Source organism: Inconstantimicrobium porci (genome assembly GCF_009696465.1).
GTDB classification, from domain to species: Bacteria; Bacillota; Clostridia; order Clostridiales; family Clostridiaceae; genus Inconstantimicrobium; species Inconstantimicrobium porci.
In genome coordinates, this window is sequence record NZ_VULX01000018.1 from 1 (window position 1) to 50301 (window position 50301).

Below are 50301 nucleotides of genomic sequence, written 5' to 3' on the forward strand. Positions count from 1 at the left end.
AACTTATTCCTTTTTCATTTAAACTTAAATCATACATAAACTCAGCTCCATTCATTTAATATCGACAATTAAATTATAATGGATAATTTATGTATTGGGGAGATGTTTTTACATCTCCTTTATTTTTATCAATTTTCCTGCCTACAAAAATTATACTCTAACAATCAATATTGTTTATAAATTACTATCGAAAAAGCAGTGAATAACTAAGAAAAAATAGAACTCCGTAAAGGGAGTTCAAAAAATATACTGTGGACAGGCTGGCTTCTAAACCCAATTCAAATTTTCTATAATTTTCCTCGCCTTGTCTGGGTAATTTGTTATTATAGCATTTACCCCCATCTGTACTGCTAAGCGTATATGCTCATCTTCATTGACAGTCCATACATTGATTTCAAGATTTCTTTTCTTGCATTCCTCTATAAATCCTGGATACTGCAGATTATAAAGCGCTGGATGAAGTGCATCTACGCCATATTTCTCGCCATACTGTGGCATATCTATAGGTCCGTCTGCATATAAAAATCCTGTTTTAGCCTTAGGATTTAACTCCTTGATTTTAAGAATTGTGTAATGATTGAAAGAAGAATAAATAACTCTGTCCTCCATGCCCATGTCTTCAGTAAGCTTAAGAACTTTTTCTATGATACCATCATAAAAGAAAATTCCAGTTTTAAGTTCAACATTAATCATCATATCGCTGTCTTTTAAAAGTTCATAAACCTCTCTCAATGTAGGAATCTGCTCAAAATCATAACCCTTCATATGATTATTGAAGTTAAACTTTCTTATTTCATCAAAAGTATAATCCTTAACATAACCTGTTCTGCTGCTTACTCTGTCAATAGATTCATCATGAGTAACAACAAGTTTACCATCCTTAGTCATCTGAACATCAAGCTCGACTCCATCAGCTCCCATATCCATAGCCATCTTGAAAGCCTTGAGAGTATTTTCAGGTGCATAACCACTTGCTCCTCTATGAGCCCATATTTTTATATTAGACATAATAACACCTCGAATTTATTTATCTTTTAATGTATAATTTATAATGTATATTGTATAATTAAGGATAAAATTAGCTCGCTATGCTGACTAATTTTTAAGTTATGATGGAGAATATCTCCATACCTCTGAAATTACAAATTCTAATATGTTTTCTTATATTTTTTGAACTCCCCTCAAGGGAGTTCTTTCATAAATTATACATTATACATTATTCTTTATACATTATCCATTGTACTACATTAATTTCATCATTTCATTTATAGTTGCTTCAGTGGCTTTCTTTACTGTTCCTTCTTCATATGCTGGTGACATGCCTACTAGCTTTAGTAGTTCTGCATAATTCTTGCTTCCGCCTGCTGCACAAAGTTTTTCATATAAGTCCCAAGCTTTTTCAGGATTTTCTTTTCTTAGCTGTTTCATCTGAAGTGCACACATATCGCATAAAGCATAACTTATAAGATATCTTGGGAACATGTAAACTCCCATATTGCCTAAAAGACCTGCTCCTTGCAATAATAAATCTTCATCTTCTGAACTATCTACAGTTGGTAAATATGCTTTTATACACTTAATATAAGCTTCTGCCCATTCCTCATTTGTTGCATCTTCATGATTATATAGGTAAGTTTCAAATTCATGTGTAGCACAATAGCCTCCTATTTCTATAAGGCATTCCTGCATATGTGCAAATCTGAATTTGTCAGCATCTTTTCCAAAGAACTTTTCTGCATAAGGATATGCAAACTGTTCCATTATCTTTGATGGAACTTCAGCTATATCATTACATCCCCAGCAATATTCTAAAACTGGCTGATTTTCAAAGCTTAAGTAGCCTTGTATAGCATGTCCAACTTCGTGAGTAAGTACAGTTACATCACTACTTGTTCCATTACAATTTCCAAATATAACACAACCTTTTAATTTTCCAAGATCTGTGCAGAAGCCAATTCCTGCAATCTTATTTTTTGAAGCCATGATATCAAGAGTTTCATGATCAAGCATATAATTAAAAATCTCACCTGATTTTGCTGACATATCATTATACATTTCTTTAGCTGCATTTAATAAATATTCCGCATCACCTGCTGGTTCTGGGTTACCATCATTAAACATATAGTTTACATCATATGAACATACATGATCTATACCAATACGTTTAGCTTGTGCTTCATAAATTTTTTCGTAGAATGGCACAAGATCTCTCTTTACCTGTTCACAGAATGATGTAAGCTCTTTTTCACCATATCCGTTTCTTCCTTTTTCGATATTCATGTAATCAACATAACTGTCAAAGCCATTAGCCTCTGCTATCTTATTTCTAAGCTTAACAAGTCTACGAAGTATTTCAAACATCTTATCCTTCTTTTCAAGACGTCCCTGAAGCAATGTTCTTGACGCAGATTTTCTTACGCTTCTATCTTCACTATCGCTATATTTTCTAAGTTCAGCCTCACTTACTTCTTTGCCATCAAAGTTAAACCTAAGTGATGCTTTTATCTGCTGATATTCTCCAATAAGCTGCTGCTCTTCTGCCATAAGTTCTCTACCATTTGAATGTATTTTTATATCAGCTCTAACATTATCAAGATAGTTCTTTCCAAAATCTCTATCAATGTCATCAGCAAATCTAGAGTCTAACAAGGAATGTCCAAACGCAGTCTTATCAAGCATTGCTTCTTCTGCTGAAAGCTCTGGAAGTTCCTTTGAATAAAATTCATTTGTACAGTCACCATAGCATCTTATATATGTTAGTGCTGAAGCATAATTTATTTCACTCATCATAACTGAATATTCATCAATGCATTTTCTTACATCATTATATGATTCTGCGTTTTTAACTCTTAAGCATAAATCATCTATTTTACTTTTAATTTGCTTAAAATCAGGTCTTTTATAAGGAAGATCCTTAACCTTCCAATTTTCTTTCAAATTCATTTCATTTGAGTAATCTTTCATTTTGCATTCCCCCCAAGTACTTTATTGTTTATTAAAACCTACTTTCTTTATATTAGATCATAGATTTTGTCTTTCCATAATTTATCATAAACTACATTTTCCATTGTAGCAATAGATGAAATTCCATGGACAAGTGCCCAGGAAGATATTACTGCATCTTTTTTCTCATAATTGAGCCATCTTCATTAGTAAACTGCTTAACCTTTCCTGGACTAAGTCTGAAATGAATTCTAAGTTTTATGCTATAGATTCTAAGTTTGATGCTATGGATTCTAGATTTACTGAGATTGATTCTAAATTTGATAATCTTTCTTCTGATGTAAAAAAAATAGCTCTAATTATAGAAATCAACTATAACTAAAGCTATTAATTCACATTAACATAAAAGTCAACATAAATTTTAAGACCTATGCAGAGCCGACTTGGAGCGTGAGGACGGAGGAACAAATAGGTCTTAAAATTTCTATTTATTCAATGCTCTTTAATGATTCAATCATATCTATTTTCTTAAGTTTAAAGTACATTACAAAATTAACTATTGCTGAGAAGATATAAGTCAAAATCAAACTGTATACAATACTCATAAATTTTATTTTTCTTCCAAACATAATCATTTCTGTTTCAACTGTTGTAATTATGTATTTATGAAGCAGTATACCAAGGAAGACTCCAAATATACTTCCCATAAGAGTTAATATTATGTTTTCACGGTATACATACTCAGCAACTTCATTATCATAAAATCCTAGAACTTTTATTGTTGCAAGTTCTCTCTGTCTTTCAGTTACATTTATATTGTTAAGGTTATATAAAACTATAAATGCTAATAAACCTGCAGAAACAATAAGTACATAGATTACTATATTCATTCTGCCCATCATTTCATCGAAGTTTTTACTAATTGCATTGTTAAACATTACTGCTCTTACTGCTTTACTTTTAAGTACTTCTTCTGTAAATCTATCTGTTGTCTTCTTAGTATTATCTGTACTTTTTATAAGAATCTGATTATATGATGGAGCTTTAGAAAACTCTTTTTCATAAAGTGAAGGACTCATATAAACATAATGATTTATATAGTTTTCAGTCACTGCTGAAACTTTTACTTTAACTTCTTTATCATCATTCTTGATTGTAATAGTATCTCCTTTTTTCGCACCTACTAGTTTAGCCAGCTTTTCAGTCAATATTACACCATCATCATCAAGTTTGTATATATCCTTTGAAGTTCTGTCATGGAACTTTATAAAGCTATCTAAGTCACTAAGATTCTTCGGCACAAATAAATAGACATCCTTTTTACTGCCTGAAGCAGTTACATCTACTGGTATCATATCTGCATTCAGGTACTTATCAACATCATTGCTGTTATTGATAGTATTATAAAGCTTACTCATTTCTTTATCTGAGCTTTCAGTATTGACAGTTATTGAACCATCATATACATGAATGTCATTATACTGAATATGGACAATGTCTGAAATTGAATCTTTTATACCATAACCAACAAGTAAAAGTGCCATACATCCTGCAATTCCAAATGTAGTCATAAAAAATCTTTTCTTATATCGCATAAGATTTCTAAGTGTAGATTTCTTTGTAAAATTAAGTCTGTTCCATATAAATGGTATTCTTTCAATAAGTATTCTCTTTCCTGCTTTAGGTGCTGCTGGTCTCATAAGATACGAAGGCTGACTCATAAGTTCCTTATAACATGCAATAATAGTTACAACAGTTGTACAAGCAACTGCAAGCAGCGATGCTGTAAAGGCATAATACCAATTAATTGGTGTTTCTATATAAGGAAGAGTTGGATACATCATCTTATATGAAACTATAATTATTCTTGGGAATACCTGTTCACCAATTAAGAAGCCTAATATACTTCCACAAGTACTTGCTATAAATGCATAAAGAACAAACTTTGAGGCAATATCTGCTTTATTATATCCAAGTGCCTTTAAAGTTCCAATCTGCATTCTTCCCTCTTCAACCATTCTTGTCATAGTAGTAAGACTGACAAGCGCAGCTACTAAGAAAAAGATTAGTGGAAATACTCTTCCTATAGCACCAATCTTTTCAGCATTGTCGCCATATTCACTATATGCTATTAGTGTTGATCTATCCTGAACATACCATGTAGGCTTCTTTATATCATTGATTTCTTCCTCTGAATCAGCTATTTTTTCTTCCGCTTCAGCAAACTTCTCATCTGCATTTTTCTTTTCTGCTTCATATTTACTTATGCTATCATTTAAAGTCTTTTCACCATTTGCTATTTTTCTTTTACCAGCAGCAAGTTTTTGCTCTCCCGCAGCTAGCTCAGCTTCTACATTTTTAATCTTTGCTTCTGAAGACTTTATCTCTTCTTCACCTTTAAGAAGCTCATTCATTTTAGATTGAAGCTGTTTTCTAGAAGCATCTAGTACAGCCTTATTCTCCTGTAGCGATGATTGCTGCTTTTTTAATGTTTCAATTTGCTGCTTCTTTAGCCCTTCTGGAATTTCAGCACTTTCGATACTTTTTATACCTAAAGCAACTTGTTCTAATCCTTCATCAACTTTCTTTTCATTTTCTGAAAGACTTATTTCTGCATTCTTTATTTCTATTTTTCCATCAGCAATCTGTTTTTTAGAATCTTCTATCTTTTTCTTATTTGCAGTTAATTCATTTTTTGCCAGTGTAATCTGCAGCTCATTTGCTGCAATTTCATCTTTACCACTATTTATTTTAGCTTGTGCATCAGCAATCTGCTTCTTTGCATCAGCAAATTTGATATATGCTTCAATTTTAGAGTTTGACAATTCTTCTTTTGCATCCTTAATTTTTGCTTCTGCCTCTTCTTTAACTTCACTAAGTCTCTCATTTTCTCTTACTGTTGCAATCTTTTTAATGTCATCAATTGTTTCATTAACATTATCATTATAAGAATCAAAGTAACTTGTTTCATTTAACGCACCATTTGATAAAATATAAGCTTCAGTATATGCCTTTAATGAGAAACACTGTTTGTTAATAAACATGAATCCGTTTATCTTACCAGTACCAATTGTACTTTTGCCTCTCTCTGCAGAAAGGTACATTGAACTGTCTACAAAACCGCTTATTACAAATTCAGAGTTTTTAAGAGTATTACTGATATCAGTATCATTTCCTGACATTAGACTTATCTTATCGCCTATTTTATAATCAAAATGCTTTGCCATAGAATTATCTACAAGACACTCATTATCATTTGAAGGCATCTTGCCTTTTACAAGAGTTACCTTGTTAATATCATTATGTAATGACATTACTTTGATAACTGGCTTTTTATTATCCTTAGTTTCACTCATAAGATCAGCACTATATGAACCTTCTGCTTTATAAACTCCCTTTACCTTTGATAAAGCTTCGATATCCTTATCTGATAGTCCAAGCGTTGACATTACTTTAATATCCATAAGACGACTTTCATCATAATACTTATCTGCAGATATCATCATGTCATTCTTTGCAGACTTTATACCAGAATAAAATGCTACTCCAAGTACAACTATAAAAAATATTGAGAGGAATCTTGGAAGACTATTTTTTATCTCCATTAAAAAATCTTTTCTTAATGCTTTTTTCTTCATCTTTTGCACCTTCCCGCTTACCATTCAATATTCTGAACGTCAATAGGATTTTCATTTACTGTTATGTCCTGAACAGTACCATTTTTAATATGTATAACCTTATCAGCCATTGGAGCTATTGCTGAATTATGTGTTATGACGATTACTGTCATATTATTTTTTCTGCAAGTATCCTGAAGAATCTTTAGAATTGCTTTTCCTGTATTATAGTCAAGAGCTCCTGTAGGTTCATCACACAATAATAACTTTGGATTTTTTGCTAGTGCTCTTGCTATTGCAACTCTCTGCTGCTCTCCACCTGAAAGTTGTGCTGGGAAATTATAAAGTCTGTCTTTAAGCCCAACACTTTCAAGCACTTTTCTGCAGTCAAGTGGATTTTTACATATCTGTGAGGCAAGCTCCACATTTTCTAGTGCTGTAAGATTCTGCACTAAATTGTAAAACTGAAATACAAAACCGATATCATCTCTTCTATATGTAGTAAGCTCCTTAGATGAAAACTTGCTTATATCAGTACCATCTACTACTACACTCCCACTACTTAACTTATCCATGCCACCTAAAATATTCAGCACTGTCGTCTTTCCTGCACCACTAGCTCCAAGTATGACTGCGAATTCACCTTTTTTTATAGTAAAATTCACATTAGATACTGCTGTAATTTTTACCTCGCCCATATCATAAACTTTTTTCACATCCTTTAGTTCAATAAACTCCATTACTTCATCTCCATTCCTTAAATAATATATTCTCACAAAATACTGATTATTATTATCTTATACAACTATTTTCGACAATATGATGCAAGAAATATAGCATATTCTTCAATTTATTTATCAAATTAAACTCCAATATAAAGTATAAACTATTTCTTAATAAATCTTAAGCTTTTACTAAATAGAATATTAAAATCTCTCCTTTACAATGTGCTTATAACATTTAAGGAGAGATTTATTATGAAGAAAAAAATGAAATTTACAATAAAAACAAAAACATAATCAACACAGTCAAGGAACATGGATATATGATGCTTGCTCTTGGCATCGTCTGTCCGATTACTCCATCAGACCTTATAACATCATCAGCAGCTTTCATCAAATTAGAATACAGAAAATTTATGGCAGTTATTGCTGCTTCAGATGCACCAATGATCTTTCTTTATGGATTTCTAGGCACAGGCTTTAGCGACTCTGCTTATCTTAAAGTTTTTTCATTAATATGAATTGTCTTTATTTCATATTATACATTCTTAATCTGGAACAAGATTAACAATAAATATAGAGCCACACTATAAAGATTCATCTGAATTTTAATGGAGGATACCTCCAAACCTCTGTATTACTAATTTAAAGAGGAGTCTGTCCTCTTGTTAAACGAACATGACTAATCTCTGATTTGGTATGTTCGCTTATACATTGGCTTTGGAACTCCCCAAAGGGAGTTCATTCCACAATTATACATTGATAATAATGTTTACTTTATTGAGATAGACAATCCTTCGGAATTACTCTAACTCTTAGTGTAAATCTAACCATTTAGTTACTTTGTCAATGAATAGTATTCCATCAAGATGGTCTATTTCATGGCACAAGCATTTTGCCATATCTCCATCAGCTCTTAATGTAAACTTCTCGCCATCTTCACCTAGTGCTTCGACTGTTACATATTTAGGACGTTCTGTTTCACCAAATCTTCCTGGAAAACTTAAGCATCCCTCAACACATTTCTGAGTATCGCTCTGTTCAACAATCTTTGGATTAACAAGCTTAAATATACCACTTCCCATATCTATTACTACAAGCCTTTTTAATATGCCAACCTGAGGAGCTGCAATAGCCGCACCATTTTCAGTGTTATGTAGCGTATCAAGCATATCGTCAAGTATCATTCTGATATGGTCATTTACTTCATCAACTTCTCTAGCTTTCTTTCTTAAAATAGGATCATCATATATTCTAATTTGTCTTAATGCCATTTATAACACCTCACTAAAAATTTAATTCAATAAAAAACTTCTATATGTATTTTATCACACCAATGTATATATTGCACCAATTGTAAATTAGCTTCCTTTATAACAAGTATAATCATACAGGAAATCATATAATCCGAATTGAACTACAAAAGACTTGCAAGTTTTATATTTTTATACAAACCAGCAAGTCTCTCTAAACTTCATTTCATCAGATGATGCCATAATATAATCAATAAAATTATCTTTATTAATATTAGTGCTATATTCCCAATATTCTTTGGAGTGTTATACTTTTGAAATCATTTACATAAATTCCCGTTTCGCTTAGATACTTTAATGCACCAAGTTCATTTTAATGATGCTATCTACAAAATAAATTCGTTAAATGAATGGGTCAGGATGAAGTTAAAAAAATGGAGGGGCAAGCCCTCCATATCTCCCATTAAATTGCCAACGTAATTTGACCTGGTTTTAATCTACATATTTTTTGTTTTCTTCACTTATCTTCATCATCTTAGTTATACATATTACAATTAATCAATTAAAGAAAATTCTTTATATACCTTCTTAATATTTCATCATTCATTTCTTCGCAATTAATTCCTGTGTCTAAAAGTGCCTGATCAGTGTTCTCCATATGATACTTTGGTGAATTTTCACCGTACCTCTTAACAAATGATTCATTTTCATTTTGTTTTTCCACTTTAAAAAGAGATTCAAGCAGTTTTAATGGATGCTCTGTATTGCTATTAAAGAGATTTTTCTTCCACTCATCAAAAGGAATTTTTATTACACTTATCCCCATACTATTTAATATATCTCCTATCCAATCAAGTGAAACATATTTTTTATTTAAAAGATTATAACTCCTACCATAACTACTTCCTTCACTTGATATAAATACTATGGCCTGAGCTACAAAATCCACCTGAGTCATATGAATTCTCATCGGCAAATCCGGATAAGTACCAGTTACAATCATTGATCTTATGGTCCTGCTTACCGCATCACTAAGTTTCCATGTTCCTATTTCAGTATCACCTGTAATTTCTCCAGGTCTGTAGATAGCTGCCCTAAGTCCTCTTCTTTTTGCTTCTTTAATAATATTTTCACTCACCCATTTACTTTCACTGTAAGATAAGAAGTATCCCCTGCAGTCATCAAGTACATCATCTTCATAAGCATCCTTTTTGAAATGACTTGGATTATCGTAAACACTATATGAAGAAATATAATTATAATACTTAGCCTTGCCACTGCATGCAAATTTAATAGTACGTATAGTTCCTAATACATTAGTCTCTTTTAACCTTGAATATGGATATATGAAATTAAGTAGTGCTCCACAATGATAGACAGTATCTACATGATCACATAAATAATTGTACTCACGCTGATTTATGCCAAGATTATCTTCATCAAGAGAACCAATAACAGGAGTTAAACGCTCATTATATTTGTCATTCCACAAATCATAATACTTCATGTTCTCCTTAATTCTTTCAAAGCCTTCATGCCTAGTTTTTGCCCTGACATGGCAATAGATCTTGCCTTTTGTATTCTTTATAAGATCAGAAATCAAATAAGCTCCTAAAAATCCTGTAGTTCCTGTTAAAAAGATATTTTTCATTTCTGGCTTATCTGTTCTATATTTTGCAGGCTTAATATACTCCTCAAGCTTAACTTCGTCATATAGATAAGCCTTATCTTTTTCAAGCACTGATAGATCTTCGCCTTTTAATGATTTATCAATATACTTAGAAATCTTGTTAATGGAAGGATTCTCAAAAATAAATGATACATTTATTGCTATATTGAATTTGCTTTCAATAAGGGCAGCAAGGCTAACCACTTCCAGTGAATCCATTCCTAAACTTAAAAGATTATCATCTCTGTCTGCTTTATATGAAAACTCATCTTCTATGATTTTTCCTATAGCCTTTTCAGTGGCTCCCTCATATCTAACTACTTTAACATTATTATTACTATTCATTTCGTACTTTTTACATGTTGCAGTTAATGATACTTTGCCATTGTCTGATTTTATAATATATCCTTTGTTTATAAACTGTATATCATAAGGTGAAACATCAAAATATTTAAAGATGCAAAGATTTATCTTATTTCTTATTTCTTTCTCGTTTTCTACTTCTTCTAAACCTTCAACAAGAATAATAAGTCTTTCTTTATTTTCTTTAACTATTGAGAATGGAGCAATAACACAACCATTTATTTCCTGTACATTCTCCTTTAACTTTTCAATAATATCGTTGGGAAGAATATTATTTCCGTTTATTATTATAAGTTCCTTTAATCTGCCAGTAATATATAATTGATTATTTCTGACAATTCCCATGTCCCCAGTTCTCAAAAATCTTCCATGTTCACCTTTAAGCTTTACATTAAAAGTATCCTTAGTCGCCTTTTCATCATTATAATATCCTTTGGCTGCTGATGTGGAGTTAATCCATATCTCTCCAAATTCATTATCTCTACACTTTTTTAATGTATGTGGATTAACAATAACAACTTTAGTACCTCTCATTATAGGTCCACTACTTACAAAGCATATAGAGTTTTTATAGCTCTGATCTACAACACGGAGTCTTCCTTTTTTATATTCACTAAGGTCAACATATAAATTATTATTCTTATCATAACGTCCTGCAGATATACCACATGTAGCCTCGCTAAGTCCATATCCAATATAAAATTTATTTGTACTTATTCCAAATCTCTTATATTCACTTGCAAATTTCCATAATGACAATGGTGAAACCACCTCTGAACCATTTGCCATTACTTTTAAAGAAGTCAAGTCTATATCTGTAAGTTTATCTGCTGGTACAAGTTTAGGATATGCCTCATAAGCAGAATTAGGTGCAAGAGTAACATCTGCCTTAAAATCACTTAATCTTTCAATCCATATAATAGGGTTCTCTAAAAAGTCCTTCGGGCTTATAACTGCTGCAACAACTCTTTTATTAACAATAGAAGCCATCATAAGATATACAAGCCCTAGATTGTGGAAAAATGGCACCCAGCCTACTACACGTCTAAACTTATATACATCACATATAGAGTTTACCGCACTTAGTATATTTCCATATGATACTTCAATACCTTTAGGTGCACTAGTGGAGCCAGAGGTATATTGAATATATACTGTATCATCAAAGCCTATATTCTCACAAATAAAATCTGTATGGCTATTACATTCATCAGCACATATCACATTAACATCATTATCATCTCCAATGATTGAATTTATAATTTTTGTAATTTCATTATAAATAAAACCTGAACATAAAATAAAGCGTGGCTTGCATGATTCATATACAGACTTAAATCTTTCTATTTTCTTTGAATCCACTGGTGGTGGAATTATAGTAAAAATAGTACCAGCAAGTATAGATGCTGCTACTGAAATAACATTATCTTCACTCTGAGTTGACATAATTACTATTCTGTCTCCTTTTGCTGCCCCCCTATTTTTAATTTCAGATGCAACATTCAATGATTTTTCAAGAAGTTCACTCCTTGTTAGTTTTATATCCTTTTCTTTATTTTGCTTACAAAAGGTAAAACATATCTCATCACTATTTTCTACTACGTTCTCCATTAAAATATTATAAAAACTTTCTTGTCCACTTTTTATATAATACTTCATAAAAACATCTCCATATTTATTACTGTACATTTCATAATACAGTTAATTTAAGAATAAGTTGAATATTTAATACAAAAGCCTTATAAACAATAGTCCCCACTCCATCATAGCAAGAAGTTCTTCCTTACTTGTTGGTGCAAGATAAACTATGTTTGGTATATTAGATATAAGTGGTATATCAAAAATTCCAAATTAACTTCTGCATCTTCATAGCCTTTACCCTTAACTGTATGAATATGTACAACTATTGGATGGTCTATATCCTTAACTTTTTCAAATGTATCGATAAGAGCTCTTACATTATTTCCTTCTTCAACATAGCAGTAATCAAGTCCCATTGCTTTAAAGAAGTTATTCTCAGCCTGTCCATTTGTAGCACGTAGCTGAGCAAGATTCTTGTATAAACCACCGTGGTTTTCTGCAATAGACATATCATTATCATTAATTACAATAATTATATTCTTTCCTGACTCAGCAGCATTGTTAAGTCCTTCATAAGCTTCACCACCACTTAAAGAACCATCTCCAATTACAGCTATGATGTTTTCACTGTCTCCTTATCTAATATGTTAAACTTCATTACACTTTCTCCAAAATTAAAAGTCATGATTAAAGTACAACCCTTAAAGTACACTTAAAGTCAACAACTTTTGCAATTCTTATGAAAAATCTGCATTGTACATAATTATCTCCTAGATAAAATGAAATATCAATAGATTAGAGATATGGGAGCAGAGATAAGTGACCTTTTATCTGTAACCTGTGACCTGAACTCTATATACATTGTTAAAAAGATATAATATATTAACCACTTACTTCTTAATCTTAACCTCTTACTTAAGTTTTATTTACATTTATACCAGAAATCATATAATAGAATCATGGAGGTGAAACAATGAAAGTTCGAATAGAGATAGATGAAAACATAGAAGAGGATGAGATTCTTATACGATGCAGATCTGTTAATGATACAATCATGAAAATCCAGTCTGCAGTTTCAGATATCTCCAGTGAATCAAAAGGCCTTATATTTTATAAGAATGATACTGAGTATTATATTTCTCTAAACAAAATCCTGTTTTTTGAGACTGACAATGGCAAAATAAATGGCCACACTAAAGATGATATTTATGAAGTTAAATATAAATTATATGAACTGGAAGAATTGCTTCCAGGCTCATTTACAAGAGTTTCAAAATCTACAATCTTGAATATAAATCATATTTATTCAATACATAAAAATATTACGTCATCAAGCATTGTACAATTTGAAAATACTCATAAAAAGGTTTATGTTTCAAGATCTTATTATAAACCTTTAAAAATGAAATTAGATGAAAGAAGGATTACGAAATGAAAAATAAAAACATTTTTTGGGGACTAGCTTTTATTATACTTGCAGTTGCCATCGGACTTGATGCTTTCGGGTACTTTGGTAACATAGGCATCTTTAAAATTATAAGTGCAGTTCTCTTAGCTATAATTATAATTCAATCTGTTTTTCACGTTCACTTTTGGGGAATTTTCATTCCACTAGCTTTTATAGGAATACTATTTAAAACTGAACTTGGGATAGCAAACCTTACCCCATGGCCTATACTTGGAATTGCAATCCTGTTTAGCATAGGATTTTCACTTATTTTTAAAAAGTCACACTTTAACTGTTGTATTAGCCATAATCACCATTATACTGACAGAATTATAAATGATGACCCATCATGCGACTGCTCTGTAAGTTTTAGTTCAATTGTTAAATATATAAATTCTGATAACTTTGAATGCAGTAAAATTGATTGTTCGTTTGGTTCAGCTTCAATTTATTTTGATAAAGCACATATTCAAGGCGATTCAGCTCAAATAATTGTAGATGTAAGCTTTGGTTCAGTAGAACTTTTTGTTCCAAAGAACTGGAATATAATCAAATCAGCAGATTCTTCTTTCGGAGGAATCGAAGAAAAAAATAATAACGCCGTAAAAGATGGTCCTACAGTATATCTTGAAGGAGACATATCATTCTCAGGTGTCACAATCTACTACATCTAACTTAAAAGCAGACTTGTACTTTTGCAATGATAAATTAAAAACTGCAGAGGGTTGTCCCTTACTGCAGTTTTATTTTTTATATGACAAACAACGTAAATTAATATCCCCTATTTTAAGCCTTTAAGCCTAAACTCCACTAAATCATTAAAATCATCCATAGTAAGTTCTCTAAGTATAAGTCTCTCAGTTTCTAACTGCATGTCCATCAACTCCGTATTATTTTTTTATGCAATAATTATATTGTAATCATTATCACGAAACCTTTCAACCATAATATAGTTAAGAATTAACAACCGAAGTGAGGTTAATTCTGTCCTTTTCTGTGACCTAATCTATAAATTCTCATTTGTGGAGATGCTTATATTAATCTTTAAAGTATTAACTTAACTTTATATGTTTTATGCACCTAATAAGCTTCCTACTATAACACCCATGTACGTTCCTATTACGTAGCCTAAAGTTCCTATAAGCATTATTGGTCCAACAAGTTTTGTCCAGCCTTTTGATATTGCCATGGCTGCTGCTGTTGTTGGTCCGCCTATATTAGCATTTGATGCTAAAACTATATCTTCAAGATCAAACTTTAGTAGTTTTCCTCCTACAAGGCAGAAAATCATGTTTACAAGCACAATAGTAAGTGTAAATACAAATAGTAATGGTGCATTTGTTAAAATCATCTTTATAGATGCCGGAACACCAATAGCAAAGAAGAATAAATAAATCAGATAAGTACCAAGTTCTGTATAACCTGATAATTCTTCGATCTTCTTTTCAAAAACTGCTGAAATTACTATTGAAAGTGTAGTAATCCATATATACTGGCTTCCTAAGAATGTGTTCAGCATATTAAGAATCATATTTCCTTTAGGTATTGCTCCTGTAAAGAAATCTGCAGTCACTTTAGAAATAGTCACAACTATAGCTGCATATGCGAAATCAATTGCAATATCTTTAAGTGAAATTTCTTTCTTTGCCCAGTAAGCAGCTGCTGCATTCTTCTTATCGCCATGATTAGCTATATTTTCAACTTCATCAACATGTGGATGAGAAAAATGCTTTCTGAAAAATCCTATTGATGGAATTGTTATAAGCGCAAACATTGATGTTGCTGTTACAAGGTTATCAGCCACAGTTGTTGCAGAAATCATTGAACCTGAGACCTTAAATGCATCTGCAAGTGCTGTAAAGTTTAATCCCCCGCCTATATAAGATCCTGTCATCATGGCCGCAATACCATTAAGTTCCTTTATCTCACCTCTTAACATAAAGTACGCTAATACAGCGCCAATGCATGATCCTACAGATCCGATCAGAAATATTATCAACATTCTTCCTGTTTCATGCCATATTTTCTTTATATTGCACTGTAGAAGTAAAAGTGGAATTGCAAGTGGTACTGCAAATCCCCACACAACATTATCATATAATGGAGAACTTGCTGGTATGATATTTAAATTTGTAAATAAAAGTGCAAAGATTAAGGCAATCATTGCTCCTGATATTTTAGATGCCCATTCATATTTCTGTTCAAGGTATATTGACACAGCTACAGAAATACACATAATAGAAAGCAATGCCCATGTATTGTCAGCACTAATAAGCGTATTGTTCATATTTTTTCACTCCTTAATTTATTTAAATATAGAAAACTACGTGTTAATATATTGTATTTTTCAATATTTTTGTTTCCTTATGTATTAATTTATACCTAAATACTAAATTAATTAAGTGCCACTATAGAAGCATTTTTCAATGGACGTGGTACCGAATAAATATGTTGTTCTTAATCAATCTTCTACATATTCAAAGATATCTCCAGGCTGGTACTTTAACACTGAACAGATAGAGTTCATTGTTTCAAACCTAATTCCCTTCATTTTGCCATTTTTAAGATTCGAAAGATTGACATTGGACATCTCTACTTTTTCAGCAAGTTCATTTAATGACATCTTTCTATCTGCCATTATGCAATCTAATCTTACTATAATTGCCATATAAAATCCTCCTTATACAATATAGTCCATCTCTTCTTCAAGATCACAACCATAACGGAATATCTCTGAAATAATTCCAATTACTGCACCAATCATAAGAACTGCACCATCCTTTATAAAATCAATAGTAACAACTGATGTACCAGAATATAAGATTCCTTCAGCTACTGCAGCTGTTTTCGGAAGTAAGGCCACTAGCATGATTAGTATAGAAATAGTGCGCAGACAGTTTACAGTTTTCTTGGTAAATGGTTTTCCATGCTTAAGTACTGCTCTTAAAATAATATCCATAAATAGAAATATTAAAAATATAACAATAACTCTTATAGAATCTTCAATCATGTGATGCTGATAAATCTCTACTAGATTACCCTTAATAAATGCTATGATACATTCAATTTTTACAATAAATATTTAAAGCATTAGTTTAAATATTTAAACAAGCAACTTAAACAGCACATTAACGCAAAATATGAAATAACTAAAAATAAAGGATTTTTTATTTGTATAAACCGTCAAAATTCAGCATTATTTTACTATTACATAAAGCTCTATGTATTAAACCAATGTCGAAATAATTCCCAATATAATATTTTTTTAATATTTTTAAAAAATTCTTAAGGTTTTCGTAGTAATTATCCGAAATAAAAAATACAGTAATTACTTTCAGGGAGAATATATAAATATATCAAAGATTGAATTACAAAATACTTATACTGCTGATATTGAAACTCAATTCGGCAGTCTATTAATAAATTTTAGCTAGACATGAGCATAATTGATCTTTAAAAATTTAATATTGATATAGAGAAACATTTTTCATTATTAAACTTTGTATTTGCTTTTATTGGCGTAGAATCAACAGATAAAACTTCACCAGTTATAACGTCCATGCCAATGAGCTTTTGTACCTGGTTTTTCATAAGATTTTTTAAAATATTATTGTCGAAATCTTTGATAAATCTTTCAAAGACACTGTATGATGGCAGTTGAGTCATAATGTCAAAACCGCATAACTGGGCAATTTTCAAATTGGAATGTAGAAAATCAACTAATGATGTTATTTCTCTATAATGTTCACATTGCATAACTATGAATGCTCTTATAAGAGCATGGCGGGAATATCCTTTAGGACCTAATTTAGATTGTATGAATTCAGGAATATCTGATAAATCAATATTATCAAATAGATTTTCATAAAAATTAATTATTGGTTGTGCAGTGAATAAATCAATTATGTTTAATAATTCTTGTCTTATCATTTGTAAACCTCCGTTTAGTAAAACTAATTAGTATATCCATTAATATTAGTATTATCCAAACGGACATAGATAATTCAGGAAAATTTGAGTGATAAAGAAATCTTGGCTCTGTAGAGCCTTGATATATAAGGGCTAAGAATTATGCTTAACCCTAAATTTTAGCTTTAAAAGAGGTGATAGTAAATGGATGTTAATAATTTAAATAATATATTAATTGCTTTTAAAAATGTACTACCTCAGTTTGGACTTCAGAATGTACAAAAAGGCTCTTTAAGCCTTAAAGGACGTTTCATCGACAGCCCTGGTGTTGTAGTTATTATAGGACTTATGGGAGATATTAAAGGTAACATCATCTATGGAATGACTGATGAATCAGCAAAAATAATTGCTTCAAAAATGATGATGGGAATGCCTATAGAAAACCTTGATGAATTAGCACAAAGCGCGTTATCTGAACTTGTTAACATGCTTACTGCAAACGCAGCAACAAACTTTGCTAATAACGGTATAACAGTAGACATATCAACTCCTACACTAATTTACGGAGAATTCACAGCTAACGCAAGCTCAGATAAAGTAATCTGTGTTGAAATGAAAGCTGATGATGCTCATATAGACGTAAATATAGCTCTTGAAAAAGATCTAAAATAAAATACATATATCTTAAATAATATCTATAACAAATCGGAAGCCAGCTTTTTTATTCGGAGAATACAAGTCTACACTAAGAACAACTAATATTCTCTTTATAAAGTCGCAGTCTTCCGATTTGAAATATAAATTTTATTATTCATCTTAGTAACAAAACTAATGTATCTTATGGAACAAATTATTTTAAATCTTTAACAAGAAACTTAAATTGAAATCATAGATTTAAGATAATCTTTTTCTTCAATATACATGCTTAATTCAGGTCACAGGTATAAGGTCACAAGTCACAGATAAGGTAGAATTAACCTCGCTTTGCTTGTTAATTCTTAGCTATAATGGATGTTTCACCTCCAAACCTCTTGTATAATTTGCTTCTTAAAAGTACCAAAAACAGTTTGTCCAATTTTTCAGAAACTGCCGTCAGGAAGTTTCCTCCATACCTGTGACCTCTGACTTGTGACCTATAAAGTTGTGACCTGTTATCTACACTGATCTATGGCCTGCACTTTGTGTCCTATAATTTTGTTGTATAAAAAATCCTTATCTATAAAAAATAAAAAAGAAATCTACTTAAAAGGAGCGATATATTATGAGTATTTTATGGCTTGTCCTATCACTGGTTTTTATTATGTTCCTTGCATATAAAGGCTATTCAACAATAATAACCGCACCGATTATTGCACTGATAACAATTGTGCTTACAACTGGCGTTAGTGGTCATCTTATGGCTAATTACACAGAAGTGTACATGGCTGGTTTTGCAGGATTTATTAAGAACTACTTTCCTCTTTTTATGACTGGTGCACTATTTGCAAAACTTATGGAAGAACTAAAATATGCTGAATCTATCTCAAATTTCATAACAAGAAAACTTGGCGAAAACAATGCAGTGCTGGCTGTTGTTTTATCAGGTGCACTGCTTACTTATGGCGGTGTTTCACTTTTTGTTGTTGCCTTTATTCTATATCCAATAGCATCAATGCTTTTTAAAGAAGCTGATATTCCTAAAAGGCTTATTCCTGGCACAATTGCTCTTGGTGCCTTTACTTTCACCATGACTGCACTACCGGGTTCACCAGAAATACAAAATGTGATCCCCATGAAGTATTATGGCACTGACACCTTCGCTGCTCCTTTAATTGGACTATGTGCTGCTGCTATCATCCTTGTTTTAGGAATGAGCTGGCTGAAGTACCGAGTAAAATCTGCTGCCAAAATGAAAGAAGGTTATGGAAATCATCATGATAATTTTACAAAAAACCATACAAAAGAACTGCCAGGAATAATCAGATCAATTATCCCTGTACTGATTATTTTTGCAACAAACTTTTTCTTTTCAAAAGTTTATTATAAATATGTAGACGGTAGTTACTTAAAAGCGTATAACACAACTCTTAGCAGTGTTTCTGGTACATGGAGTGTAATAATTGCCATCGTTACTGCAGATTTATTCATGATAATTACCAACTTCAAAAAGCTTAACAACATCAAAGCAGTTCTTGATAAAGGTGTTACTAATTCATTTAGGCCGCTGATTAATTCAAGTGCAATCATCGGTTACGGAAGTATTATTAAATCTCTGCCTGCCTTTGCTTCAATACAATCTTTCATATTTAATATTTCATCAAACCCCATAATTTCTGAAGCACTTTCAGTAAACCTAATCTGCGGTCTTACTGCTTCAGCTTCTGGTGGTCTTGAAATATCACTAAATGCACTGGCAGCAACTTATCTAAAGATGAGCCAGAGCTTAAATATTTCACCTGAAGTAATGCACAGAATCGCTTCACTATCATCAGGCGGACTTGACACTCTGCCACACAATGGTGCTGTAATTACTACACTTGCAATCTGTGGGCTGACTCATAAAGAATCATACAAGGATATCTTTGTTACATCAGTAGTGATACCTATCTTTACTACTGCAGTTATCGTTGCAGCAGTAGCACTGATTTAAATATGTATATTATGTATTAAATAGTTTTACTATTATATATGATTTATAAAAATTTCTGCGATGTTCGGGTCAAACTGTGTACCTGAGCATCTTTTTATTTCTTCTATAGCTTCTTCCTTGCTTATTGGTTCTTTGTAGACTCTCGCATGTGTCATTACATCATAAGAATCTGCAATGTTTATAATCCTTGCGATAATTGGGATTGCTTCTCCTTTAAACCCAAGCGGATAACCTTTTCCATCATATCTTTCATGATGCATTAAAACGCATTTTGCCACATTTTCTAAGTTTCCTGTTGCATGTACTATTCTATATCCCTTTTCTGTATGAGACTTCATTATTTCAAATTCCTCATCAGTAAGCCTACCCTTCTTTAGCATTGAACTCTTAAGACTTTTTTTCTGCAGCAGTTTTTTTCTATATACTTTCTCCTCAACCTTTTTAATAGAGTCATAAATATCTTCATTAGTATTGTCTTTAACTTCAGCAGCTAGTGCTATGCTAAGCTGGAAGTAATCATATTTACGCTCATTGTATTCCTTGTTGATCTTTGCAATGACACTTTTATAATCATCTTCATCGCAGTTAGGAAGAAGTATGACAAATTCATCTCCGCCCCATCTAAAAGCATAAGCCCTGTCATTTGTAACATCTCTTAAAACTTCAGCAATGCTTATAATAAGCTTATCACCTTCTATATGTCCAATGTAATCTTTTTATCAAACTCGACAAACTCTCTTGCAGTCTTTTTGTCACTATACAATTCCATATCGCTTTTTCCAAACGCTTCTTCATTTGTTTTTCCCTTAACTTCTGAAAATTTCACATTAAACGTTTTTTCATACTGCTGATTAAGATAAACTATTCTAAAACTTGTGTCCTCAATCCAAACTGAAAACGGAATATCATCAAGAAACCTTTTAATTATTTTATACAGATAATTATTATTCATCGTCCAAATCTCCTTGCTAATCTGCCACCATAGTTATGTCTCTAAAAAATAAAGGTGTCTTAGAGAAACTTTTATTATCTAAAACACCTTTTAACCATATATTCGAATTATATACCAAAAATACCATATTATTAACATTATTTGTATTTATGTGTCAAAAAAGCCCATAAGAATAATTTTAATTCTTATAGGCTTACTAGATCTTTCTGCTATTTATATTTATCTATATGCTTGTCCTGCTTCATCGCAATCTAAAACTGCCTGTACAAATTTCTCTTCAGTAACTTCATATGGCGCACAGCTCCATTCTGTTATGCCATTTGCTCTTGCTGCTATTTTAGGTACGTCTTCTTTTTTAATATCAAGATCATCAAGACATACTGGAAGATTTACACTTTTATTAAATTCAAATAACTTCTTTCTCTTTTCAAACTGTTTATCATAAGTAAGAAGACATAAAACTCCAAATGATACTATTTCACCATGTAAATGAGCTTCTGCTTCCTGAACTACTGTTGATCCATTATAAAAAGCATGTGCTAAACTACTGTTATAATAATACATACCTGGCTTAGAACTTAAATTAGATACAAGACCTGTACTCATTACAATATCTAAAGCAACCTGTTCTAATTCATATGATGTTTCATTCATTTTACAATCCTCTAATGCTTTTTTTCCAAATTCTAATAGAGGTTCATCACAAGCATAGCTAAGCTGTCTTCCAATAAGAGGTGTATGTGATAATTTTTTTCCGCTTGATGCTAATAAAACTTCTGTTTGTTTTGATAAAGCATCACCAATTCCTGCCCATAAATAAGTTTCAGGTGCTTCTGCAACAACTTTTGTGTTAATAAAAGTATGGACTGCTGGAGCTTTTATATAATAATATTCCTTAAAAGTACCGTCTTGATTATACATTACTGCAATTGCACTGCATGCTGCACAGTTTGATGCAATTGTTGGGAAAGTAAAGAATGGCTTATCAAGCTTATCTGCAACAACTTTGCATGTGTCAACTGCTCTTCCTCCACCAACTGCAAATATCATATCTGCTTCTTTTACTTTTTCATTCTTCATAACCATTTCTGCATTTTCGTATGTTGAATTGCCTCCATACCATACGAAATCAAGAATTTCTACATTTGAGCCTTTAACCCCATCTAAAAGGCTTTCTTTTGCTTTCTCCATGGCAGTTTTTCCCCCAACGACTACTGCCTTTCTTCCAAACCGCCTTGTTACTTCTGGTATTTCATTGTAACAATCTTGTCCTACGCTATAACTTGGTAAAAATACACTATAATGACTCATTACTAATCCCCCTTTTAATTTTAATATTGCTTATTGCTTTTAATTTTAAAAAAACGCCCCGACTTATTCATCAGGACGTAATATTACGCGATACCACCTAATTTCAGAATATAATATTCTGCTCTCAGTACAGATCTTTTTATCAATCTGTTTTCTTTAACGCAGAAAATACGTTGTTTCTTACTTATACAGATTCTTATAATTTACCCCAAAATAGAATCCATATCGTTCAGTAACACTGCTCAAGAGTGATTTTCTATTATATAATAACAACAACTTTCCACCAAACAGCCGCTCTCTTTAATTATTAATATAATATACTTTTCTCTATCATAGCTTTAATTTATTAATAAATATAGCATTTTAGGTTAATTATGTCAAGTATCTAGTGAAAATTCTATTGAATTTAAAAATTCCTTATTCGTATCTGAATTCTTTAACTATAACTGCAGCTCTATTTCTATTCTTTTCATCCCTTAGTCCATCAAAATATACTGCATAACCATCACCACACAGAACTCATCTTTATATTTATCTATTTCACCAAGGTGACTTTCAATATCTGAAGTATCTTTATAATTATTTATAGAAAAAATCAGCTGCTTCTCTAAAGGCAGATAGCACATATCTCCTGTGCTCAACCTATAATCTGCATCTAAATATATCCCCTTAAACCCAGCAGACTCAAAATTAGTAATATCAAAAATGCTGTTATCTTCAATTAAATTTTCCATTCCCTATCACCTATCCTCCAAAGTTGTTGTTAAGTTTCTTCTCCAGATCCGCCAAATCAGGGAATTCCTTTTTTAGACGTTTCATATTACGATATAATACAACACCAAAACTTACATTGTTTTCAGCAACATAATCTGTCAGCTTGTTTAAATATTCTAATATATTTGATCTGTTTTCCTTTGTTTGTGATAAGAGAGCAATACAATATGAATATCCAATAATATCAAATCTACTTAGAAGATCATTTGTTTTATCAGGAAATAAATTAATGCTTTTTTAAGTCCTCTTCTGTAATTTTAGTCTGGCCTATAGTTGTATCCTGAAACTCACCATGACAGTCAGAACCTGTTGTAACAAAAAGCCCATTATCTTTGCAAATATCAAGACATGCTTTAGTTATCTCTTCTGAATGAGCTGGATAATAACACTCAATGCCATCTATACCAAAAGGAACAATTCCTTTAACTTCTTCTATAAATTCCTCAATAGTATCTTTATAAATCACCTTGCCTGGGTGAGCAAGTACTGCCTTCCCCCTTGCTTTATGAATCTGTGCACATACTTCCTCAATTGTAGGAAAATCAGCGCAGCTATTATAAACTCCGTACTTATTATAAATACCGAACCCTTCCCACACATTCTTAGTTAATCCCTTATGTACAAGATAGTGAAGTGCTTTCCAGCCTCCTTTATTTCTCTCATAACTATATTTGTTGTAATCTTCTAGTGATACATCATCACAGTCACTTTCCATCTTTTCAATAAGCTTAGTATTCACTTCATCAAGCAGTGCTCTGTCTTTCTTTACAAACTTCTGAAATTCTTCATTCTCCAAATCAACACCATAACCTAAGATGTGAAAATTAAGATTATGATAAAGCGCATCAAGCTCTACGCCAGGAATACACTTAACACCACTATCCTTGCAAATGTTCATCAGCTCTCTTGAACCTTCAAGCACATCGTGATCTGTTATGGCCATTACACCAACATTATTTTTCTTTGCCATATCTAAAATCTCTGCTGTAGACATGGTTCCATCAGAATAATATGAATGAATGTGTAAATCTACATATTTTGCTTCCATTAATCTTCCTCCAATACTGCTTTATAAAAGTAATATAATTATATAATATAACTTTTACAAATCCATACTCATCAATATTTCATCTTCGTCTTCTTCTGTTTTAGTGAACCCAAGCTCAAGATACATTTTCTCAGCTGTAGTATTACCATCTATATAACAAAGAATTACCTTCTTGTATTTGCCATCAGCTTTCATTCTATCAAATATTAACTTACATGCTTGTTTGCCGTATCCTTTTCCCTGATATCTTTCATCAATAAACAACTCGCAAAAATCATATGCTTTATATGGTTCATAATCATAATATAAAGCAGCTCCTACTGCGGTATCATTATAATAAATCATCAGAGCATGACTCCTGAAACTTCTAAAAGCATATGCCCTTGCCTCTATACCCTTCAAGTCTGAAACATACTCCTTCTGCTCATCTTTAACATGCAGATTTTCTCGCCAGTTATCACTATCAATTTCTTTTAGTTCAATATTACTTTTCATTATTACTCTCCCATCAAATCTAGAACGTAAAGCCTATACAATTTATAAATATAAGCATACTTAACATGACAATCTCATAATTAATTATAGCATATAGTGTAAATATATTTCTTAACTTTATATAATTTCAAAATTATTAGGAGCTTTGATATAATATTTATATTAGCTATAGATATTGAAAAGAGGTAATTACAATGGAATTAACAGTCTTAGTTGATAACAACACTTATATAGACCAGTATTACTTAGGAGAACCGCTGTTTCATATTATATTGAAGATGAAGATACTAAAATATTGTTTGACACAGGCTATTCAGATATATTTATAAAGAATGCAGAAAAACTCGGCATAGACTTAAATAAATTAGACAAGCTAGCTTTTTCACATGGTCATAATGACCATACACTTGGACTAAAATACTTTTTTCAACAATTTTATAACAATAATATTTCAATAGTCGCTCATCCTGATACTTTTAAGGAAAAAGTTATGAATAATGAAGAAATAGGTTCACCAATCTTAGAAGATGAACTATGCAGGAAATGTAACCTTATACTTTCAGAAAATCCTGTAAAGATTAGTGAAAACATAACATTTTTAGGTGCTATTCCAAAGCTTAATACTTTCGAGAAAAGAATCTGCTTTGGCAAACATCTTATTGATGATAAATTCGTAGACGACTATGTCTTAGAAGATACTGCCCTAGTTTATCAGAAATCTGAGGGATTATATATAATTACTGGTTGCTCACACAGCGGAATCTGCAACATTATTGATTATGCTAAAAAAGTCTTCAATGAACAGAAAATCCTAGGAGTTATTGGTGGTTTTCATCTATTTGATGTTAATGAGCAGGTTCAAAAGACTATCGATTATCTTAAAGCTAATACCATTCCAGAATTATATCCCTGCCACTGCACATCATTAAAAGTTAAAGCTGAAATGATAAACAGAGGACTGGCTGTAAAAGAAGTGGGCGTTGGTCTTAAAATCAAATGGTGATAAAAAATGAATAATGCTTATTTTATGCTATATCAATTTCAAAAGTTTCAGAGTCTAAGGATAAATCAATTTCTTCGCCGTATTCTAAATAATCCTCACAGTTTAAAATAAGCTTATCTTCTTTCCATCCCCTGAAACGGATGCAGCTTATAGCACCTGATATATTAATGTAATAAGGCTTCTTAGCTGACTCTCTTATAACTGCTATTTCATAATCACTAGCAACGATATATTCCTGCTGTGGAGATAATGTAATCTGAACGTACTCTGGGTCCTCTACAATTTCCACAACTTTATTTGTACTTCTGTCTAATAAAAACAGGCAGTCTTTAGTCAGCACTAAGACAGAGTTAAATCTTTCTGATATCTCGATGCCAATAACTTCACCTCTAAATTCTCCTACCCATTCACTGTAATCATCATCTGTAAACTTAATCCATCCCCAATAGGCTGATTTCCACTCAGAAGAAAAATCATATACAACTTCTTCATATTCTCCTGATAATGGCTGGCTGATAACTTCTGCACTAATAATCACGCAATGCTCCCCCTATAATTGTCCTTGTTGTTTTTATATAGACTTCTAAATTCTAAGCTTATCGAAATTTTCTTATACAAAAAATAACTCGATATAGTAAATATACTTTCATTTGTATAAAGAAAAAGAGTAGTCTGCGCCAACAAACTACTCCGACACTTTATAAAGTATATTATAATCTAATGATCAAATAATAACACTTGATCCTATCCCTTACCTATATAATATCATAAATTGAAAATTATATACAAATTTATTTATATTTCATAGCATTCTTAAAGAATATTGTATCTTTAAGCTCCATATCTTTATCAGGTGTATATCCATAGTCAGCCATGATCTTTTCAACCATTCTGCCAATGCATTGCTTTATTTCGTCTTTATTAAAGTCAAATTTCTGATTGTTCTTAATATTATACACTTTTTTAACTCTTAATTACTCATTGTCTATCTTTATTCTTAATCTTTTTGTTTTAACCTTAACAGCATATTTTAGTTCGTACACTGAGACTCCTTTATTCATAGCTTCTGCAATTTCGTTCATTTCCTTCTTTGCTGACTCTTCATCTTTATACCAACCAAGGATGATTGAATTTTCACCCCAGAATGCTCCACTGTTTACACCATTCAGGCAGTACTTTGGCTCATCTTCTTTTGCTTTGAACATTACGTGTGATGCTGAAACCTTATAGCAGTTGAAAATTGATTTGCCATCTGCTGATTTGATTGTTATCTTGCCATTTGGTACAACTATATTGTTAGTTACTTCATTATTTATTTCATTAGTTGATGATTCACCTAACATTAAATAATCTAAAGAAACATTTAGCTTTCTAGATAGTACAAGCAGTTTCTCCATTTCTGGATAGCCACTTCCCTGTTCCCATTTTGAAACAGCCTGCCTGCTTACTCCCATTATTTCTGCTAAATCTTCCTGTGAAATATTTCTTTCCTTCCTTATTGCTTTTAAATTTTCTGAAAAACTCATAACTAAAACTCCTTTTCTTAAATCTTTTGTTTAAATTATAAAAAGTTTTCTCTATACTTAACACCAACCACTGTTTGCATTTGCGCAACTTCAGTTTGCATTGTCGAAAAATCCTTATATTATGCCATTTAAGCTAGTCCAAATTCTTTTATTAATTTCTCAAGTCTTACTCTTTCACTTTCTTTAACTTCCACTAGCGGATTATAAAAATAGTGCTGCATAACGTCTGCATCCTTTAACACTTCAGCAAATGATGAGTCTATTATTCCTTTGTCGCTATGACTATAAATTGCTGTGCAGATTTTTTTAATTTCATCATCATTGAACTGACCAGAAGCCACAAGAATATCGATTGCCATTGTAACACCTTTGTGTGCATGATCTTTTGAATCCATTGCTGAATATGAATAAATATCATGCAGCATTCCTGCTGCCATTGACAGTTCCACATCTTCTCCTCTTTTTATTGCTATCATTGCACAACATTGTGAAACTCCATAAAGATGCACATAAGCACTTCGTCTTTCCTCATTATCAGTCATCTTTAAGAGTACGTTGTCCACATATTTTCTTAAAACCTCAATCCTATTCATCAAGTAACCTCCTTACTACAAATGCTGCAAGTCCTTTCTACTTATAATTGTAAATTATAACATAATTCTCTACGTACATGATACTATTAATTCCTAATCCAGATTTCGCTTTTGAAAATTGCACCAATAATCATCATAAACATAAAGAAAGCCAGGAATTATATTCCCAGCTTCTAAGAAAATTTATTAAATTAAAATCATATTGATATCAGTTATATTATATCTTCCTTATGATTACTCACGTATATATTAAGTTTAAATTTCACAGATCCAAAAACCTTTCACTAAATGTAAGTGTTATATTTTTAATTTTCCCTTTATACTAGATGTATAAGTTAAGAATAATATCAAATGAAATTCCGGAGTTTTATTTGTAGAAGAGTTGAAAGACATATTGCGAAGCCTCCGTCGCTTCGTTCCAAGTCGTTTCTCCATATCTCTTTCAACCCTTAAATTACTAAAGGAAGAAATTGCATTCTGTGCTAAAGAAGTTACTTGTTCTAAACAAATTAAAATTAATACAAATGATTCTGTCAGAATGTAATTTCCTACAAATAATAAAAATGTGAAAGGTGATAAAAATGAGTGAAAGAATATTAGAAGTTAAAAACTTAAAGAAATATTATGGAAAAAAAGAATATACAACTAAGGCTCTTGACGGAATCAGCTTTGGAGTTATTGACGGAGAATTTATTGGTATCATGGGCAGCAGCGGATCTGGTAAAACTACTCTTTTAAACTGCATTGCCACAACTACAAGTCCTACTGATGGCAACATCTTATTAAATGGCGAAAATATTGAAAAGTTTAAAGGTGATAAACTTGCAGATTACAGAGGTAATAAAATCGGCTACCTGTTTCAGAACTTTGAGCTTTTAGAAAACCTGACAGCAAAAGAGAATATTCTGCTTCCTCTTGCTATCCATAATAAACTGCAGAATGATAATAATTCATATCTTGATAAGCTGGCTAAATGAATCAAGAGAAGATTTCTACGAAAGAATCCTGCTTGTAATGGCGCAACTGGGAGGAGGCAGTGCAAATGTTTTATAGTTTAGTTAAAAGGAACAGCAAACGTAACCGTAAAGAAAATGGTTTGTTTTTTGTTTCATTAATAATCTCAATCGTTGCTTTTTATATCATCCTTTCGCTAAAGGAACAGGATGTAATCATATTTTTAAAGACTATGGAAAGTGATGCACTGCACAAACTGTTCATGCTTATCCCTGCTTTATATATAATGTCATTATTTATCCTCTTCTTCCTTGTGTACTTTGCTGGCAAGTATCAGCTGGACAGACGAAGCAGAGAACTTGGCATGTATATGATGCTTGGCATGAAGCGTTCAAAACTACTGCTAATGCTTTTTGCAGAAGAATTATACAACAGTGTGTTGTCACTGGTTATTGGTATGCCAGTTGCAGTTTTTATATCTGAAATTATCAGCCTCGTAACTGCTAAAGTTGTAGGTCTTGGCATAATCAGACATCATTTTTCATTATCAGTTTCAGCAGTTATATGGACTATTATTGGCTATTTTCTTATAAGATTTGCAGCACTGATCATTCTTTGCGTTCAATTTACAAGCAAAGAAGTTACTGAACTGCTTAATGAATCTCAGACTGAGAAAAAGCGTGAAAGTAATAAAACAATAACTATAATTGAATTAATATTAGGAATCACATTAATAGTAACTGCTTTTTACCTGGCTATAAGCGGTAAATCATGGGTACGTTTAGCATCTATGTCTTTATCTCTTTTAATCGGTATTGCAGGATTATTCTTATTCTTCCACGGAATAAGTATCTTATTTGAAATGTTTATAAAGCGTAAAAATAATATTAATGGCTTAAGTATGTTTACTTTCAGACAGCTTCAGGAATCTGTATTTTTAAAACCAAACATCTTAGCAGTTTCATCAATGTTATTACTATTTGCAGTAAGCTGCTTTGCTTATGGAATTCCAGTTGGTTATATTAATAACAGCAAGGAAACTCATATTATAGATTACACTTTTGATGCTGACAAAGCAGAAGTTGAATCTACAATATCTAAATTAGGGCTAGATAAATATATGTACAATCCATTTGAAATGAAAACAGAAAACTACCTAAGCAAATTAGAAAAATGCTCAATGGATAAAATTAAAAGTGCTGTAGCAAAACAGCCACAGAGCGAAATAAGAGATAACTTCTTAAACAATATTGATCACTATGACCATCCTAATCTTATTGCTTTATCTTCATACAATAATATCTTGCAGGCTCAAGGTAAAAAGCCTCTTGAATTAAATGATAACGAAGCTGCCATATATAGCGATCCTGAATTTACAGATGAAGCTAGTACAAAAATGCTGGAAGATGCCTTAAAGGAAAATGTATCAATAACTATGAATGATAAAGAAATAAAAATTGTAAATAAAACTTACAGCGACAGCATTATAACAGACAGGATGCTGACTCTAAGCTTTGCTTTTATAGTGCCAGACGAACTATTTAATAAATATACCGATCAAGAGAAGCCCCACTATTTTGTGAATGCTATACTAAAAAAAGATTATGTTAATGAAAAAGGGCTGATGAATGCCATAGGTGAAGTTAATAAAAAACTTAACACTAGTAATTTAAGATATGAAAGCTATCTTCAGAATATGGGAAGAGAGTTGTTCTATACTATATCAGCAAGCTATACAACTATATATCTAGCTGTTATTCTGCTGATAATTGCTAACACTGTAATGGGCGTTCAGTTCTTAATTCATCAGCAGAAAACTAAGAAGCGTTATCAGACTTTATCATACATTGGCTGCACATACGAAATGATGTGTAAGTCTGCTAGAAGACAGATTACATGGTACTTTATGCTGCCACTTTCTGCCTCTGCAATATGCAGTATATTTGCAGTAAGATCATTATATACAGGTGCTTTGACAACAACAATGCATCAGCAGACTAATAAGCTTATGATGCTTTCTATTCCTGTAATTGTCTTTATATGTGTGGTAGAATTACTCTATATGCATTTTGTAAAGAAAAGCAGTGACAGGAATATAGCTGGAATTATGACTATAAAAAGAGAAGATAATTAGAGGTGATAATGGTGAAGAAGATTGTAATAGTTGAAGATGAAATTTTCATGAGAGAAGAACTGCAGTATATTTTAGAAAAAGCAGGTTATGATGTACTCTGCGTAAATGAGTTTAGTAATGCTGCGGATGAAATTATCGCTTCTTCACCTGACCTTCTTTTACTTGATTTAAATCTGCCTAACATATCAGGCTTTGAGATATGCAAACAAATCAGAGGCAAAAGTAATATTCCTATACTTGTACTTACTGGACGTGATGCTATGAAAGATGAGCTTCACGCTCTTGACATTGGTGCAGATGAATACTTAAATAAACCCTGCCGTAGTGAGAGGCTGCTTGCAAGAATAAACAATCTGCTGCGCCGCTTAGAAGACAGGAAAAACTATCTTGAGATAAAAGGAATCTCTTTAGATTTACAGACTTACACTATTAACGTTAAAGGCAAAGCTGCAGTCTTACCTGAAAATCAGGGAAAAATCATGGAGCTGCTGCTTGAAAACTGTGGCAGACTTGTCACTAAAGACATGCTCTTTAAAAAACTCTGGGGTACTACTGAATATGTTGATGAAAATGCCCTTCACGTAAACATGACAAGACTAAAAAAGTCACTTAACAACCTGGATACAGATTATAAAATAAATACAGTCAGGGGGAAGGGCTACTGCTTAGAGCCTGTAAGAAAAAATGAAGATAATTAAAAGATTAATCGATGTACTTGATGAAAACAGACTCTGGTTTATAGTTGTGCTTGCACTTAACATCCTCTTTGGAACTTTGTTATGGATTATTGACTCAAGCTCATTTTCATACATATTCCCAGTGATGCTTATTGGTTCTTTGATTGTCTACTGCTCCACTATCTTTATCTGCTATATTAATGATAATAAAAGAGCAAAAGCATTTAATGATTTTCTTGCCGATCCTTCAAAAACTAATGAAGATAAAATAATGAATTTATTTCATGGCAGTCAAAAGAATTCAGTTATTGAAGCTGGTGAACTGCTTCGCAGCAATCTATCTGATCTTAAAATAAAGTCTGCTGAAATGAACGAATACGAAGAATATATAGAAGCCTGGGCTCATGAGATAAAGACTCCCCTGGGACTCATGACCTTTGTGCTTGATAACAGAAAAGAGGAATTGTCGCCATCAGTTTATGCAAAGCTTGAGTACTCGCGCACAAAGATTCAGGAAAACATCGAGCGTATGCTCTATTATGCAAGACTTAAAGCCACATCTAATGACTTTATTTTCAAAGAGTTATCCCTGACAGAAGTCTGCGAAGATGTTCTTGATGAATACTCTCCAATTCTTAAGGAACAGAACATCAGCATAACACTAAACATTGACAATCTCCATGTTGTATCTGACAAAAAATCCATTGAGTTTATCATCAGACAGATAATCAGCAATTCAATAAAATATAAAAACACTGATGCTTCTAATCCTTATATAAGTTTATCAGCAGAAGAAACTGATAAAGCTATAATTCTTACAATAAGAGATAACGGCATCGGAGTTAAACCATATGACCTGCCCTTCGTCTTTGAGAAAGGATTCACTGGTGAAATTGGTGAAATACGCAAAAATTCAACAGGTATGGGATTATACCTTTCAAAACAAGTAGCTAAAAGCTTAAAAATAAACATAGAAGCATCTGAAAGCTACACAGATGGACTTGAAATACGTTTATCATTCCCAAAGGTTGAAAATTAATTTAAAATTTAAAGTTTAAAATTTAGAATTGAGTTGGAAATTTATTCGCTGTGCTCACAAATTTCTCAAAATTATGAAAGCTGAAAGCAGAATGATGAATGAAGGAAAGAAATTGCTCTCGCTTTGCTTGAGCATTTCTTAAAATTAATGGAGGTTTCACCTCCAAACCTCTTAAGTTATTACTGAATGTGATTTTATTTTTATAGCTTATAGTATTTTATTGTTATGAGATTGATATATGAAATGGATAGAAAGATTAAATAATGCTGTCACTTATATTGAGGACAATATCAAAGGAGACATCGACATAGATGAAGCGTCAAAGATTGCCTGCTGCTCAACTTATCATTTTCAGCGAATGTTTGCCTACATTGCAGATGTACCTCTTTCTGAATATGTAAGGCGCAGAAGAATGTCTCTTGCAGCTGTTGATCTGCAGAATGGTGATGAGAAAGTTATCGATGTTGCTTTAAAATATGGTTATGATTCACCAACAGCATTCACAAGAGCTTTTAAAAATGTGCATGGAATATCTCCATCACAAGCAAAAAATGAAGGCAGTGTCTTGAAAGCATTTCCACCTATCAGCTTCAAAATAACAATAAAAGGAGCTAGTGAAATGAATTATAGAATTGAAAAAAAAGCAAAAGGGCTGTAGCATAATGCCGCAGCCTATTAAATTCAAAAACTATCCTCTATTTTGTTGTTGTCTTCTTTCTTTTCTTGCTTTTCTACAAGCAGGGCATCTCTTAGGTTCGTTTTCGAATCCTTTTTCTTTGTAGAATTCCTGTTCTCCTACTGTAAATACAAATTCTTTTCCGCAGTCTACGCAGACTAATATTTTATCTTCCATTTCTATTCCTCCTAAATTAAAGATTTTAATTGATACTATAATCTCTAATAAAGAGAAACTACATATCCATATGAAACCTTCTAATTTACAATTTTTAACTGCACCTTTATATTACCACAGATGCGAATTATTTGCAAGTATCATTTACATTATTGCCTATTTTATTTTGTTATATCGTCAATTATATCAAAATAATTCTCAAATGTTTTTGCGCAGCATTTATAATTTTTGATTACTATTCCACCTGTACGCAATCCAATCAAAGTAAAAGCCATAGCCATTCTATGATCATTATATGTTTCAACTTCATTTTTGATAATGTTTCCTGGCTGTATTATGATACCTTTATATTTTTCAGCTTCCATACACTTAATGCCAAGTCTAGTAAGTTCATTAACAATTGCTTGTATTCTATTAGTTTCCTGGAAACGGATATGTGAAATATTTTTTATTATTGTCTCTGAAGATGCAAATGGTGCAATAGCTGCTAGTGTCATTGTCTGATCTGAAAAATCATTCATGTCCACAATTATCCCAGGATATTTTCTATCCTTTTTTCCAGTAACACATACTCCACTTTCAGTATCCTTAACAATGCATCCAAGTTCTTTTAGTACATCTAAAAACTTAATATCTCCCTGCAATGAATCAATATGTACATCCTTAACTCTTACTGTTGTTCCAAGCAAAGCGGCCATAGCATAGAAATAGCATGCTCCCGAAACGTCTGGTTCAATCTGATATACCTCTTTTTCATATGATAAATTATAAGGAACAAAACATTCATCGCCTTGACGTACCACATCAATACCAAACTGTTTTAGCATTGCAAGAGTCATTTTGATATATGCGCCATTAGTCCTGCTGCCAGTCATTTTTATCTTAAGCCCATCTTTAACCATAACTCCAGTCATTAATAAAGCACTTACAAACTGACTGCTTACTGTAGTGTCCATTTCTATTTCATTTTTATTTATGCCCTTTGAATGTATCTCAAATGGGAAATGGTCTTCTTTTTCAAGACATTTAACAGTTACGCCAAGACTTCTAAGAAGCTCTATTAATGGTTTCATAGGTCTTTTCTTCATCTGACCAGAAGAATCTAAAACATAGTCTCCCCCAGCAAAAGCAAGCATAGCTGTTAAAAAACGTGCTGCCGTTCCAGCACTTCTTACATTTATCTTTGCATTTCTATTAGGTATCTGCCCACTAAGACCATGAATAGTTACTTCTTTTATTTCTTCATTAATAGTAACTTCGAATCCCAGCTCAGTAAGACAGCTTAAAAAAGCCCTTGAATCATCACTAAAAAGTACACCTTTTAATTTGCAGACACCAGCAGAAAGCGCTGCAATCATAAGTGCACGATTAGTTATACTCTTTGAACCAGGCACATTAACTTCAATTCTTCCGCTGTTTTTATATTGTTTAACAAGATAATTATTAATAGTTCTCACCCTTTGCTACATCATATTTAAATTCATTATACACTTTTTCAAATATTTTCATAGTCTTTCTTTTTTCAATTCTAAATCAAAATAGCCAGTAAAGTATAACTTACTCTACTGACTACAATACTTTAATAAGTCCTAAATTTCATTTTTCTTAGTTTCTTTATAAAGCTTTTTTGATTTAACACTAAAATAAAAATAGATCATCATTCCAATAGGAAATGCAAGCCAAATAAAACCTCTTCCTATTGCAAAAGGAGTTTCAAATAAAAAAGCCCTCACGAAAGATAATCCTGTCATTTCCCATAATCCAGGTGTAAAATATAATTCCTTAGGATTAAATAACGCATTAATATTTACAACACCATTTATTGAAAAACAAACTAATAATGCAAGATAACAGCAAGCCAATGAACCCCAGACTTCAGATGCTCTTTTATACCTAGCAGCTCTTGACATATTATCAGAAAAAATATCATCATCACCATCATCTGATATTTTCTTAAAGTACTGCTTCCCACTAGATTTTGTTCCTGAAATATGCTTCCAGCCACAATCTTCAAACATAGTGCAGTAATCTAGAAAATCATTTTTGCTTTTAAATGTCCTAAAATCTATCTTATATACTGCATCTTCTGGTGTTATATTCTTAAATTTATAACCACAACCAGTGCTCACAACTTCATATCCCTCATTTGCCATTTCATTAAGCCATTTTTCCTCTTTTGCATAATCAGTAAATATTTTATAAATACGCATGTATCAAACCTCCAATTTAATTTAAAGCTTCTTCTGTAATTCTAGCCATATATTTTATTCTTTCTAAATCAAGCTTCAGTATTTCGCGTCCCTTATCTGTAATTAAATAAACTTTTCTTCTCTTGTCTTCACTAGGCACTGGCATTATAAACTTAAGCTTTAACAAATTATCTATAGCTCCATACAATGTGCCTGCTGCTAATCTGACGTTTCCCTCGCTAAGTTCCTCTACCTTCTGCATGATGATGTATCCATGTGCAGGCTTAAGCAATGCAAGAAGAATATAATATGTGGTTTCTGTCAGTGGTAAATTCTTATCTCTTTTCATAAATGCCTCCGTATATAAAGTTCAAATATATAGTTTGACTTTATACAGTTGAACTGTATAGTTAGATTATATATCGACCAACTGTATAATGCAAGTGTAATTTCAAATAAAACCCAAAATATCCATCCCCCCTAAATGCAAAAACAGCTCTAACCATCTTATATAAAATGGTTAGAGCTTAGTGTAAAATTTAAACTTACCCCTCTGAAAAATCGCTTGTCCATAAAATATATACTGGCTTTTGGATTCTGTTTGAAAAACTTGACTTTATTTGATGATGTGTTTGTTGAAAAATAGAAATAGAGAATGCCTTCTGACAAGTGATATTTAAATTCTTGTGGACTTTGAAATTGATATTTAGAAAATTGCTCATTTATAAAAGGTAAAGTAATACACATGGTATAGGCTACCCCTAGTAAATTGATTTGGAATAAGCTTTATTAAAATGTTGATAGTTGCTATCGCTAACTCGGTTATATTAAAATTCTTTTCTGATAAGAAATAGTAAAATCTATTTAAGCAGACATTCCAATACTTTCTTATAAATTTATCATAAAGTAATTTTATAGACTTAACTTCTTGCATATATAGAATTGAGATTACTATTATTTGAAAGTTATCAAAGCTTCGTTTATAAAAAATACTTTTATATGCAGTTAATATTTTTTTAATGTATTAATTAGTGAATTATTACCAATACTATTCATAGAACCAAACACCGTCCTTACAAAAGAGTTTGTTTGTTATGATTAGTTTGTACAGGAAACGGTTTTTGGTTCGTTGTATTTTATGGTAATTTAATTACTTGTAAAGTGGTGTATTGAATATACTTTTTGCCCTTATAATAAAATGCATCCTTTGGACAATTACTCATACACCTCTGGCACATTAAGCACTTGCTTCATTATATTTCATAATTTCTTAAAAAATTTTTCTTTCGTGCAAAAATTAAAATAGCCTTAGTAAATCTATATTATTTACTAAGGCCAAAAAGTTAATTATTTTTTAGCCACATAATAGCTGAATATGTATGCATAGCTGCACCTGTGACTAATATATCTTCATTAAATACTACTTTTGGATTATGCATTGCTTCACCATATAAAGAATTTTCTTGCTTAGTACCAGCACCTAACATAAGATAGACACTTGGTACTTCATATGAATAAGAAGCAAAATCTTCTGAACCCATTCCGCCTCCTTCAAATAATACTACTGACTTTTCACCTAATAAGTCCTTTAAATAAGAGGTAATTTCCTTAGCTAAATCAGTATCATTAGTTAATGGTGGTACTGATGATAATTCTATTAGTTCAGCTTCTCCTCTAAACATCTTAGCAGTAGATACTACTATATCATTCATTCTCTTAAATATAAATTCTCCAGCTTCTTTATCTAAACTTCTAATAGTACCCTCCATTATAACTTCTTCTGGTATTATATTAGCTGCTTCTCCTCCAGAAAACTTACCTATTGTTACAACAGCAGGTTTAGTGGCTGATACTTCTCTAGTAGTTACTTCTTGTAAAGCTAGGTATATGTGTGCTGCTATATTTATTGGGTCCACTCCTAACTCAGGCATAGCTCCATGACATCCAGTTCCCTTTACAACTATTCTAAATCTGTTACATCCAGCTATACTTGTTCCTAAACCACATAATACAACGTTTGAAGGTGTTCCAGAATGAACATGCATTGCCATAGCTGCATCTACATCAGGATTTTTAAGCACTCCAGCTTTTAGCATATTTTTAGCACCTTTAAACCCTTCTTCATTTGGTTGAAATACTAGTTTTACTGTTCCCTTTATTTGATCTTGATTTTGCTTTAAAAGCTTAGCTGCTCCTAAAAGCATAGCTGTATGCATATCATGACCACATGCATGCATACAACCATTATTTGATTTAAAGTCACATTCAGTTGCTTCTTTCACTGGTAGTGCATCCATATCAGCTCTTAATAAAAATGTTTTTCCTGGCTCATTTCCTTCAATTGTTGCAACTATACCACTTTCACATATTTCCTTTGGATCATATCCAAATTCTTTTAACTTTTCTATTACATAAGATTTTGTTTTTGGTAATGCATCACCTACTTCTGGATTACTGTGAATAGTTCTTCTAAAATTTATTAAGTCTTCTTTTATTGATTTAGCTTGATTCATTATTTCATTCATAAAAAAACCTCACTTATATTTAAATTTTAATAAAGCATATAAGATAATATATACTATCTTATATACTTTCCCAAAAATTAATAAATAAATTCAACAAACTTTATTCAAGATTCTTCATTTATTTTTAATATTATACCAATTTTTCATATAAATCAACATACCTACTCTAGTATTTTTATTTGTATTTTCAACATTTTTTTAATTAATATTAAACATTGAATAGAGAATAATTTATTATTTATCAAGCACTCTATCTTTTTACAAGAGGAAATGCAATAACATCCCTTATTGATTCTGATTCTGTAAGGACGAAATTGCATTCTACCATTCTTTTACACAAACGTGTAAACCCTTTATTATCAAAACTTTATGTTATTAAAAATTGCAGTTTTTGAATACAATTTCCTATACAATAAAAAAACTTTCACCCCCAAGACTTATATAATCTTGAGGACGAAAGTAATATGTTCGTGGTACCACCTCAGTTTATGTATATATCACTATATACACCTCTTCAAGTACGTCAAAATTTGAGATACTCTATATCTATAACGGGATATCCCGTCACATCCTACTCCTGCAAGTAACAGGCTCAGTGTGCAGCTCCGAGTTCTTTTTCAATAAATATTCATTGCTTTATCTCACCATACAAAGCTCTCTTTAATATACTCTTTTTCTATATTAATTTTTAATGCGTCAAACATATCTACATATTTTGCTTTAGTATTTCTAACTATATCTATAGCAATATCTTTATTATATGAATGAGCTACATTATTTCTTGATACTAAAGCATCAAGCCAGACTTTATCATTATTGATTAATCCAACAGAATATGCCAGTTTAATAATACTTCTAGGAGAACCTGTTTCTGCCCCTGCAACTCCATCATATGCCAAAACTTCTTTCATTGCCTTCCATGACTGTTCAAAACATATGCTGTATAACGCTACTAAACCTGTTAATGTAACATTATCGTATGGCTCATTATATTTATATATATCTTTTAAATTGTCCAAAGAATTACAAAAGTTTTCAAATTTTTTCATATAGCACAACTCCATCTCTATTAATTGATTCCAGCAGTTCACTCTGAACAGCTCGTCCTAAATCAACAATATCATACATAAGCAGAGTGGTAGTTTCTTCATCCACTGCTAAAGTAAATTCAGGCACATCACCACCTATAACTGCTAAATCTATATCACTTCTTTTTTTATAATCTCCTCTAGCACGAGAGCCAAATAAAATCACTTTTTTTATGTTATATTTTAGTGCTAGTTCTTCGATCTGTGTTAAAACTACTTCACTTATCTCAGTCATTTTTGATAACTTCTTCTTATCCAAGACTATGCTTCCTCCTATCATAGAATACTCAATCTATAATATTAACTCTAATAATTATATCATAGCCATATATCGACTTCTATAAACATGCATTCTTTAATATATTTATATTTCATCTCCCCAGTCAGCTTTTCTAGCCTTCTTGTATAAATCCTTGTCTCTTTTAAAAACATCCATTTTTTCTATGCCGTCTCTGCTGCATACATCAAGAGTTATTCTTCCCTTGGCAGTGATTGGATGTCTTAATATTCTAAGGTCTGCTTTATTGTATTCTTCTTTTGAAAGTGCAAGATAAGCAAACTTTTCATCTTCATAAGGAACATCTGCATTTTTAAGCTGTCTGTGAAGTCTGCTTCTTGGTATTCTGCATGAGAAATGACACCAGTCATCCCCTTTAAGCGCGCATTTTTCTTCATGTGGACATGGAGCAACAACATGAGCACCTTTAGCTAAAAGATGTTCTCTTATTCTTTTTAAGTTGTTATAGCCAACAGGAGTTCCAGGCTCAACAAATAACGCTATCTTATCTGCAGCATTCCATATCTTTTCAGCAGCCTTGATTCTTTCTTCCTCGCTTAATTCATTAAGCACATAAGATACTGTCACAAGATCTGCTCTTTCAGTAATATCTCCTTTTATAAGGTCAAATTCTTTCCAAACTGCATTTTTTAAGACTTCTGAACCTTCGCTCATTATAGCTTTTCCAATGTTACGCATAGCACTTTCTCTTTCAAGACACGTTACACTTTCAAGGTCAATAAGAGTATCACAAGCCCATGTTGCAGCGCCAGTTCCAGCTCCAATATCAAGAAGCGAATTAATCTTGCAGCCTTCCACATTATCAAGAGTATAATTAAGCGCAGTAAAAACCGCACCATATGTAGCCGGCATTCTTACAACAGAATAAGCAGCAGCTTCATCATCCTCAGTTAAAAGACGCTTACCCTCTCCACTCTCATTTCTATATCTATTGCTGATATTTTCAGCATTCTTCATCAGGTCACCTTTTTTTAGACCATTAATCACATTTTCAACAGCTGTTTTTAATTCTATAGGTAATTCCATTAATTCTTCCTCACTCGTGTTAATTTATTAGTATATTTTCAAAAATCCTACTGCTATTGTATCAGAACTTGCGAAAAAAAACTAACAAATTCATTTTTAAATCTAACTTCTATTCTATCCAGCTGTTTATCTGCTTTACGTACCTCCACTTTGAGAACAGATAAAATACAGCCTGCAGTGCTATATAAATTGCTTCAATAAACATAAAATATTTCATATGCAGCATTCCCACTGCTTTTACTGCAAAGATAGCATGAAGTGTTGCAATGGCTACTGGCAGGAAGAACATGATAAAACTCTGAAAACTGATAGTCTTGTTAAGTTCCTGTTTAGTTACACCTATCTTCTTAAGTCCCATGAAATCATATTTATCCTTCTGGATTTCATTAAACATCTTAAAGTATAATATGCTGCCTGTTGCAATATTGTATTGTTTGAATAATGCACCTTTTTATTAGGATTTTTCTTGACGTCGCAGTTTTCAGCTTTAAGCAGATTAATTTTTTCCCTGTTTATAACTTCAAGCTTATTCCTGCTTAAGATTTCATCGATTTTTCCTTCAGCTATTACGTTGTGAGAATTAACTCCCTGCTCCATAACAGCTATATCATTGGGCTCGTTATTCCTTATTCCATCTAGTGTGACCTGCTGAAGAGAATATACGCTTGCAGCTGTTGCCAAAGTAACACCGCTTAAGATGGAGGTTATAAACATAACTTTTGCATTATACTTAAGCTTGTAGATAATCTGAGACAGTGTAATCATGTTTATACCTTTATAAAAGACATGTCTGCTGTTTTTAAGCTTATCAGTAAAATAGACACTAAACTGCGTAAATAACAATCTTGTACCAACTACCACTACGATAAAAATAGGAATCATCGTAAAAACAATGTACGCTTTTGACATAACTGCAGCTACATATGAACCTGCGATCAAAAGTATTGACAAAACTGCCTTAAACTTTGAAAACTTTGGATTCTTTTTAGGAACCCTTGAGCCTTTTAAAAGCTCTGCGATATTGCTGTTCTTAATTTTGAAACTCATCATTAAACTTATGATATTTAGCACTAGCAAAAAGCTGATTGTAGTTACAATAAGTGCTTTTGGTGAAATGACAAAGCTTACCTGTCCGCCTAAATCTATAATTGCTTCTACTGCCATGTAAAACAGTTTTGAAAAAAGCATGCCAAAGAAAAGACATGTGACAACTGAAGCTACAGATATTATCATGTTTTCTGTAATTACATATCTTCTTATCTGGCTCTTTGTAAGACCAAACATAGCTAAAAGTCCGAATTCCTTTTCCCTGCCTGCTATAGATGTATATTTCACAGCATTGATTACAAGCTGGCTTATAACAAAGTATATCCACTTTTTATCAGTCTGCACAAGAGTGCTCTCCCCTATAATTTCAGGAAAAATCCTCTTCCTTATTAATATCTTTTTGTTATCATTAATAACTTTTCTTAAAATGCTCATATGTCATAAATATCATGTAAAATACAACAGCAATTCCATAGACATAAATTATGTTTCCAGCTGGAATGGTCACTTTGCTGATCTTTATAGTAAGGCACATTACTATAAACGCAAGTGATATTCCTCCAAAATATATAATTGTATAAAACAGCCTGTGTTTTAAAAAATCTCTAAACTTCATTTTCTTCACTTCTCTTTACTTAGTCCAGTTATCAGTAAGGATATACACCTGCCCGCGTTTTGTTGTTATGGCATCATTGATATTTTTATCACTATACAGTACTAAATCACCTAATCGCACATAATCATTATCACCAGATGCAACTTTAGAGGATGTTCTCACAATTGCTGCTCCACTAACACTAACTCTTGAAACTTTAGCTCTATGCAGTAATTATCAGCTATGGGTTGTTGCAGAAAACGGTACTACTTTACAGGCTCCTTATCAGTTAGAGGAAGGTGCTGTACTAGATGCAGGCACTTATACACTACAGCTTCGTAAACTTGTAAATGGTGCATACACTGCAGTATTTGATATTCCTTGTAATTTTATAGGAGTTTTCTCAATGTTATTCAGTGTATCAGGATGTAATGGCGGCGGAAATACACCTGCATGCGCAGCAAATCCTATAGATAATGGAGATTTTGAGCTTCTGCCTCATGAGACTAACAACGTAGTTTCATTATGGGATGTAGCTCATAGTGGAACAGGTTATGCGAAAACAACTGCAAAAGCAGTATTAACTAACAATGATCCATTACGTGGTTTTACAAGGACTTACAATCCAATAAGTGGAGATTATTTTGCACTACTAAAGACTGGATCTTCAAAAGCTGCACCTACTTCTCTTTCTCAGACTTTTACTGCCTGCGCTGGAGATACTATTCAAGGTTCTGCCTTTTTCTTTACAGGAGAAACAGCTAGGATATGTGTAAATCATGATTCTGCTTCTGTTGACATTTACAACGAAAATGGCAATAGAGTAACAAACCTATTCAATGCTGCTGGAAATTATAATCAGCCTCAGTTTGGAACTACAGACTGGATGGACTGGTCTTACACTTTCACTAAAGATGGGACTTATAGGCTGGTAGGTCGTGTTACAAGCGCTGACAACAACTATGAGGATTCTTATTTTTGAGAATATACCATATGGCAAATACAACCTTACACTTTCTCTGCCATATGGTATGAAAGTTTCTGAGCAGCTTGTAAAATACTATTATGGCTCAAAAATAAATCCTAAAAATAATTCAGTTATAGTCGTTGTATCTGGCAAGGATATTATCGATACTTTTATCGGCCTATATTTTATATAATGCAGAACTCAGCTTTAAAAGTTTATTCTTAACAGGACTGTTAAACGGTTTATACAAGCCTATACTACAGTCCTTATTTAAGAATCCTTTCTACTACCTTCCCACATCTCTCTTGTAATAATGTAATCATAGGAATCAAATGTTGTATTAAGCGTTCTTGAAACATATTTATCATTACATTCAAACTTAAAACCGCACTTTTCTATCACGCGTTTTGAGCCTGTATTGTTTGTAAAGCAGCAGGCATAAACGTTATCCACTACGTTTCCTTTAAACAGGTACTCTAAAACTGCCTGTACAACTTCTGTCATAATGCCTTTTCCCCAGTAATCCTTATTAAGAACATAGCCAAGTTCCTTAGTGTCTGCTCTTCCTTCTTCAGAATCCTTATGTATTCCTATATGTCCAATAACCTTGTTATTTTCCTTATAGACAATCGCATACTGCTCTATTGATTTCATAAACATCTTAAGTATGCTTTTAGATTCAAATATGCTTTCATGATGCTTCCAGCCAGCCTTTTCCCCAACGCCTTCCTGACTGCAGTATTCATTGAGGTCTTTTATATCCTCTTCTTTAAATCTTCTTAGTATTACTCTTTCTGTTTCAATCATAGAAATGTCATCCCCCTGTTATGTATGTATTTAGTTATTGTATCACAGCGCCTCATAATTTACCATATTTATTTTATTATGGATTAATATGTATTTATCATTCTGTTAAAAATATATATGCACAAGTGTCATTTTTGTTCATTTGTCATTTAACAGCAATCTAAATTATAATATTATCAATATAAATTTTGTGTATAGGATAATATTTTTTATCAAAAGATCATATTTTAATAGAATATAACAAATAATGATATTGTTGCTTAATATAAATAATGTTAAAATAGGAAAACGAACTTATGGTAAATAAAAGTACATATACACACTGTACTTTTTTATATAAATCAAAAGATAAACTTACTAAAGAGGTATGTTATGGAATCAAAATCAAAAACCTTATTAATGGATACTATATATGATATTATCGGAAGTATATTTTTAGGCATGGGGATTTACTCATTTGCAAAAAATGCAAACTTTGCTCCAGGAGGACTTTCTGGTATAAGTTTAATACTAAATTACATATTTAATCTTCCTATAGGAACTCTTACTATGACACTAAATATACCACTGATAATTATTTCATGCAAAGTTCTCGGAAAAAATTTCCTACTTAAATCAATGAAAACAATATTTATTAATACTATTATTTTAGATTACATATTTCCACATCTTCCTATGTATAAAGGACTTCCAATTACAGCAAGTATATTTACTGGTATATTCACTGGCCTTGGATGTGCGCTTATATACATGCGTGGTTCATCAACTGGCGGAATTGACTTTATTGTTATGAGCATAAAGCAGAAAAAGCCACACTTAAGTGTCGGTCAGATTGTCCTTGTGATTAATACAGCTATAGTCTTAGTTGGTGGAGCTGTATATAAAAATGTGGATGCTATTTTATATGGTGTGGTTGCAAATATAATTACAACAATCGTTATGGATAAAGTTATGATTGGTGTAACTGATGGAAAGCTGCTGCTTATCATCATTGATAAACAATATGGCAAACCTCTAGCTAACGATATATTTGAACTTATTCACCGTGGTGCTACACTAATGGACGGAAAAGGAAGCTACAGTGGAACTTCTAAGGAAATTGTTCTTTGTGCATGTTCTAATGTACAGATTTCAGCAATTAAATCTATTGCTTATAAATATGATCCTAAAGCAATCGTCATGATTACAAATACAAATGAAGTAATTGGAGAAGGCTTTGTCCTTCCTGAAATGACAGCTCAATAATGTATGATTTATAATGTATAATTAAAGTAGCCATTCCACGAAGCTAAAGCTCGTGGAATGGCTTATTTTATAGGATGAAACTTTCCTAACGGACAGTTTCTAAGAATTAACAACCACAGTAAAAAAATTAATTATCCGCCATTAATGTATACGATTCAGAAACACTTGACTTTGTATTGCATACATACTATGATTATATTATTACAGCATTTTACAAAAGGAGGGCTATTCTTTATGTTATATAAAAGTACTAGGGGAAGTACTGAAGTTGTAAATTCAAACGAAGCAATACTGAAAGGTTTATGTGATGACGGCGGGCTTTTTGTTCCTGTGAAATTTCCAGAGGTACAGCTTCCTCTTTCAAAAATGATTAATTTTTCTTATAAAGAAACTGCATCTTATATATTTCAGATATTTTTTGATGAATTTTCAGTTGAAGAAATAAATAAAATAGTAGATGACAGCTATGATAATAAGTTTTCAGTTAATGATATGGTTAACTTAACAAAAGCTGATGATGCATTTTTCATTGAGTTATATCACGGTCCAACAAGTGCATTTAAAGACATGGCTTTATCAGCACTGCCTCATTTGATGACAGAAAGCGGCAAAAAGATTTCTCTTGATAAAGAACTCGTCATTTTAACAGCAACTTCTGGTGATACTGGAAAAGCAGCACTTGAAGGATTTTCAGATGTTGAAGGCACAAAAATAGTTGTCTTTTATCCTGAAAAAGGTGTATCCAATATGCAGAAACTTCAAATGACAACTCAAGAAGGCAAAAATGTTAAAGTATTTGGCATAAAAGGAAACTTTGACGATGCACAAAGAGCCGTCAAAACTATTTTTACAGACTCAGCATTAAGAAAAGAAATGAATGAAAAAGGCAGAATTTTTTCTTCTGCTAATTCTATAAATATAGGAAGGCTGATCCCACAGGTTGTGTATTACGTATACAGTTATCTGCAGCTTGTAAAAAAACATGAGATAAATTTAAACGATAAAATCAATATTGTTGTTCCATGTGGCAACTTTGGCAATATCCTAGCTTCTTATTACAGCATGAAACTGGGTATACCTGTAAACAAATTTATATGTGCATCAAACAAGAATAATGTACTTACTGACTTTTTTAAGACAGGCTTTTATGATGCCAAAAGAGAAATGTACACTACTGTTTCACCTTCAATGGACATCCTTGTTTCTTCTAATCTTGAACGATATATTTACGAAATCAGTGGTGAAAATGAAACTTTTGTTAAAGACTCCATGGACTCACTTCAGAAATACGGACACTTCGAAATAACAGATAAATTCAAAAAATCACTAGACAAATTTTATGCAGGCTTCTGCAGTGACTCAGATACCCTGAAAGCAATAAATGAAATGTATGAAAGTCACAATTACCTGATAGATACTCATACAGCTGTTGCTTACAAGGTTTATAAAGATTATGTAGCTGAGACTTCTGATAATACTAAAACACTCATTGCATCAACTGCAAGTCCATATAAGTTTTCTGAATCAGTACTCAAAGCGCTAAGCCTAAATGAAGAAGATCTTACTCCATTTGAAATGATGGACAAACTCTATAAAAATACTAATGTTAAAATACCAAAAAATCTTAGCAATCTAAAGAACAAAAAAGTAATCCATGATGAAGTCATTGACAAGTCTACTATAATTACAAATCTTAAGAAATATTTAGAGAGTGGTGAGCAGGATGATTAAGATAAAAGTACCTGCTACAAGTGCAAACCTAGGTCCTGGTTTCGACTGTCTTGGATTAGCTCTAAATTTATATAATACATTTTATGTTGATGAAATCGATCATGGATTAGTGATAGAAGGCTGCGATAAAGAATATGCTAATGAGAAAAACTTATTTTATGTAAGTTTTAAAACTGCTCTATCTGCCCTTCATCAAACTGTCAGCGGAGTAAAGATAATATTTGATTCAAATATTCCTCTAAAAGGAGGTCTTGGAAGCTCTGCAACATGTGTAATCGGCGGTGTACTTGCTGCCTTTGCCATTAGGCATATTAAAATAGACAATAATGACGTACTAAAGATTGCAAAAACTATCGAAACACATCCTGACAACATTGTGCCTGCTCTTCTTGGAAGCGTAACTGCTTCAGTCATCGAAAACGATGATATTTTTTATGAAAATTTCTCAGTTCCAGACATTTATGAATTCATTGCTCTCAGCCCTGATATGGAACTTTCAACTGAAATAGCACGTAGTGTGCTGCCAGAAGAAATAAGCTTAAGTGATGGCGTATTTAATACCAGCAGAGCTGTGCTTTTAGCACTTTCTTTGTCAAAAGGCAGCATTAATAATATTAAAATTGCATGCAAAGACAGATTCCATCAGAATTATCGTGGAAAACTTATTCCTGGTTTTTTTGATATTCTAGATTTTGCTGATAAAAATGGAGATATTGCTTCATTTTTAAGTGGTGCTGGTCCTACAATAATGATTTTAAATAAGAAAACTAATACAAGTCTTAAGGATAAACTGCAATGTTACTTAAATGACAGTAAAATGAAATGGAAAATAAGAACGCTTAATATTGATACTAAGGGTGCAACAATTACAGTAATTTAAAGGTGGGTTATTTATGGAAAAACTTAAAATAGCACTTCTAGGGCTTGGTAACGTAGGTTCTGGAGTATACAAAATTCTAACTACTAATAAAAAAATAATTGAGAAACGTAGCGGATATGAAATTGAAGTTGCAAAAATACTTGTACGTAATAAAAATAAAAAAAGAAATGTAGATGTGGATAGCAGTCTTATTACTACTAACTTTGAAGATATTCTTAATGATGATGAAATTTCCATTGTAGTTGAACTTATAGGTGGAGAAAATCCAGCAAAAGATTATATTCTTAAGTCACTTGAGAAGAAAAAGCATATCGTTACTGCCAATAAACTGCTTATGGCAAAATGCGGCACAGAAATCTTCAAGAAAGCACAGGAAATCGGCTGTGTTCATGTTTGCTATGAAGCATCAGTTGCAGGCGGTATTCCTATAATACAGGGAATTAATGAAGCACTTACAGGCAACAAAATTCAGCAGGTAATCGGAATTTTAAATGGTACTACTAATTACATCTTAAGTGAAATGGATACTAAAGGCATGTCCTTTGAAGCTGCTCTTAAGGATGCGAAAGCAAAAGGATACGCTGAAGCTGACCCTACTTCTGATATAGAAGGATTTGATGCTGTGTACAAGCTTGATATACTGACAGCTTTATGCTTTAACAAGAAAGTCGCTGACGATAAAATCTTCAGAGAAGGTATTACTAAGATATCAAAATGTGATATTGAACTTGCTAAAGAATTTGGCTATAAAATAAAGCTGCTTGCTATAGGAAAAATTAATGATGGCAAGCTTGAAATCAGTGTCCACCCTGCCATGATTCCAACAGACCACCCTCTAGCTAATGTTAATGGTTCTTACAACGCTATTATGATTAAAGGCGATGCAGTTGGTGATTTAATGTTCTACGGAAAAGGTGCTGGCGACCTTCCAACTGGTTCAGCTGTAGTTGGAGATATAATCTCAGTTGCTAAAAACTTAAACAATAAGCCAAACTGTCTTGACCTGTTTGATGAGAATGATGATGAAATTTTGAAAGATTTTGGTGATTCTGTTGCAGAATACTATCTAAGAATGAATGTACTTGATACTCCAGGTACTCTTGCTGAAATTACAAGTCTTTTTGCTCTTAATAAAATTTCTATTCTGTCTCTTATCCAGAGAGGCAATAGAACTGATGGTAAAACAGATATTATCTTTATGACTCATAAAACAAAGGAAAAATCAATAAGAAGCTTTGTTAAGGCTTTTGAAAATTTAACTGATAAATTCAAAGTGGAAAACATTATTAGAATTGAAAATCTTGACTAAATTCACTTCTTGTTAAATTGTTGATTATAACTTATAATTAAAGTTAATAATAAAAATAAGATATACTTTAATTATCTAAAGTATAAAATATTAAGTGGGGTGATTTTATGAATAATGAAATGACTTATGCTAAAAGTCAGGCAAGTTTTATTAGCAAAACTTTCTTATACATGGCATTAGGACTTTTCGTAACATTTGGGATTGGTTACTTCGTATCTAATAGCGATTTTGTTTTTGACATGATCTACAACAATCCAGCAATAATGGTTGTAGCTTGTGGAGTTGAATTAGTTCTTGTATGGATTTTAGGAAGAAATATAAATAAAATGTCTGTACAAACTGCTTTAACTATGTTTATTGTATATGCATTAGTTAATGGAATTACATTTGGTTCAATTTTCTTAGTTTATGACCTAACATCAGTAGTTACTGTATTCTTTGTATCAGCAGTAACATTTTTAGCTTGTGGATTTGTAGGCGTTACAATACAAAGAGATTTATCAACTTTTGCAAGATTCGCAATGATGGCTCTTATTGGCGTTATTGTAACTTCAATAGCAAACATGTTCTTAGGTCTTGAAGGACTTGAAATGCTTATAACATATGTTGGCTTGTTTATTTTCTGTGGACTTACAGCATATGATATGCAGACACTTAAGAGAATCCATTATGAAAGCTATTCTATGGACAGCCAGACTGTTGGTAAATACGCTGTAATCGCAGCTCTTAACTTATATCTAGATTTTATCAACATATTTATATATCTATTAAGACTTCTTGCAAGAAGAGACTAGTAAAAAAAAGCGGCTAATAAAGCCGTTTTTTTTAAATAAAATAAGTCACAATGTATTTCTATTCCTCATAATGGTACTATGTCAAGAAAAAGTACAAATTAAATTTGGATAAATAATTTTTGTGATTAACATGCATTTTTTATATTTTCTGAATAGTACCTATTTTCATATTCACTTGGAGATAAATATTCACAATGACTATGTATTCTTACTGTATTGTAAAATGTTTCGATATATTCAAAAACAAGTTTATATGCATGTTTATAATCTAAAATTTTATAACGATTTAACCACTCTCTTTTAATAAG

50 protein-coding genes, 7 pseudogenes and 1 other annotated feature are annotated in these 50301 nt (G+C 32.0%); of the genes and pseudogenes, 19 read left to right on the forward strand and 38 right to left on the reverse strand.

Going from position 1 to position 50301, the window contains the following annotated elements:
• Positions 1-267: 267 nt before the first annotated feature.
• Together FYJ33_RS11100 and FYJ33_RS11105 are read right to left on the reverse strand one after the other, a co-directional pair.
• Positions 268-1008 carry a glycerophosphodiester phosphodiesterase gene (locus FYJ33_RS11100; RefSeq protein WP_154531807.1) on the reverse strand — a complete coding sequence of 247 codons (741 nt, stop codon included), beginning with the start codon at positions 1006-1008 and terminating at the stop codon, positions 268-270.
• Positions 1009-1242: 234 nt separating this feature from the next.
• Positions 1243-2964, reverse strand: coding sequence for a M3 family oligoendopeptidase (locus FYJ33_RS11105; RefSeq protein ID WP_154531808.1), 1722 nt, complete (start codon positions 2962-2964; stop codon positions 1243-1245).
• Positions 2965-3187: 223 nt separating this feature from the next.
• Between FYJ33_RS11105 and FYJ33_RS11110 the strand changes: the two genes are divergently transcribed.
• Positions 3188-3325, forward strand: a complete 138-nt coding sequence (locus tag FYJ33_RS11110; RefSeq protein ID WP_154531809.1) for a hypothetical protein — start codon at positions 3188-3190, stop codon at positions 3323-3325.
• A gap of 106 nt (positions 3326-3431) precedes the next feature.
• Here FYJ33_RS11110 and FYJ33_RS11115 read toward each other — a convergent pair whose 3' ends face one another.
• Positions 3432-6581, reverse strand: a complete 3150-nt coding sequence (locus FYJ33_RS11115; protein WP_206046678.1) for an ABC transporter permease — start codon at positions 6579-6581, stop codon at positions 3432-3434.
• A 17-nt stretch (positions 6582-6598) separates the two neighbouring features.
• Complete coding sequence (locus FYJ33_RS11120; RefSeq protein WP_154531811.1) at positions 6599-7300, reverse strand: ABC transporter ATP-binding protein; 702 nt, start codon at positions 7298-7300, stop codon at positions 6599-6601.
• A gap of 254 nt (positions 7301-7554) precedes the next feature.
• Here FYJ33_RS11120 and FYJ33_RS11125 point away from each other — a divergent pair, with 254 nt between their 5' ends.
• Complete coding sequence (locus FYJ33_RS11125) at positions 7555-7803, forward strand: VTT domain-containing protein (protein WP_328598691.1); 249 nt, start codon at positions 7555-7557, stop codon at positions 7801-7803.
• Positions 7804-8097: 294 nt separating this feature from the next.
• Here the strand turns inward: FYJ33_RS11125 and def are convergent, their stop codons facing one another.
• The 3 genes and pseudogenes from def to FYJ33_RS11140 all read right to left on the reverse strand — a co-directional run.
• On the reverse strand, positions 8098-8556 hold the full coding sequence (gene def, locus FYJ33_RS11130; protein ID WP_154531813.1) for a peptide deformylase: 459 nt from the start codon (positions 8554-8556) through the stop codon (positions 8098-8100).
• A gap of 541 nt (positions 8557-9097) precedes the next feature.
• Positions 9098-12226 (reverse strand): thioester reductase domain-containing protein, encoded by a 3129-nt coding sequence (locus FYJ33_RS11135; protein WP_154531814.1) that lies wholly within the window; start codon positions 12224-12226, stop codon positions 9098-9100.
• 185 nt (positions 12227-12411) lie between these two features.
• Positions 12412-12780 (reverse strand): annotated as a pseudogene (locus FYJ33_RS11140) (1-deoxy-D-xylulose-5-phosphate synthase N-terminal domain-containing protein); the annotation flags it as partial.
• A gap of 341 nt (positions 12781-13121) precedes the next feature.
• On the opposite strand from FYJ33_RS11140, the gene FYJ33_RS11145 reads away from it, so the two are divergent.
• Together FYJ33_RS11145 and FYJ33_RS11150 are read left to right on the forward strand one after the other, a co-directional pair.
• Positions 13122-13583, forward strand: a complete 462-nt coding sequence (locus FYJ33_RS11145; RefSeq protein ID WP_154531815.1) for a LytTR family DNA-binding domain-containing protein — start codon at positions 13122-13124, stop codon at positions 13581-13583.
• Complete coding sequence (locus FYJ33_RS11150; RefSeq protein WP_154531816.1) at positions 13580-14269, forward strand: LiaF transmembrane domain-containing protein; 690 nt, start codon at positions 13580-13582, stop codon at positions 14267-14269. Before FYJ33_RS11145 ends, FYJ33_RS11150 begins: the two co-directional genes overlap by 4 nt.
• A 398-nt stretch (positions 14270-14667) precedes the next feature.
• Here the strand turns inward: FYJ33_RS11150 and FYJ33_RS11155 are convergent, their stop codons facing one another.
• The 4 genes from FYJ33_RS11155 to FYJ33_RS11170 form a co-directional block, all read right to left on the reverse strand.
• The gene (locus tag FYJ33_RS11155) at positions 14668-15882 is read right to left on the reverse strand and encodes a DUF819 family protein (protein WP_154531817.1); all 1215 of its coding nucleotides are present in this window, start codon (positions 15880-15882) and stop codon (positions 14668-14670) included.
• Between the two features lie 174 nt (positions 15883-16056).
• The gene (locus FYJ33_RS11160; RefSeq protein WP_154531818.1) at positions 16057-16263 is read right to left on the reverse strand and encodes a helix-turn-helix domain-containing protein; all 207 of its coding nucleotides are present in this window, start codon (positions 16261-16263) and stop codon (positions 16057-16059) included.
• Positions 16264-16275: 12 nt separating this feature from the next.
• The gene (locus FYJ33_RS11165; protein WP_154531819.1) at positions 16276-16605 is read right to left on the reverse strand and encodes a DUF2975 domain-containing protein; all 330 of its coding nucleotides are present in this window, start codon (positions 16603-16605) and stop codon (positions 16276-16278) included.
• 443 nt (positions 16606-17048) lie between these two features.
• Positions 17049-17525 (reverse strand): transposase, encoded by a 477-nt coding sequence (locus FYJ33_RS11170; RefSeq protein WP_154531820.1) that lies wholly within the window; start codon positions 17523-17525, stop codon positions 17049-17051.
• A gap of 183 nt (positions 17526-17708) precedes the next feature.
• Between FYJ33_RS11170 and FYJ33_RS11175 the strand changes: the two genes are divergently transcribed.
• Both FYJ33_RS11175 and FYJ33_RS11180 read left to right on the forward strand, forming a co-directional pair.
• Positions 17709-18176: a chemotaxis protein CheX gene (locus tag FYJ33_RS11175; protein ID WP_154531821.1), complete on the forward strand. Its 468-nt coding sequence runs from the start codon at positions 17709-17711 to the stop codon at positions 18174-18176.
• Between the two features lie 586 nt (positions 18177-18762).
• On the forward strand, positions 18763-20133 hold the full coding sequence (locus FYJ33_RS11180) for a GntP family permease (protein ID WP_328598692.1): 1371 nt from the start codon (positions 18763-18765) through the stop codon (positions 20131-20133).
• A gap of 32 nt (positions 20134-20165) precedes the next feature.
• Here the strand turns inward: FYJ33_RS11180 and FYJ33_RS16405 are convergent, their stop codons facing one another.
• From FYJ33_RS16405 to FYJ33_RS11205, 7 genes and pseudogenes are all read right to left on the reverse strand, one after another.
• A complete protein-coding gene (locus tag FYJ33_RS16405; protein WP_235900834.1) occupies positions 20166-20513 on the reverse strand; it encodes an HD-GYP domain-containing protein in 348 nt (115 codons plus the stop codon).
• A gap of 72 nt (positions 20514-20585) precedes the next feature.
• Positions 20586-20840 (reverse strand): annotated as a pseudogene (locus FYJ33_RS16410) (GGDEF domain-containing protein); the annotation flags it as partial.
• Positions 20828-21085, reverse strand: a complete 258-nt coding sequence (locus FYJ33_RS16415) for a PAS domain-containing protein (protein WP_235900835.1) — start codon at positions 21083-21085, stop codon at positions 20828-20830. The pseudogene FYJ33_RS16410 and the gene FYJ33_RS16415, both read right to left, overlap by 13 nt.
• Before the next feature lie 219 nt (positions 21086-21304).
• The gene (locus FYJ33_RS11190) at positions 21305-22396 is read right to left on the reverse strand and encodes an iron-containing alcohol dehydrogenase family protein (protein WP_154531823.1); all 1092 of its coding nucleotides are present in this window, start codon (positions 22394-22396) and stop codon (positions 21305-21307) included.
• A gap of 68 nt (positions 22397-22464) precedes the next feature.
• Positions 22465-22739: a binding site (T-box leader), on the reverse strand.
• A 133-nt stretch (positions 22740-22872) separates the two neighbouring features.
• Entirely contained in the window at positions 22873-23130 is a 258-nt protein-coding gene (locus FYJ33_RS11195) for a hypothetical protein (RefSeq protein ID WP_154531824.1), read from the reverse strand.
• A gap of 266 nt (positions 23131-23396) precedes the next feature.
• A complete protein-coding gene (locus tag FYJ33_RS11200) occupies positions 23397-24218 on the reverse strand; it encodes a PHP domain-containing protein (RefSeq protein WP_154531825.1) in 822 nt (273 codons plus the stop codon).
• A gap of 54 nt (positions 24219-24272) precedes the next feature.
• A complete protein-coding gene (locus tag FYJ33_RS11205) occupies positions 24273-24713 on the reverse strand; it encodes a GNAT family N-acetyltransferase (protein ID WP_154531826.1) in 441 nt (146 codons plus the stop codon).
• A 194-nt stretch (positions 24714-24907) separates the two neighbouring features.
• Here FYJ33_RS11205 and FYJ33_RS11210 point away from each other — a divergent pair.
• Positions 24908-25716, forward strand: a pseudogene (locus tag FYJ33_RS11210) (MBL fold metallo-hydrolase).
• A gap of 22 nt (positions 25717-25738) precedes the next feature.
• Here the strand turns inward: FYJ33_RS11210 and FYJ33_RS11215 are convergent.
• The 4 genes from FYJ33_RS11215 to FYJ33_RS11230 all read right to left on the reverse strand — a co-directional run bounded on the left by FYJ33_RS11215 (position 25739) and on the right by FYJ33_RS11230 (position 27835).
• On the reverse strand, positions 25739-26254 hold the full coding sequence (locus FYJ33_RS11215; protein ID WP_154531827.1) for a hypothetical protein: 516 nt from the start codon (positions 26252-26254) through the stop codon (positions 25739-25741).
• Positions 26255-26507: 253 nt separating this feature from the next.
• Entirely contained in the window at positions 26508-26675 is a 168-nt protein-coding gene (locus tag FYJ33_RS11220; RefSeq protein ID WP_154531828.1) for a hypothetical protein, read from the reverse strand.
• Between the two features lie 15 nt (positions 26676-26690).
• Positions 26691-27242, reverse strand: a complete 552-nt coding sequence (locus FYJ33_RS11225; RefSeq protein WP_154531829.1) for a helix-turn-helix domain-containing protein — start codon at positions 27240-27242, stop codon at positions 26691-26693.
• 128 nt (positions 27243-27370) lie between these two features.
• Positions 27371-27835, reverse strand: coding sequence for an HD domain-containing protein (locus tag FYJ33_RS11230; protein ID WP_154531830.1), 465 nt, complete (start codon positions 27833-27835; stop codon positions 27371-27373).
• Positions 27836-28416: 581 nt separating this feature from the next.
• Between FYJ33_RS11230 and FYJ33_RS11235 the strand changes: the two are divergent.
• The 5 genes and pseudogenes from FYJ33_RS11235 to FYJ33_RS11255 all read left to right on the forward strand — a co-directional run.
• A pseudogene (locus tag FYJ33_RS11235) lies at positions 28417-28806 on the forward strand (ATP-binding cassette domain-containing protein); the annotation flags it as partial.
• Between the two features lie 71 nt (positions 28807-28877).
• Positions 28878-30923, forward strand: a complete 2046-nt coding sequence (locus tag FYJ33_RS11240) for an FtsX-like permease family protein (protein WP_154531831.1) — start codon at positions 28878-28880, stop codon at positions 30921-30923.
• A gap of 8 nt (positions 30924-30931) precedes the next feature.
• The gene (locus FYJ33_RS11245; RefSeq protein WP_154531832.1) at positions 30932-31621 is read left to right on the forward strand and encodes a response regulator transcription factor; all 690 of its coding nucleotides are present in this window, start codon (positions 30932-30934) and stop codon (positions 31619-31621) included.
• Complete coding sequence (locus FYJ33_RS11250; protein WP_154531833.1) at positions 31608-32639, forward strand: sensor histidine kinase; 1032 nt, start codon at positions 31608-31610, stop codon at positions 32637-32639. Before FYJ33_RS11245 ends, FYJ33_RS11250 begins: the two co-directional genes overlap by 14 nt.
• A 238-nt stretch (positions 32640-32877) precedes the next feature.
• A pseudogene (locus FYJ33_RS11255) lies at positions 32878-33282 on the forward strand (helix-turn-helix transcriptional regulator); the annotation flags it as partial.
• Positions 33283-33327: 45 nt separating this feature from the next.
• Here the strand turns inward: FYJ33_RS11255 and FYJ33_RS11260 are convergent.
• From FYJ33_RS11260 to FYJ33_RS11320, 14 genes and pseudogenes are all read right to left on the reverse strand, one after another.
• Entirely contained in the window at positions 33328-33492 is a 165-nt protein-coding gene (locus FYJ33_RS11260) for a zinc-ribbon domain-containing protein (RefSeq protein ID WP_154531834.1), read from the reverse strand.
• A 161-nt stretch (positions 33493-33653) separates the two neighbouring features.
• Positions 33654-34949, reverse strand: coding sequence for a 3-phosphoshikimate 1-carboxyvinyltransferase (gene aroA / locus FYJ33_RS11265; protein ID WP_321107126.1), 1296 nt, complete (start codon positions 34947-34949; stop codon positions 33654-33656).
• A gap of 132 nt (positions 34950-35081) precedes the next feature.
• Positions 35082-35702, reverse strand: coding sequence for a DUF2812 domain-containing protein (locus FYJ33_RS11270; protein ID WP_154531835.1), 621 nt, complete (start codon positions 35700-35702; stop codon positions 35082-35084).
• Between the two features lie 16 nt (positions 35703-35718).
• Positions 35719-36030, reverse strand: coding sequence for a PadR family transcriptional regulator (locus FYJ33_RS11275; RefSeq protein WP_154531836.1), 312 nt, complete (start codon positions 36028-36030; stop codon positions 35719-35721).
• 191 nt (positions 36031-36221) lie between these two features.
• Positions 36222-36344: pseudogene (locus FYJ33_RS17140) on the reverse strand (pyridoxamine 5'-phosphate oxidase family protein); the annotation flags it as partial.
• 473 nt (positions 36345-36817) lie between these two features.
• Positions 36818-36931 (reverse strand): annotated as a pseudogene (locus tag FYJ33_RS17010) (4Fe-4S binding protein); the annotation flags it as partial.
• A 93-nt stretch (positions 36932-37024) separates the two neighbouring features.
• A complete protein-coding gene (locus tag FYJ33_RS11285) occupies positions 37025-38206 on the reverse strand; it encodes a M20 metallopeptidase family protein (RefSeq protein ID WP_154531838.1) in 1182 nt (393 codons plus the stop codon).
• A 641-nt stretch (positions 38207-38847) separates the two neighbouring features.
• The gene (locus FYJ33_RS11290; protein WP_456237450.1) at positions 38848-39255 is read right to left on the reverse strand and encodes an HI0074 family nucleotidyltransferase substrate-binding subunit; all 408 of its coding nucleotides are present in this window, start codon (positions 39253-39255) and stop codon (positions 38848-38850) included.
• A complete protein-coding gene (locus FYJ33_RS11295; RefSeq protein ID WP_338157066.1) occupies positions 39242-39553 on the reverse strand; it encodes a nucleotidyltransferase family protein in 312 nt (103 codons plus the stop codon). The genes FYJ33_RS11290 and FYJ33_RS11295 overlap by 14 nt, the downstream gene beginning before the upstream one ends.
• 105 nt (positions 39554-39658) lie before the next feature.
• Positions 39659-40618: a small ribosomal subunit Rsm22 family protein gene (locus tag FYJ33_RS11300; protein ID WP_154531840.1), complete on the reverse strand. Its 960-nt coding sequence runs from the start codon at positions 40616-40618 to the stop codon at positions 39659-39661.
• 109 nt (positions 40619-40727) lie between these two features.
• Entirely contained in the window at positions 40728-41012 is a 285-nt protein-coding gene (locus tag FYJ33_RS16425; protein WP_154531841.1) for a hypothetical protein, read from the reverse strand.
• Positions 40958-42010 (reverse strand): FtsX-like permease family protein, encoded by a 1053-nt coding sequence (locus tag FYJ33_RS11310; RefSeq protein ID WP_328598690.1) that lies wholly within the window; start codon positions 42008-42010, stop codon positions 40958-40960. Before FYJ33_RS11310 ends, FYJ33_RS16425 begins: the two co-directional genes overlap by 55 nt.
• 64 nt (positions 42011-42074) lie before the next feature.
• Positions 42075-42281, reverse strand: coding sequence for a hypothetical protein (locus FYJ33_RS11315; protein WP_154531843.1), 207 nt, complete (start codon positions 42279-42281; stop codon positions 42075-42077).
• A gap of 15 nt (positions 42282-42296) precedes the next feature.
• Positions 42297-42443 carry a hypothetical protein gene (locus FYJ33_RS11320; protein WP_154531844.1) on the reverse strand — a complete coding sequence of 49 codons (147 nt, stop codon included), beginning with the start codon at positions 42441-42443 and terminating at the stop codon, positions 42297-42299.
• Between the two features lie 223 nt (positions 42444-42666).
• On the opposite strand from FYJ33_RS11320, the gene FYJ33_RS11325 reads away from it, so the two are divergent.
• Positions 42667-43242 carry a hypothetical protein gene (locus FYJ33_RS11325; protein WP_154531845.1) on the forward strand — a complete coding sequence of 192 codons (576 nt, stop codon included), beginning with the start codon at positions 42667-42669 and terminating at the stop codon, positions 43240-43242.
• The gene (locus tag FYJ33_RS11330) at positions 43223-43420 is read left to right on the forward strand and encodes a hypothetical protein (protein WP_154531846.1); all 198 of its coding nucleotides are present in this window, start codon (positions 43223-43225) and stop codon (positions 43418-43420) included. Before FYJ33_RS11325 ends, FYJ33_RS11330 begins: the two co-directional genes overlap by 20 nt.
• 77 nt (positions 43421-43497) lie before the next feature.
• Here the strand turns inward: FYJ33_RS11330 and FYJ33_RS11335 are convergent, their stop codons facing one another.
• Entirely contained in the window at positions 43498-44034 is a 537-nt protein-coding gene (locus FYJ33_RS11335) for a GNAT family N-acetyltransferase (RefSeq protein WP_154531847.1), read from the reverse strand.
• A 372-nt stretch (positions 44035-44406) separates the two neighbouring features.
• Between FYJ33_RS11335 and FYJ33_RS11340 the strand changes: the two genes are divergently transcribed.
• The 5 genes from FYJ33_RS11340 to FYJ33_RS11360 all read left to right on the forward strand — a co-directional run bounded on the left by FYJ33_RS11340 (position 44407) and on the right by FYJ33_RS11360 (position 49993).
• Positions 44407-45279 carry a YitT family protein gene (locus tag FYJ33_RS11340; protein WP_154531848.1) on the forward strand — a complete coding sequence of 291 codons (873 nt, stop codon included), beginning with the start codon at positions 44407-44409 and terminating at the stop codon, positions 45277-45279.
• 234 nt (positions 45280-45513) lie between these two features.
• Positions 45514-47010 carry a threonine synthase gene (gene thrC, locus FYJ33_RS11345; RefSeq protein WP_154531849.1) on the forward strand — a complete coding sequence of 499 codons (1497 nt, stop codon included), beginning with the start codon at positions 45514-45516 and terminating at the stop codon, positions 47008-47010.
• Positions 47003-47890, forward strand: coding sequence for a homoserine kinase (thrB, locus tag FYJ33_RS11350; RefSeq protein WP_154531850.1), 888 nt, complete (start codon positions 47003-47005; stop codon positions 47888-47890). The genes thrC and thrB overlap by 8 nt, the downstream gene beginning before the upstream one ends.
• A gap of 13 nt (positions 47891-47903) precedes the next feature.
• On the forward strand, positions 47904-49199 hold the full coding sequence (locus tag FYJ33_RS11355) for a homoserine dehydrogenase (protein ID WP_154531851.1): 1296 nt from the start codon (positions 47904-47906) through the stop codon (positions 49197-49199).
• A 107-nt stretch (positions 49200-49306) separates the two neighbouring features.
• Positions 49307-49993, forward strand: a complete 687-nt coding sequence (locus FYJ33_RS11360; RefSeq protein ID WP_154531852.1) for a Bax inhibitor-1/YccA family protein — start codon at positions 49307-49309, stop codon at positions 49991-49993.
• A gap of 125 nt (positions 49994-50118) precedes the next feature.
• Here FYJ33_RS11360 and FYJ33_RS11365 read toward each other — a convergent pair.
• Positions 50119-50301 (reverse strand): IS3 family transposase (locus FYJ33_RS11365; protein ID WP_154531853.1); only part of this gene is annotated, 183 nt, incomplete at its 5' end.

Coding starts and splice junctions, on each gene's coding strand:
- FYJ33_RS11155 (WP_154531817.1), bottom strand. CDS start 15,882: ATGAACAATACGCTTATTAGTGCTGACAATACATGGGCATTGCTTTCT.
- FYJ33_RS11315 (WP_154531843.1), bottom strand. CDS start 42,281: ATGAAGTTTAGAGATTTTTTAAAACACAGGCTGTTTTATACAATTATA.
- thrB (WP_154531850.1), top strand. CDS start 47,003: ATGATTAAGATAAAAGTACCTGCTACAAGTGCAAACCTAGGTCCTGGT.
- FYJ33_RS11170 (WP_154531820.1), bottom strand. CDS start 17,525: ATGATAAGACAAGAATTATTAAACATAATTGATTTATTCACTGCACAA.
- FYJ33_RS11205 (WP_154531826.1), bottom strand. CDS start 24,713: ATGAAAAGTAATATTGAACTAAAAGAAATTGATAGTGATAACTGGCGA.
- FYJ33_RS11275 (WP_154531836.1), bottom strand. CDS start 36,030: ATGAAAAGAGATAAGAATTTACCACTGACAGAAACCACATATTATATT.
- thrC (WP_154531849.1), top strand. CDS start 45,514: ATGTTATATAAAAGTACTAGGGGAAGTACTGAAGTTGTAAATTCAAAC.
- FYJ33_RS16405 (WP_235900834.1), bottom strand. CDS start 20,513: ATGCTAAAGAAGGGTAGGCTTACTGATGAGGAATTTGAAATAATGAAG.
- FYJ33_RS11360 (WP_154531852.1), top strand. CDS start 49,307: ATGAATAATGAAATGACTTATGCTAAAAGTCAGGCAAGTTTTATTAGC.
- FYJ33_RS11145 (WP_154531815.1), top strand. CDS start 13,122: ATGAAAGTTCGAATAGAGATAGATGAAAACATAGAAGAGGATGAGATT.
- FYJ33_RS11240 (WP_154531831.1), top strand. CDS start 28,878: ATGTTTTATAGTTTAGTTAAAAGGAACAGCAAACGTAACCGTAAAGAA.
- FYJ33_RS11165 (WP_154531819.1), bottom strand. CDS start 16,605: ATGATTGAAGATTCTATAAGAGTTATTGTTATATTTTTAATATTTCTA.
- FYJ33_RS11200 (WP_154531825.1), bottom strand. CDS start 24,218: ATGGAAGCAAAATATGTAGATTTACACATTCATTCATATTATTCTGAT.
- FYJ33_RS11285 (WP_154531838.1), bottom strand. CDS start 38,206: ATGAATGAAATAATGAATCAAGCTAAATCAATAAAAGAAGACTTAATA.
- FYJ33_RS11100 (WP_154531807.1), bottom strand. CDS start 1,008: ATGTCTAATATAAAAATATGGGCTCATAGAGGAGCAAGTGGTTATGCA.
- FYJ33_RS11335 (WP_154531847.1), bottom strand. CDS start 44,034: ATGATTGAAACAGAAAGAGTAATACTAAGAAGATTTAAAGAAGAGGAT.
- FYJ33_RS11190 (WP_154531823.1), bottom strand. CDS start 22,396: ATGAGTCATTATAGTGTATTTTTACCAAGTTATAGCGTAGGACAAGAT.
- FYJ33_RS11330 (WP_154531846.1), top strand. CDS start 43,223: ATGAGGATTCTTATTTTTGAGAATATACCATATGGCAAATACAACCTT.
- FYJ33_RS11300 (WP_154531840.1), bottom strand. CDS start 40,618: ATGGAATTACCTATAGAATTAAAAACAGCTGTTGAAAATGTGATTAAT.
- FYJ33_RS11120 (WP_154531811.1), bottom strand. CDS start 7,300: ATGGAGTTTATTGAACTAAAGGATGTGAAAAAAGTTTATGATATGGGC.
- FYJ33_RS11230 (WP_154531830.1), bottom strand. CDS start 27,835: ATGAATAGGATTGAGGTTTTAAGAAAATATGTGGACAACGTACTCTTA.
- FYJ33_RS11135 (WP_154531814.1), bottom strand. CDS start 12,226: ATGAAGTATTATATAAAAAGTGGACAAGAAAGTTTTTATAATATTTTA.
- FYJ33_RS11175 (WP_154531821.1), top strand. CDS start 17,709: ATGGATGTTAATAATTTAAATAATATATTAATTGCTTTTAAAAATGTA.
- FYJ33_RS11195 (WP_154531824.1), bottom strand. CDS start 23,130: ATGGAAAATTTAATTGAAGATAACAGCATTTTTGATATTACTAATTTT.
- FYJ33_RS16425 (WP_154531841.1), bottom strand. CDS start 41,012: ATGTTTAATGAAATCCAGAAGGATAAATATGATTTCATGGGACTTAAG.
- FYJ33_RS11105 (WP_154531808.1), bottom strand. CDS start 2,964: ATGAAAGATTACTCAAATGAAATGAATTTGAAAGAAAATTGGAAGGTT.
- FYJ33_RS11245 (WP_154531832.1), top strand. CDS start 30,932: ATGGTGAAGAAGATTGTAATAGTTGAAGATGAAATTTTCATGAGAGAA.
- FYJ33_RS11110 (WP_154531809.1), top strand. CDS start 3,188: ATGAATTCTAAGTTTTATGCTATAGATTCTAAGTTTGATGCTATGGAT.
- FYJ33_RS11150 (WP_154531816.1), top strand. CDS start 13,580: ATGAAAAATAAAAACATTTTTTGGGGACTAGCTTTTATTATACTTGCA.
- FYJ33_RS11260 (WP_154531834.1), bottom strand. CDS start 33,492: ATGGAAGATAAAATATTAGTCTGCGTAGACTGCGGAAAAGAATTTGTA.
- FYJ33_RS11225 (WP_154531829.1), bottom strand. CDS start 27,242: ATGAGTTTTTCAGAAAATTTAAAAGCAATAAGGAAGGAAAGAAATATT.
- FYJ33_RS11325 (WP_154531845.1), top strand. CDS start 42,667: ATGTTATTCAGTGTATCAGGATGTAATGGCGGCGGAAATACACCTGCA.
- def (WP_154531813.1), bottom strand. CDS start 8,556: ATGGCATTAAGACAAATTAGAATATATGATGATCCTATTTTAAGAAAG.
- FYJ33_RS11115 (WP_206046678.1), bottom strand. CDS start 6,581: ATGAAGAAAAAAGCATTAAGAAAAGATTTTTTAATGGAGATAAAAAAT.
- FYJ33_RS11270 (WP_154531835.1), bottom strand. CDS start 35,702: ATGCGTATTTATAAAATATTTACTGATTATGCAAAAGAGGAAAAATGG.
- FYJ33_RS11340 (WP_154531848.1), top strand. CDS start 44,407: ATGGAATCAAAATCAAAAACCTTATTAATGGATACTATATATGATATT.
- FYJ33_RS11290 (WP_456237450.1), bottom strand. CDS start 39,255: ATGAAAAAATTTGAAAACTTTTGTAATTCTTTGGACAATTTAAAAGAT.
- FYJ33_RS11160 (WP_154531818.1), bottom strand. CDS start 16,263: ATGGCAATTATAGTAAGATTAGATTGCATAATGGCAGATAGAAAGATG.
- FYJ33_RS11355 (WP_154531851.1), top strand. CDS start 47,904: ATGGAAAAACTTAAAATAGCACTTCTAGGGCTTGGTAACGTAGGTTCT.
- FYJ33_RS16415 (WP_235900835.1), bottom strand. CDS start 21,085: ATGAATAATAATTATCTGTATAAAATAATTAAAAGGTTTCTTGATGAT.
- FYJ33_RS11250 (WP_154531833.1), top strand. CDS start 31,608: ATGAAGATAATTAAAAGATTAATCGATGTACTTGATGAAAACAGACTC.